The sequence below is a fragment of the Cellulomonas sp. NPDC058312 genome, assembly GCF_042880135.1.
GTDB lineage: Bacteria > Actinomycetota > Actinomycetes > Actinomycetales > Cellulomonadaceae > Cellulomonas.
Window position 1 is genome coordinate 284606 of sequence record NZ_JBHVZE010000001.1, and the last position, 45031, is coordinate 329636.

Below are 45031 nucleotides of genomic sequence, written 5' to 3' on the forward strand. Positions count from 1 at the left end.
GGATCGGCGTCCCGCAGTCCACCGCGTCCGCGGCGCGCCCGGTCGACCGCCGCGACCGCCCGGCGACGCCCACCGCCGTGATCGACGCCGCCCTGCGCGCCGACGCCCGCGAGGTCGCGAGGCTGCTCGCGCTCGCCCCCGACGCCGACCTCACCCGGTGGTGGGAGGACCTCGTGGGTCCGGCCCGCGCCGGCATCGCCGCCCGCACCGTGCTCGCGCAGCCGGGCGACGAGCCCGACGCCCTCGTCGTCGCCGCGGCGCTCGCGGTGCTGCGCGAGCGGTCCGGGCGCGTGCCCCGGCACCCGTCGCGCCGGCGTATCGTCCTCCTGCTGGCCGCGCCGGGCGAGCCCCGCCCGCTGTCCCTGCACGTGCTCGCCGGGGCGCTCGCGGACGCCGGGGTGGACGCGCGCGTCGTCGCCGGGCCGACCGGGCGCCACCGGCTGCTGGAGATCGCGACCATGACGACGCCGTCGGCGGTCGTGCTGTCGAGCGAGCTGCCCGCCCCCGACCTCGGCCTGGTGGCGGCGGTCGCCGAGCAGCAGCCGGACCTGCCGGTCTTCGTCATGGTCCCCGACGAGGCCGCCGCCGCGGTCCCCGCCGGGCCGCAGGTCCAGCGCGTGCGGACCGTCCCCGGGCTCGTGCACGAGGTCCGGGCGGTGTGCGGCTGACGGGTTCCGCCGCTGATCACCGGGCGGTCCACCTGAGGTCCACCCGGGATCCACCCCCGCTCCACGCTAACGTCGGGCCGGATCTGGCCGATACAGGAGACAAGCCGGATCCGCCAGGGTCGTGGCACATGCGGAAGGTGGAGGTCGATGGCGGGCGTCGTGGTGTGCCACGGATCGACGGCGGTGCGTGAGCGCATCGTCCTGACGGCACTGGGCGTGCCCGCACTGGCCCCGGTCCGCGCTGCGGCCTCGGTCGACGAGCTGATCGCGCTGGCGCGGCGGGTGCCGCCGACCATCGTGCTCCTGGACGCGCACCTGCCCTCCCCGGGGCCGGTCGAGGCGATCCGCCGGCTGCGGGCGGTCCCGTCGCAGTCGACGGTGGTCATGCTCGCCGTCCCGGGCGACGAGATCGCCCTGGACCGGGCCATCGCGCTGGGTGCGCGCGGCTACCTCGCGCCCGACGTCGGCCGCGCCGAGCTCGCGGCGGTCGCCGCGCACATCCTCGCCAGCCCCGCGAGCCCGTCCGGTTCCGGTGCCGGCGGCCCGGTCGCGCACGACGGGCTCTCCGGCCATGGCGGCGTCGGCACGGCGCCCACCCCGGTCGTCACCCGCACCGAGCTGCCCGCCCAGCGCGACGAGGTCTCCCTCACCAAGCGCGAGGTCGAGGTCCTGGTCGGGATGAGCAACGGCCGGTCCAACGCCCAGATCGGCCAGGAGCTGTTCCTGTCCGAGGACACGATCAAGACCCACGCGCGCCGGCTGTTCCGCAAGCTCGGTGCCGCCGACCGCGCGCAGGCCGTGGCCATCGGTCTGCGTCGGGGCCTGATCCGCTGACGGTCGAGTCGCGGAGGTCACCCTCCGCGACGTCCGGGTGCCCGTCGGGTCGCCGTATCATCGGGGGATGACCGACCTGGGTACCCCTGGATCCGCCGCTCCCGCCGACCCGTTCGGCTTCATCGGTCTCACCTACGACGACGTCCTCCTGCTCCCGGGCGAGACGGACGTCATCCCGAGCGAGGTCGACACCACGACCCGGCTCACGCGTGAGATCTCCCTGTCGATCCCGCTGGTGTCCGCCGCGATGGACACCGTCACCGAGTCGCGCATGGCCATCGCGATCGCCCGCCAGGGCGGCATGGGCGTGCTGCACCGGAACCTGTCGATCGAGGCGCAGGCCCACCAGGTGGACCTGGTGAAGCGCTCCGAGTCCGGCATGGTCTCCGACCCGGTGACGGTGGGCCCCGACGCGACGCTCGCGGAGCTCGACGCCCTGTGCGCCAAGTACCGCGTGTCCGGCCTGCCGGTCGTGGACGACGACCGCCGGCTGCTCGGCATCATCACCAACCGCGACCTGCGGTTCGTGCCGACGGCGGAGTTCACCACCCGCCGGGTGCGCGACACGATGACGTCGATGCCGCTCGTCACCGGGCCGGTGGGCATCTCCAACGCCGACGCCGCCGCGCTGCTCGGCAAGCACAAGGTCGAGAAGCTGCCGCTGGTGGACGACGCCGGCCGCCTGCAGGGCCTCATCACCGTCAAGGACTTCGTCAAGACCGAGCAGTACCCGATGGCCACGAAGGACGCGAGCGGCCGCCTGGTCGTCGCCGCCGCCGTCGGGTTCTTCGGGGACGCCTGGGACCGCGTGACCGCGCTCGTCGAGGCCGGGGTGGACGCCCTCGTGGTCGACACCGCGAACGGCCACGCCCGCCTCATGCTCGACATGGTCCGCCGCATCAAGTCCGACCCGGGCACGCGGCACGTGCAGGTGATCGGCGGCAACATCGCCACCCGCGCGGGCGCCCAGGCGCTCGTCGACGCGGGCGTGGACGCCGTGAAGGTCGGCGTCGGCCCGGGCTCGATCTGCACGACCCGCGTGGTCGCCGGCGTCGGCGTCCCGCAGGTGACCGCCGTCTACGAGGCGTCGCTCGCCGCGAAGCCGGCCGGGGTGCCGGTCATCGCCGACGGCGGCCTGCAGTACTCCGGCGACATCGCCAAGGCCCTGGTCGCCGGCGCGGACAGCGTCATGGTCGGTGGGCTGATCGCCGGCTGCGACGAGTCGCCCGGCGACCTGGTGTTCGTCAACGGCAAGCAGTTCAAGCGCTACCGGGGCATGGCCTCGCTCGGCGCGATGCAGAGCCGCGGCGACCGCCGGTCCTACTCCAAGGACCGCTACTTCCAGGGCGACCTGTCCGACGACGAGATCATCACCGAGGGCATCGAGGGGCAGGTGCCCTACCGCGGCCCGCTGTCGGCGGTCGCGCACCAGCTGGTCGGCGGGCTGCACCAGTCGATGTTCTACGTCGGCGCGCACACCGTCCCGGAGCTCCAGCAGCGCGGGAAGTTCGTCCGGATCACGCCGGCGGGGCTCAAGGAGAGCCACCCGCACGACGTGCAGATGATCTCGGAGTCGCCGAACTACACGGTGCGCTGACGCGTCGGCGTACGACGAAGGGGCCCGGTGCGACGCGCACCGGGCCCCTTCGTCGTGTCGCCCGTCAGTCGCGGAACGTCTCGATCCGCGCGCCCAGCTCGACCAGGCGCTCCTGGAGCCCCTCGTACCCGCGGGCGATGATGTCGACGTTGCGCAGGACGCTCTCGCCCTTGGCGGCGAGCATCGCCAGCAGGATCACCACCGCGGGCCGCAGGGCCGGCGGGCAGGACACCTCGGCGCCGGACCAGCGGGTCGGCCCGGTGACCTGGAGCCGGTGGGCGTCGAGCAGCCGGACGTCGGCGCCCAGCCGGGTCAGGTCCGTGAGGTGGATGGCCCGGCCCTCGTAGACCCAGTCGTGCACCAGGGTGCTGCCGGTCGCGCACGCGGCGATGACCGCGAAGAACGGCAGGTTGTCGATGTTCAGCCCGGGGAACGGCATCGGGTGGATCTTGTCGAGCGGCGCGCGCAGGTCGCTGGGGTGCACGGTGATGTCGACCAGCCGGGTGCGGCCGTTGTGCGCGGTGTACTCCTGCGACAGCGTGTAGCGCAGCCCCATCTCGGACAGCGTCGCGAGCTCGATCTCCATGAACTCGATCGGCACCCGCCCGACGGTGATCTCCGAGCCGGTGACGATGCCGGCGGTCAGCAGGCTCATCGCCTCGACCGGGTCCTCCGAGACCGCGTACTCCACGTCGGCGTCGATCTCCGCCTTGCCGTGGACGCGCAGGGTGGTGGTGCCGATGCCGTCGATCCGCACGCCGAGCAGCTCCAGGTAGAAGCACAGGTCCTGGACCATGTAGTTCGGGCTGGCGTTGCGGATCGTGGTGACGCCGTCGCGGTGCGCGGCGGCCATCAGGGCGTTCTCGGTGACGGTGTCGCCGCGCTCGGTCAGGACGATCGACAGGTCCGAGCGGCCCGGGTCGGTGACGCGCGCGTGGTAGCGGCCGGCGGTCGCGGTGACGGCGAGCCCGAACGGGCGCAGCGCGATCATGTGCGGCTCGACGGTGCGGCTGCCGAGGTCGCAGCCGCCCGCGTAGGGCAGGTGGAAGTCGTCTCGCTGCCCCAGCAGCGGGCCGAAGAACATGATGATCGACCGGGTGCGGCGCGCGGCGTCGACGTCGATGGAGTCGAGGTCGAGGTCCTTCGGGACGACGATCTCGAGGTCGCGGCCGTCCGTGGACCAGGTCGCGCGGACGCCGACGGAGCGCAGCACGTCGACGATCCGGTCGACCTCGACGATCCGGGCGACGTTGCGCAGCCGCGTGGTGCCGCGGTTGAGCAGCGAGGCGCACAGCAGCGCGACGGCGCCGTTCTTCGAGGTGTTCACGTCGAGCCGGCCGCTGAGCTGCACGCCGCCCTGCACCCGCAGGTGGGTGTGCTGCGGACCGCCGAGCGTGACGATGGGGGAGTCGAGGGCGGCGCCGATCCGGGTCAGCATCTCCAGGCTGACGTTCTGCGCGCCCTGCTCGATGCGGTGCACGGCGGACTGGCTGGTGCCGAGCTGGTCGGCGAGCTGGGTCTGCGTCAGGCCGCGGTGGCGGCGCGCGGACCGGACGAGCGAGCCCACGTGGGCGAGCTGCTCGGGGAGCGTGGGAGACACGGTGGGGAGGGACGAGGTCACCGTCGGGACGGCTCCGGTCGTCGGGCTGGTCGTGGTCACGAGCACGACGCTAACTCATGGATGAGATATCGGCACGCGTGGAGATGGGGAGAAGGCGTGGAGACGCGCTCGGGGAACCCGACCGCATCTCAGGGATGATGTGACGTGCCTGGTCAGGCGATCAGGGTGTCCTGCACCGGACGGCCGACGAACCGGCGGTCGCGCGCGGGGTCGTGCGCCACGGCGACCTCCTCGACCGGCGCCGTGACGGCGGCGGCCGGCCGGACGGTCGGGTGCGCGGCCGGGCCCGCGGACGCCCGGGCCCCACGGCTCGGCCAGGTCGCCTCGGCCCCCGGGCCGTCGTGCCCGCGCTCCGCCCGCCACGCGTTGAACGCCTCCGCCCACGCCTGGTGCGCGGTCACCTGGTAGTCGTGCAGCGACACCAGGTCCAGGTCCCCGAGGTGGGGGAACCGGCCGACGATCCGCTCCAGCACGTCGAGCGTCGCGACCACGTCGACGTCCGCGGTGTGCAGGCTGCCGGTGTCGACCACCTGGTAGAACCCGCACAGGTCGACGAGCTTGCGCTTGCCCCGACGGAACCGGTCCTCCGCCCGGTCGAGCACGAGCGGGTCGATGACCGGGCGCAGCGCGCCGCCGAGCCGGTCCTCCACGGTCGGCAGCCCGTGCCGGTGCAGCTCCGCCTCGAGCAGGCACAGGTCGTACGACGCGTTGTAGGCGACCACCGGCACGCCGTCGCGGACCGCGTCCGCGATCTGCGCGGCGATCTCGTCCAGCGCCCCGCGGGGGGCCACGCCGTGGGTGCGGGCGTGCTCGGTGCTGATGCCGTGGATGGCGCTGGCGGCCTCGGGGATCGGGACGCCCGGGTCGATCAACCAGGTCCGCACGTGGGTCCCGGCGGCGTCCCGGCGCACCAGCGCCGCCGTCACGATCCGGTCGTGGTCGACGTCCACGCCGGTGGTCTCGGTGTCGAACCCCAGGAGGGGGCCGTCCGTCCAGGTCATGCGTCGTGCTCCTTCCGACCGCCGCCAGCATCCCACCGCCCACCCACGCGCCCCGGGACCCGCGCCCGGCGCGTGGCACGTGCGCGAGCGGATGCGCCCCGCGGCCGCCGGGGTGAGGGTGGAAGGCGTCCCCGCCGACCGCGGGGTCCCCCTATCGAAGGAGTCGGCAATGGGTCGCCTGACCGGACGGACCGTCGCGTTCCTCACCAGCGACAAGGGCATCGAGGAGCTCGAGCTCACCACCCCCTGGCAGGCCGTCGTCGAGGCCGGGGGCACCGCCCTGCTGGTCTCCGCGGAGCCCGGGACCGTGCGCGCCGTGAACAACGACCTCGACCCGGGCGGCGAGTACCCCGTCGACCGCACGCTGGACCAGGTGTCGGCCGCGGACCTCGACGGACTCGTCATCCCCGGGGGCACCGTCAACGCGGACACGCTGCGCACCCAGGGCGGCGCGGTGGCGCTCGTGCAGGCCGTGCTCGGCGCCGGCAAGCCCGTCGCGGCGATCTGCCACGGGCCGTGGACCCTCATCGAGGCCGGGGTCGTCGACGGCGTCACGCTCACGTCGTACCCGAGCCTCGCCACCGACCTGCGCAACGCCGGCGCCGACTGGGTCGACCAGGAGGTCGTCGTGTCGCAGGCCGGCGGCGCCACGCTCATCACGTCGCGGAACCCGGACGACCTCCCGGCGTTCAGCGGCGCGGTGGTCGACGCCGTGGCGGGCTGACCCGAGCCGGATCGGCCCTGCCCGGACGTCGGGCCGACCCGGGGGACCGGCGCGCACCCGCGGGGGCGGGGCGCGCCGGTAACCTGGGCCGGTGAGCAACGAGATCGAGATCGGCCGCGGCAAGCGGGGACGGCGCGCGTACTCCTTCGACGACATCGCGGTCGTCCCCTCCCGGCGCACCCGGGACCCCGAGGAGGTGTCCGTCGGGTGGCAGATCGACGCCTACCACTTCGACCTGCCGGTGCTGGCGGCGCCGATGGACTCCGTGATGAGCCCGGCGACGGCGGTCGCGCTGGGCCGGGCCGGCGGCCTGGGCGTCCTGGACCTCGAGGGGCTGTGGACCCGGTACGCGGACCCCGAGCCGCTGCTGGCGCAGATCGCCGAGCTGCCGGCCGCCGAGGCCACCGCCCGGATGCAGGAGCTGTACGCGGCGCCCATCCAGCCCGAGCTGATCCGTCGCCGCATCGGCGAGATCCGCGACGCGGGCGTCACCGTCGCCGGCGCGCTGTCGCCGCAGCGCACCCAGGAGTTCTGGAAGGACGTCGTCGACGCCGGCGTCGACCTGTTCGTCATCCGCGGCACCACCGTGTCCGCCGAGCACGTGTCCGGCCGGGCCGAGCCGCTCAACCTCAAGCGGTTCATCTACGAGCTCGACGTGCCGGTGATCGTCGGCGGCGCGTCCACCTACACCGCGGCGCTGCACCTCATGCGCACCGGCGCGGCGGGCGTGCTCGTCGGCTTCGGCGGCGGCGCGGCGCACACCACCCGCGTGTCGCTGGGCATCCACGCCCCGATGGCCACCGCGGTCGCCGACGTGGCGGCCGCACGCCGCGACTACCTCGACGAGTCCGGCGGCCGGTACGTGCACGTGATCGCGGACGGCGGCGTCGGGCGCTCGGGCGACCTGGTCAAGGCCGTCGCGTGCGGTGCGGACGCCGTGATGCTCGGTGCGGCGCTGGCCCGGGCGACCGACGCCCCCGGCCAGGGCTGGCACTGGGGCCCCGAGGCGCACCACCCGCACCTGCCGCGCGGTGAGCGCGTGCACGTCGGGCAGGCCGGGACGCTGGAGCAGGTGCTGTTCGGCCCCGGGCACACCGCCGACGGGTCGCTCAACCTGATCGGCGCGCTGCGCCGGGCGATGGCCACCACCGGCTACTCGGACCTCAAGGAGTTCCAGCGCGTGGAGATCGTCGTCAGCCCGTACCAGCCCCACTGACCCGCACCCCGCACGCCCCCGAGGGCCGCGCCTCCCACCCGGGAGCCGCGGCCCTCGCGCCGTCCCCGCCCCTCCGCGCCGCCCGAGCCCCCGGGGACTCCCCGCCGGTCCCCGCCCCCGCCCCCGCCCCCGCCCCCGCCCCCGCCCCCGCGCGCTCCGACGAGTGGTCACGACACGCTGGCCGACCGCCGCGCGAGGCAGCGTGTCGTGACCACTCGTCCGCCGCTGCGGCTCCCGATGCGGCTCCCGATGCGGGCCCAGGGCCGCTCGGGTGGCCCTGGTGGGCGGGAGCGGGCAGGGTCATCTCGACGGGGTGGGGCGCGGGTCCGGGGATGTGGGTTTGCGGGTTGGGTTCATGCCCGAATGGGTTTGGGTGGTTGCGTTTCGGGGTCCGGTTGGGGCATGCTGAGGGGGCAGCAAGCAGCCCAGCGCCGGGTCCTCCCCGGCGCGGGCCACCGACCCAGCCGACGGAGGCGACGTGTACGCGACGGAGCGCCAGCAGCAGATCATCGCCGCAGCGCGGCGGGACGGCCGGGTCGACGTCGCGTCGCTCGCCGCGACCCTGGACGTGACCCCCGAGACCGTGCGCCGCGACCTCACCGTGCTCGAGCGGCACGGCCTGGTCCGCCGGGTGCACGGCGGCGCGATCCCCGTGGAGCAGCTCGGCTTCGAGCCCGGGCTCGCCCAGCGCGAGGGCCTGCTGTCGGGGGAGAAGGACCGGATCGCCAAGGCCGCCCTCGACGAGCTGCCCGACGGCGGCGCGATCGTGCTGGACGCCGGCACCACCACCGTCCGGCTCGCGGAGCTGCTGCCCACCGACCGCGAGCTGACGGTCGTCACCCACGCGCTGCCGGTCGCCACGGTGCTCGCCACCCGGCCCGGCATCACGCTGCACCTGGTCGGCGGCACGGTCCGCGGCCGGACCCTCGCGGCGGTCGGCACCTGGGCGCTGCGGGACCTCGCGGACATCCACGTCGACGTCGCGTTCCTCGGCACCAACGGCCTGAGCGTCGAGCACGGCCTCACGACCCCCGACCTCGCGGAGGCGGCGGTGAAGCGCGCCCTGGTCGGCGCGGCCCGCCGCACCGTGGTCCTCGCGGACCACACCAAGATCGGCCGCGCGGACTTCGCGCACGTCGCCCCCCTGGAGGAGGTCGACACCCTGGTCACCGACTCCGGCGTCCAGCCCGAGCTCGCGGACGAGATCGAGGCCGCCGGCACCCGGGTGGTGCGGGCATGATCGTCACGCTGACCCCCAACCCGAGCCTGGACCGGGCGCTGCACCTGGAGCGGCTGGAGCCCGGCGAGGTCAACCGCGCCGCCGCCACGCACCTGCACCCCGGTGGCAAGGGCATCAACGTGTCCCGGGCGCTGGCCGCGCACGGCGTCGCGTCGCGGGCGGTGCTGCCGTCCGGCGGGCCCGACGGCGCGCAGGTCGTGGCGCTGCTCGCCGCCCAGGGCGTCGACGCGCACCCGGTGCCGGTGTCCGGCGACACCCGGTCCAACATCACGCTGTCCGAGTCCAGCGGCGCCACCACCAAGGTGAACGCCCCGGGGCCCGCGCTGACGGCCGACGAGCAGGAGGCCCTGCTCGCCGCCGTCGACGCCGAGCTCGCCGCGGGGGCCGACGCGGTCGTCGCGGCGGGGAGCCTGCCGGCGGGCGTCGACGACACGTTCTTCACGCGGGTCGCGGACCTCGGCGCCGCCCGCGGCGTCCCGGTGCTGCTGGACACCTCCGGCGCCCCGTTCGCCGCAGCGGTCCGGCACGGCGGGCTCGCCCTGGTGAAGCCCAACGACGACGAGCTGGCCGAGCTGGTGGGCCGCGAGCTCGTGACCGTCGGCGACGTGCTCGACGCCGCGGCGACCGTCCGCGCCGGTGGCACCGACGCCGTGCTGGTCAGCCTGGGCGTGCACGGCGCGCTGCTGGTGACCGGGGCCGGTGCGTGGTGGGCCGGTGGGCCCGCCCTCGTCCCGGTGTCCACCGTGGGGGCAGGCGACTCGACGCTCGCCGGCTACCTCGCCGCCGACGGCGCGCCGGCCGACCGCCTGCGCCGCGCCGTCGCCTGGGGCCGCGCCGCGGTCCTCCTGCCGGGCAGCGCGGTCCCGCGCCCGTCCGACATCCGACTCGACGAGGTCGCCGTCGTGGCCGACCCCGACCCCTCCCTCGCCCTCAAGGAGCTGTGACCATGAGCCTGCCGCTGACCTCCGCCGACCTCGTCGGCGTCGACCTGGTGGCCCGTGACCGCGACGACGCGACGGGGCAGCTCATCGCCCTGCTCGCCGCCGCGGGCCGCGTCACCGACGCCGAGGGCTTCCACGCCGACGTGCGCGCCCGCGAGGCGCAGATGGCCACGGGCATGCCCGGCGGCGTCGGCCTGCCGCACGCGCGCTCCGAGCACGTCGCCGCGCCGAGCCTGGCCGTCGGCAAGCTGCGGGACGCCGTCGACTGGGGCGCCCCCGACGGGCCGGCCCGCCTGGTGTTCCTCATCGCCGCGCCGGCCGGCGGGGACTCCGACCACCTGAAGATCCTCGCCGCCCTCGCGCGCCGCCTGGTGCACGAGTCGTTCCGCCAGTCCCTGCTCGACGCCCCCGACGCCGCCACCGTGGCCGAGATCGTCACCCGAGAGGTCGTGCCGTCATGAAGTTCGTCGCCGTCACCTCGTGCCCCACGGGCATCGCGCACACGTACATGGCCGCCGAGGCCCTCGAGACCGTCGGCAAGGCCGGCGGCCACGAGGTCGTCGTCGAGACCCAGGGCGCCGCGGGCTCGACCCCGCTGGACCCGGCGGTCATCGCCGCCGCGGACGGGGTCATCTTCGCCGCGGACCTCGAGGTCCAGGACCGCGAGCGGTTCGCGGGCAAGCCGTTCGTCGACGTCGGCGTGAAGAAGGCCGTCCACGACCCCTCGGGGGTGCTCGCGCAGGCGGTCGAGGCCGTCGAGCACGGCGTCGTCGCGGAGCCCGTGGGCGCGCCGGCCGGTGCCGGGCCCCGCCCCGCCACCAAGGTCGACCCGAACGCCGGCGTCGGCACCCGGATCCGGCAGTGGCTGATGACCGGCGTGTCGTACATGATCCCGTTCGTCGCCGCCGGCGGCATCATGATCGCGCTGGGCTTCATGATCGCCCAGGCCGCGTGGGGCGAGTCCGGCGCGGTCGCCGTGACGCAGGTGCCGGTCGCCGACCTGATCTCCAGCTTCAGCATCACGTCCGGGCAGGACTGGGCGGTGCTGCTGTTCCAGACCGGCGGCGCGGCGTTCGCGTTCCTGGTCCCGGTGCTGTCCGGGTTCATCGCGTACGGCATCGCGGACCGGCCCGGCCTGGTGCCCGGCTTCGTCGGCGGCTCCATCTCCGTGCTGGTCGGCGCCGGGTTCCTCGGCGGCCTGGTCACCGGGTTCGTCGCGGGCTTCCTGGCCCTGTGGATCAGCCGCTGGAAGGTGCCGAAGGGCGTGCGCGGCGTGATGCCCGTGGTGGTCACCCCGCTGCTGTCGTCGCTGATCACCGGGTTCCTCATGTTCGTGCTGATCGGCCGCCCGATCGCGAACCTCATGGACGGCCTGACGAACTGGCTCAACGGCCTGTCCGGCTCGAACCTCGTGCTCATGGGCGCGCTGCTCGGCGTGATGATGGGCTTCGACCTCGGTGGCCCGATCAACAAGGTCGCGTACACGTTCGCGGTCACCGGCCTGGCGACCGAGGGCCTGGCCGCCGACGCGGTCCAGTACCAGATCATGGCCGCGGTGATGGCGGCCGGCATGGTCGCCCCGCTGGGTCTGGCCCTGGCGACGTTCGTCCGCAAGCGCCTGTTCACGCACGCCGAGCAGGAGAACGGCAAGGCCGCGGTGCTGCTGGGGCTGTCGTTCATCTCCGAGGGTGCGATCCCGTTCGCGGCGGCCGACCCGTGGCGCGTCATCGTGTCGTCGATGGTGGGCTCCAGCGTCACCGGCGCCCTCACGATGGCGTTCGGCTCCGGCCTGCGCGCGCCGCACGGCGGCGTGTGGGTGCTGCCGCTGATCTCGAACCCGCTCGGGTTCCTGCTCGCGGTGCTCGTGGGCACCGCGGTCACCGGGCTGCTGGTGGTCGTGCTCAAGAGCCTCAAGCCGAACCCCGTGGTCCAGGCGGAGCAGGCCGCCGACGCCGCCGCGCAGCCCGTCGTGGCCGCGCAGCCCGCGACGGCCTGACCGCACAGCCGCATCGGCACCTGCCGCACCCGCACCACCCCGCACCCGCACCACCCGCTGAACGACCCGCACACCCGACCCGACGGAGGGACGCTGCTGTGATGACCACCCGGACCGAGGACCGAGCACCTGCCCCAGGCACGGTGCTGCACGGAGCGGGGGTCGGCCGCCGGGTCGCGGTCGGGCCGGTGGTGCGGGTGCGGCCCGCGCCGGCGGTCCCGGGCGACGCCCCGGTGGTCCGCGACGGCGCCCCCGTCCCGGCGGCCGAGCTGCCCGGCGCGGTCACGGCCGCGTTCACCGACGTCGCGGCGGCGCTGCGGGAGCAGGCCGACCGCGCGTCGGGCACCGTGGCCGAGGTGCTGGGCGCGACCGCGATGATGGCCGATGACCCCGCGCTCAGGGACCAGGTGCTCGCGAAGGTCGCGGCGGGGGAGCCCGCGGTCGCCGCGCTCGACGCCGCCGTCGGGGCGTTCGCCGCGATGTTCGAGCAGGCGGGCGGCTACCTGGCCGAGCGCGTCACCGACCTCCGGAGCGTCCGTGACCGCGTGGTCGCGCGCCTCACCGGCCAGCCCGCGCCGGGCGTCCCGGAGCTGCGGGAGCCGTCGGTCGTGGTCGCCCGCGACCTCGCCCCCGCGGACACCGCCGCGCTGGACCTCGCGCGGGTCCTGGCCCTCGTCACCGAGGAGGGCGGCCCGACCGGCCACACCGCGATCATCGCGGGGCAGAACGGCATCCCGTGCGTGGTCCGCGCCACCGGGGCGAGCGGCCTCGTCGACGGCGTCGAGGTGGCGGTCGACGCCGCCGCCGGCACCGTCACCGTCGAGCCGGACGAGGCCGTGCGGTCCGCGATGACCGCCCGTGCCGCCGCGGAGCGCGCCCTGGAGTCCGACACCGACCCGGGCGCGACCGCCGACGGCCACCGGGTGGCGCTGCTCGCGAACATCGGCACCGCCGAGGACGCCGAGCGCCTGGCCGACGTCGCCGTCGAGGGCGTCGGGCTGTTCCGCACCGAGGTGCTGTTCCTCGGCCGGCAGCAGGCACCGACCGTCGACGAGCAGGCGACCGCCTACGCCCGGGTGCTGCGCGCGCTCGGCCCGGACCGCAAGGTCGTCGTCCGGACCCTCGACGCCGGGGCCGACAAGCCGCTGGCGTTCGCGAACCTCAGCCCGGAGGAGAACCCCGCGCTCGGGGTCCGTGGCTACCGGCTGGTCCGGTCCGCGCCCACGCTGCTCGCCGACCAGCTCCAGGCCCTGGCCCGGGCGGGCGAGGAGACCGGGACGACGCCGTGGGTGATGGCCCCGATGATCGCCACGCCCGCCGAGAGCCGTGCGTTCGCCGAGGCGGCCCGCGCCGCCGGCCTGCGGACGACCGGCGTCATGGTCGAGGTCCCCGCCGCGGCCCTGCGCGCGTCGTCGGTGCTCGCCGAGGTCGACTTCGTGTCGCTCGGCACCAACGACCTCGCCCAGTACACGATGGCCGCCGACCGGCTCCGGGGCGAGCTCGTCGACCTGCTCGACGCGTGGCAGCCCGCGGTGCTCGAGCTGGTCGCGTCCACCGCGCGCGCCGGGGTGGAGACCGGCAAGCCCGTCGGCGTGTGCGGGGAGTCCGCCTCGGACCCCCTGATGGCCCTGGTGCTCACCGGGCTGGGGGTCACGAGCCTGTCGATGTCCCCGGCCGCGCTCCCGGCCGTCCGGTACGCGCTGCGCCGGCACACGCTCGACGCCTGCCGGGCGATGGCCGACGCGGCGATCGCCGCCGAGGACCCGGCGGCGGCGCGGGCGGCGGTCGTCGACCTGCTCGACGCCGACGCCCGGGTGGCGCTCGGGGTGTGACGGGCGCGGTCTCGGGCGCGCGGGGTCAGCGGCCCGGCGGCGCCGGAGGTCGGGCGCGGCGCCGGGTGGCGCCCGGCGTCTCGCCGATCACCCGGCGGTAGCGGCGGGTGAAGTGCGCCTGGTCGGTGTACCCGAGGTCCGCGGCCAGCGCGGCGAGGTCCGCGTCCGGGTCGGTGTGCAGCGCGCCCGCCGCCGCCTGCAGCCGACGGCACTCGATCAGCCACTTCGGCGTCAGGCCGGTGTGCGCCCGCACGACCCGGCTCAGGGTGCGCGGGGTCGTGCCCACCGCGTCCGCGAGGTCGGCGGCGCGGAGCACGTCCGTGCGCTCCTCGGCGACCCGGCAGGCCGCGTTCGCGAGCAGCCCGGCGTCGTCGACCCCGGCGGCGACCGGCGCGAGCCACGCCCGCAGCGTCGCGGCGACGTCCGCGAGGTGGTCGGGCCGGTCCGCCGGAGCGGGCGCGGCGGACGGTCCTGACCCGGGGGTCCCCGTCATGGCCGCCGTGAGCGCGGGCAGCGGCGCGGTCGGCAGGGGCTCGTGGGCGCCGACCAGCCGCACCGGGTCGGTCGCGGTGAGCAGCCGGGTCGCGGCCGGGCGCAGCAGCACGCCGACCACCCAGGACCGTCCCGTCAGCTCCTGCACGGACAGCACCCGGTCCGGGCCGTGCAGGTCCGCGCGGCCGGGCTGCACGACGACGTTCGCGCTCGGGTAGGTGAGCACCCGCTGCGCGCGGACCTCGCCGGGCGGCACGTCCCAGTGCGCCGTCCACACGTGCCGGACGAGCGCGTCGAGGTCCGCGACCAGCGCCGTGCGGGCGAACCGCACCTCCGCGTCGCCCGGGTTGAGGTACCCCGCCGACCCGACCACGTGCCCACCCCCGTCCCCGGACCGGTTGTCCCGTTCGTACCAGACCGCCACGTCACCCCGGCGTGAGGCTCGGGGCATGACCGAGAGCATCGCACCCGCGACCGACACGACAGCCCCGGCCCTCGCGACCGGCGCGCACACGACCGGCGGCGTCCCGCACGGCCGCACCTCGCTCACCCCGCACCTCGTCGTGCACCCGGCGGACCAGGCGCTCGCGTTCTACGAGCGGGCGTTCGGGGCCAGGGTGCTCGATGTGACCCGGCTCGGCGACCTCGTCGGCGAGGCGACCCTCGACCTCGGCCACGGCTGCCTCACGCTGAGCGACCCGATGCCCGCGTACGGGATCGCCGCGCCCGACCCGTCCGCCCCGGCGACCTACTCGCTCGCGCTCTACCTGCCCGACGTCGACGCGGCCGTGGAGCGTGCCGTCGCGGCCGGGGCGACGCTGCGCGAACCGGTCAGCACGTTCGTGTCGGGCGACCGGTTCGGCTCGGTCGTCGACCCGTTCGGCGTGCGGTGGACGCTGATGACCCGCGTGGTGGACCTGGCGCCGCAGGAGAGTGCGGCCCGCGTCGCCCGCTGGGCGGCCGCGCAGGGGTGAGCTGCCGGCCTGCGGCGCCCCTCAACCGCGACCCTGGAGGAGAGCGGCGAGGGGGGAGTCGCCAGGTCCGCCGCCGGCGTCGAGGTGGTCGGCCTGGGCGCGCAGGAGGGGGCCGACCACGTCGGCGCCGTGGGTGTGGTGGCGGTCGAGAGTGTCGGCGAGGAGGCGCAGCAGGTCGGGGGACATGGAGTTCTCGACGTAGATGGTCATCGCCAGGACCTGGATGAAGTCCCGGAAGCGGGAGCCGTGGGGGCGCAGCCCGAGGAGGACCCTGCCCCCGAGGTGATCGGGGACTGCGGTGACCGTCGTCCCGTCGCCGAGTGGGACGCGGTAGCCGATCCAGCCGCGGCCGCGGATGGCGAGGACGGCCCCGGTCTCGGTGTCGAGCCAGAGCGAACCCCACAGTATCCAGCACGCGAACAGCACGCTGACGGCGGCGCCGATCAGCGTGTAGGGGCGGTTCTGCGGGTCTGTGACGAAGTGCCAGATGAATGCGCCGACCAGCAGCGCACCTGTGCCGTAGAGCCAGCGCATGGCCGATCGGGTCGTCAGCGCCGGGATCCGCACCATGCCCGTCGTGTCGGGGGGCTGCGTGGTGAATCGCCACTGCGAGCGGTTCACCGCGCGACCTGCGAGGGCGGGGTGTCGCGCACGTCCTCGTCGCCGAGCAGTGCCGCCAGCGGCGAGGTACCCGGTCCGCCGCCCGCGTCGAGGTGCGCGGCCTGGGCGAGGAGCACCGGGACGACGTCGGCGGCGCCCACGGTGCCGTGACGCTCGAGGGTGTCGGCGAGCGTGCGCAGGACGTCGGGTGACGTCGAGTTCTCGACGTAGAGGGTCATGGCGAGCAGCACCATGAATCGGCGCCTGCGCGAGCCCGGCGACCGCATGGCGAGCAGCACCCTGCCGATCTGGTCCGGGACGAGCGTGACGGTGGTGCCGTCGCCGAGCTGCGTCCGTTCGGTCAGCCACCTGCCGTGAACGGTCACCAGCGTGCCGTTCGCGGTGTCGAGCCAGCTCGATCCCCAGGTCATCCAGAGGGCGCCCAGGGCGAGGAACCCGACGAACGGCAGCGACCACAGCCCGTCCTCCGGGTGGGTGACGAAGCTCCAGGCGTAGCCCACCAGGACGAACACGCCCGTGCCGATCAACCACCGCCGGGCCGACGGCGTCATCAGCGCCGGGAGCGGGACGAGGCCCTGCGTGTCCGGCGAACTCGGGTGCACCCGCCGGCGGCCGCCGCTCACCGGGCGTCCTCGCCGGCGGGGCGGTTGGCTCGGGCAGAGAGGGCGCGTGCGGCGAGTTTGTGCAGGTGCCCCAGGAGGTCGGCCCGCGTGACGGGAACCGCGGTCAGCGGGTCATCGGTGCCGGGGCGCGCGGTGAGCAGCCACGCCCCGTCCGGGCCGGTGAACAGGCCGGTCAGCATCGGCTCCGTGTCGCCGGGGGTGCGCAGCACGAGGTCGGTGCGGAGCTCGGCCCGGGCCAGCAGGTCGGTGGTCGCACGCTCCGGGGCGGCCGGGTCTCCGACCGCGAGAGCGGGTCCGGTGCCGTCGGTCGCCTCGGGGTGGACCGTCGCGGCCGTCAGCAGGTCGGGAAGGTCGTCGGCCGGTGCGACGGCGAAGTGGTGCAGCCCTCCGGCGTCGACCTGCTCGACCAGCACGACGTCCGCGACCACGTGCGCGTACCAGAAGTCCTGGCCGAGCGAGGTGGTGCGCGCGGCGCAGAGCACGGCGTCCGGGGCGGCCCGCAGTGTCACCACGGCGTGCACGTCCTCGCGGACCCGGGCGTCGGCGGTGCCGCTCCCGTCGGGGTCGGTGGGTGCCGCCCCGGTCGGGGGTTCGAGCAGCCCTCGGGCGAGCAGGCCGCGGTACGCGGTCCGCAGGCTCCACTCCCGTGGGCCGTCGGCCAGGGCGGCGAGGTGCGGCTCGACGACGACCGTCGGGACGCCGCCGTGCAGGACGTGCAGCTCCTCGTCGGTGAGGACCTCGAGGGGGACTGCCGTGGCGGGAGCGGCGCCGTCCTCCGGCGCGGAGCCGGTCACAGCGACCCGAACGACAGGACGCGCAGCAGCCCGCCCGCGACGTCGCCCACGGCATCGGCGGCGCGGCGGGTGACGGACCCGATGCGGTCACGTGCCCAGTCGACCGCGGCCGACGCCGCGCGGACCCCGACGTCACGCGCACGGGCCGCGGCGTCGCCGATCCCACTCCACGCCGAGCCGAGGAAGTCCCCGATCGCCTCGCGGTGGTCCCAGACCAGGTTGCCCAGGCTCCACGCGCCGTAGGCGAGCACGGCTGCTCCGGCGACGGCGAGGCCGACGGGTCCGAGCGCGAGCGCGCCGGCTCCGAGAGTCGGAGCCATGCTGGATGCCAGCAAGGCGGTTGCTCCCGCTGCGCCAACGGCACCGAGTGCTCGTGTCGCCGCCCCTCGACCTCCGCTGTATCCACCCCCCGTCAGCGCATCCGACACCCCGCTGTAGATCGTCACCGGCAAGAACGCCCGCCCCACCACCGCGGCCCCCGGCACGCGCATCCGCGCGAGCACCCCGCTGCCCTCACCCCCGAAGCAGAACCGTCGCAGCGCCGCCGCGGCCTTCGCCCCCTCGCGGAGCGCGGCGCGGGGTCGGCCGGCGACGGGCGCGAAGCCGGACCGGACGAACTGCCGGTACGCACGGGCCTTGGACCCGAGCTGCACCGTGTCCTTGCCGACCTGCGCGAGCCGCACGGCACCGTCGGGCACCCCTACGGACGGCCCCGCGGCGCGGACCGGGGCGGGCACGCTCACCACGCCCGCGAGGTCCCAGTCGACCGCCCGTACGGGGTCGATCTGCCCGCGCAGCCGCGTGTCGGCGGCGCGGCGCTGGTCGGCGAGGTCCTGGAGCTGGCGGTCACCGGCACGCACCGTGTCGGAGGCGTCGTCGCAGGCGTCCCGCCACCGGGTGCGTGCTGCTGCCGTGGTCGTCTCGGGTGCGCGGTGCAGCGACCGCAGCAGCGTCGAGGCGGCATCCTGGCGCCGGCGGATCACGGCGGCCTCCTCGGCGATCTCCTCGACCCGGTTCGCGTACGCCGTGAGGGCGTCGGTGGCGGGGTCGATCGACTCGAGCAGGTGCCGCAGGTTGTCCACGCAGGTCTGCGCCGAGTCCCGCCACGCGTCACCCGCCTGACCGGACCAGGCGGCCTCGGTCAGGGTCCCGGTGCGGGAGCGGACCTCCCAGTGGACGTCGGCGAGCTCGTTCACCGTCGTGGTGAGCTGCCGGGACAGGTGCCGCAGCGCGTGCACGTCGCCGGCTCCCGGGTCCTCGTCGGTCCACCTCATGACGTGGCCAGCGCACGGTCGGTGGCCACGAGGGCGTCGGCGGCCGCGCTCGCCGCGGTGCCGAGGGCGTGCAGGGCGGCGCGGGCGTCCCGGAGGCCGTCCCGCGCGGACAGCAGCAGGTCCTCGAGGTCGTCGTCGACGGCGGGGCTGCCGCTCGTGCGCGGCGTCGTGCGGGGCGCGTCGGGGACCTCGTGCTCGAGTGCTCTCAGGGCCGCGCCGACCTCGGCGACCTCGGCGGGTTCAACGACGAGGTCCACGGCGCACCTCCTGACGTCGGAGGTGGGTCGGGCGGGGTGGGGCGCAGCGCAGCACGGTCGACTCCCGGGTGGGGCACCCGTGGTCACGGCGCGCGGACGCGGCCGGTCGACGGGTGTCGGTCGGATCAGGACGTGCGGCTGAGCCACCGAAGATAGCGGCACGACCCGGCCCTGACCAGCCCCTCTTCGGGAGCGTGGCCGGCGGCGTCCGGACCGGCGGCGGCGGGCCCGCCCCCGCCGGTCAGGCCGGCGCGCAGGCGGTGCTGGACGTGCCGCCCGCGACCCGGGCGCCCGGGGACGAGCCCGGCCCGGCGGTGCCCTCCGGCACCACCCCGTCGAACTGCACCTGGTTCCGCCCGAGCCGCTTCGACCGGTACAGCGCGACGTCGGCGCGCGCGGCGAGCGTGTGGGCGGCCTCGGCGGGGGAGGCCATCGCCCCGCCGAAGCTCATGGTCACCCGCAGCCCGTGGGACAGCTCGTGCCACGGGTACGTGGCGATCGTCGCGCGGATGCGCTCGCAGACGGCCTGGGCCTGCTCCAGCGGCGAGTCGAGCAGCACCAGCGTGAACTCCTCGCCGCCGACGCGGGCGACGACGTCGCCGACCCGGACCGCGGCGGTCATGATCTGCCCGACGCGGCGCAGCACCTCGTCGCCGACCGGGTGGGAGTGCAGGTCGTTGACGGACTTGAACAGGTCGAGGTCCGCGACGACGTACGCGATCTCCTCCTCCCGCCCGAGCCGCGCGGCGAGGATCGCGTCCAGCCCACGGCGGTTCAGCAGGCCGGTCAGGGGGTCGTGGACGGCGTCGTGCTGGAGCGTCTCGTTGAGGGCGGCGAGCTCGGCGGCGCGCTTGCGGGCCTGGTCGCGGGCCTGGCGGACCCGCTCGACGTCGAGCTGCGCGTTGACCACGATGCCGCGCCGCTCGGCGGCCTGGTCGCGCTGGAGCATGACGGCCTCGTGGTACTGCCGGTGGGTGTCGAGCGCGGCCTGCAGGTCGCCGGCGTCCTCGTGGACCTGGACCAGCTCGAGCAGGACGTCGGCGCGCTCCATCGGCCGCAGGGTCTGCTCGGAGACCAGCAGACCGGAGTGCAGGGTGGCGCGCGCGCCCGCGTGGTCGCCGCGCAGCCGGCAGAGCCGGCCGTGCGCCGCGTGGTACCGGATCGTCAGGTAGCGGGCCTGCACGCGCGGCAGGGCGTGCGCGACCTCCTCCAGCGCGACGCCGGCGGCGTCGAGCTCGCCGCACGCCATCAGCGCGCGGGCGAGCCGCACCTGCGCCTCCGCGGCCATCCGCGGGTTGCCGGAGTCGCCGCCGTCGGCGTCGGGGACGCCGTGCGCCGCCTCGAGACCCTGGGTCGCGAGCGAGACCGCCCGCTCGGCGAGCGCGCGCGAGCGGACCGGGTCGGTCGCGGCCAGGGCGACGCTCTCGTCGGTGTCGAGCTTCGCGAGGCCGGACAGGGTCGCGCAGGTGCCGTCGGGGCGGTTCAGCAGCGGCCACAGGCGCGCGGCCTCGTCGAGCAGCTCCCGGGCCTTCTCCGGGAACCGGTTCATCGAGATGTAGGTGTCCGCGAGGTTGTTCAGCGCCGCGGCCATGCCCTCGGTGTCGTCCAGCTCGCGGCGGATCGCCAGGGACCGGTCGAGCAGCTCCAGGGCCGAGAGGTTGTCGCCGAACCCGTTGTAGACCGCCGCGAGACCCTGCAGCAGGCGGCCCTCCCAGGGGCGGACGCCGTGGGTGGTGCTCAGCTCGAGGGCGCGCTCCATCGCCGCGAGGGCCAGGGCGTCGTCTCCGAGGAGGTGGTGCGCCCAGCCCGCGTTGTACTCGAGCTCGATCTCGGGCTCGATCGCGTGCTCGGCCCGGGCCCGCTCGAGCAGCGGGGGGAGGGCCGCGACGCACAGCGCGGGCGCGGCGTCGCACAGGCGGTCGATCCGGTCGAGCTCCGAGCGCCAGGACGGCAGGCCGTCCCTCTGCGCCGCTCGGGCAGTCGTCATGTCTGTCTGTATCGGGAACGGGCCGCTCGGGGTGAAGGGGCGCCCCGGGTGAAACGGCGGAACGGTGAGACGCGGCGAGGGCCCGCAACCGCCGGTCGGCGGTGCGGGCCCTCGCACGGGCGTACCGGGTCAGGCGATGGTGGCGACCGCCTGGCGGGCGATCTCCAGCTCCTCGTTGGTCGGGATCACCAGCACGGTGACCTCGGCGCCGTCGGGGGAGATGACCTTCGGCTCCTTGATCCGGCCGACGTTGCGCTCGGGGTCGACCTGGATGCCGAGGCGCTCCAGGCCCGCGAGGGCGTTGAGCCGGACGATGTCGTCGTTCTCGCCGATGCCGGCGGTGAACGTGATGACGTCGACGTGGCCGAGCTCGGCGTAGTACTTGCCGACGTAGCCCTTGATCCGGTGGTAGTAGACGTCGAGGGCGGTCTTGACCCGCTCGTCGCCCGCGGCGACGGCGTCGTGGACGTCGCGCATGTCGGTGTAGCCGGACAGGCCGAGCATCCCGGACTTCCGGTTCAGCAGCTCGTCGAGCTGGTCGATGGTGTAGCCGCCGACCCGCGCGAGGTGGAACAGCACGGCGGGGTCGATGTCGCCCGACCGGGTGCCCATGACGAGGCCCTCGAGCGGGGTGAGGCCCATGGACGTGTCGATGCACGCGCCGCCGCGCACGGCGGACGCCGACGCGCCGTTGCCGAGGTGCAGCACGATGGTGTTGAGCTCCTCGAGCGGCTTGCCGAGGAACTCGGCGGTCGCGCGGGACACGTACAGGTGCGACGTGCCGTGGGCGCCGTAGCGGCGGATCTTGTACTGCGCGGCGACGTCCTGGTCGATCGCGTACGTGTACGCGGCCGGCGGCATGGTGCGGTGGAACGCGGTGTCGAACACCGCGACGTGCGGCAGGTTCGGGAACGCGTGCCGGGCGGCCTGCACGCCGGCGACGTTGGCCGGGTTGTGCAGCGGGGCCAGCGGGGACAGCGCGTCGATCTGCGCGAGCACCTCGTCGTCGATGACCGCGGGGCCGTCGAAGACGTCGCCGCCCTGGACGATCCGGTGGCCGACCGCGGTGAGGTCCTCCTCGCGGAGCTGCGGGCCCTGCTCCTCGAACAGGCCGAGGACGAGGCGCATGCCGGTCTCGTGGTCGGGCACGGGCTGCTCGAGGACCGTCGTGCCGGACGGGCCCTCGTGCTTGACCTTGCCGACCTCGAGGCCGATGCGCTCCACGATGCCGCTGGCGAGGGCGTCGCCGCTGGTGGCGTCGACCAGCTGGTACTTGATCGACGAGGAGCCGGAGTTGATGACGAGGACGTGGTTCACTTCGAGCCTTCCGAGGTCAGGGCCTGGGCCTGGATCGCCGTGATGGCGACGGTGTTGACGATGTCCTGGACCAGGGCGCCCCGGGACAGGTCGTTGACGGGCTTGCGCAGACCCTGGAGCACGGGGCCGACGGCGACCGCGCCGGCGGACCGCTGCACGGCCTTGTAGGTGTTGTTGCCGGTGTTGAGGTCGGGGAACACGAACACCGTGGCCCGGCCGGCGACCGCGGAGTCGGGCATCTTCGTCTGGGCGACGGAGGCGTCGACGGCGGCGTCGTACTGGATCGGGCCCTCGACGCTCAGGTCGGGGCGGCGCTCGCGGACCAGCTCGGTCGCGGTGCGGACCTTGTCGACGTCCGCGCCGGAGCCGGACGAGCCGGTGGAGTAGGACAGCATCGCGATCCGCGGCTCGATGCCGAACTGCGCGGCGGTCTCGGCCGAGGAGATCGCGATGTCCGCGAGCTGCTCGGCGGTCGGGTCCGGGTTCACGGCGCAGTCGCCGTAGACCAGGACGCGGTCCTCGAGGCACATGAGGAAGACGGACGACACGACCGAGGTGCCGGGGAGCGTCTTGATGATCTCGAAGGACGGCTTGATGGTGTGGGCCGTGGTGTGCGCGGCGCCGGAGACCATGCCGTCGGCGAGGCCGAGCTGGACCATCATCGTGCCGAAGTACGACACCGAGGAGACGATCTCGCGGGCGCGCTCGACGGTCATGCCCTTGTGCTTGCGCAGCTCGGTGTACTCGGCGGCGAACCGCTCGAGCAGCTCGCCGGCCTTGGGGTCGATGACGTGCGCGGCGGTGAGGTCCAGGCCGAGCTCGGTGGCGCGGCGGCGGATCGCGGTCTCGTCGCCGAGGATCGTCAGCTCGGCGACCTCGCGCTGGAGCAGCGTGGAGGCGGCGCGCAGGATGCGGTCGTCGCTGCCCTCGGGCAGGACGACGTGCTTGCGGTCGGACCGCGCCCGGTCGAGCAGCTCGTACTCGAACATCAGCGGCGTGACGACCTCGGGGGCCGGCACCTCGAGCGCGGCCAGGGCCTCCTCGGCGTCGGTGTGCTTCTCGAACAGCGCGAGCGCCGTGTCGACCTTGCGCTGCGAGTCCGCGGACAGCCGGCCGCGGGTGCTCGCCGCGGCGCTGGCCGAGCGGAACGTGCCGAGGTCGGTGCGGATCACCGGCAGCTTGCTGCGCAGGCCGTCGACCAGGCGGGACACGACGGCCGGGGGCTCGAACCCGCCGTTGAGGATGATGCCGGACAGCGACGGGAAGCCCTCGGCGGCGTGCGCGGTGAGCAGGCCGAGCAGGATGTCCGAGCGGTCGCCGGGGACGATCACGACGACGCCGTCGGACAGCCGCTCCAGCAGGTGCTCGATCGACATGGCGCCGACCAGGACCTCGGTGGACTCGCGGGACAGCAGCTGCGCGTCGCCGCCGATCAGGGTGCCGTCGACCGCGTCCATCAGCTGGCGCACGGTGGGGGCGACGAGGAACGGCTCCTCGGGCAGGGCCCAGGCGGTGGCGCGGGTGGAGAGCTCGGCGCGGACGGCGTCGAGGTTGGCGGGGTCGCACCGGTTGGCGACGATCGCGACGACCTGGGCGTGGCCGGCCTCGAGCTCGTTCGCGGCGACCTCGGCGACCTGGCGGACCTCCTCGGGCGTGCGGCCCTGGCCCTTGACGCACAGCAGCACGGGCGCGCCCAGGTTGGCGGCGATCCGGGCGTTGAAGCCCAGCTCGGCGGGGCCGGCGATGTCGGTGTAGTCGGTGCCGACGATGACGACGACGTCGCACTGGCGGGCGACCGCGTGGTACCGGCTGACGATCGTGGCGAGCGCCGCCTCGGGGTCGGCGTGCACGGCCTCGTAGGTGGTGCCGACGCAGTCCGCGTACGACAGGTCCACGCCGTCGTGGGCCAGCAGCAGCTCGAGCACGTAGTCCGGGGTCTCGGTGGACCGCGCGATCGGGCGGAACACGCCGACCTTCTGCACGGTGCGGGTCAGCAGGTCGACGAGGCCCAGTGCCACGGTCGACTTGCCGGTGTCCCCCTCGGGGGAGGTGACGTAGATGCTGCGGGCCACGGGTGCGGCTTCTTCCTCTTCGAGATCCGGGGGTCGCCCGGCGGGGCAAAGGTGGTGGGATGAATTCTGCCGGACGTGAGCCGCCGGGGCGAGGAGCGAGCCGGTGACCCGTGCCACGCCGGGGGCCCGCGACCGGCGCTGACAGCCCTGCCGGCCCACCGTCCGTGACCTAGGTCCCGGACGGCCGATGGCCCGCACCGGTGCGGTGCGGGCCATCGGCCTCGTGCTCACTACTCGTTGTCACCACCGGTCGCGGCGGTGGCGTTCTGCTGCGGGCCCCCGACCTCGGTGCCGGTCTCGCCGGCGTCGGGCCAGACCCAGTCGCGCACCTCGGGGAGGTCCTCGCCGTGCTCGCGGGTGTACTCGTGCGCCCGGAGCCGCGCGTCGACCATGCGCTGCCGCAGGCCCGCGTGCTTGGAGCCGAGCGACGGCGTCTGGTCGATGACGTCGATCACCAGGTGGAACCGGTCGAGGTCGTTCAGCATGACCATGTCGAACGGCGTCGTGGTCGTGCCCTCCTCCTTGTACCCCCGCACGTGGATGTTCTTGTGCCCCTTGCGGCGGTACGTCAGGCGGTGGATCAGCCACGGGTAGCCGTGGTACGCGAACACGATCGGCTTGTCGGTCGTGAACAGCGTGTTGAAGTCGCGGTCCGACAGGCCGTGCGGGTGCTCCCGCTCGTCCTGCAGGCGCATGAGGTCCACGACGTTGACGACGCGGACCTTGAGGTCCGGCAGCTCGCGGCGCAGGATGTCGGCCGCGGCCAGCACCTCGAGCGTCGGGACGTCGCCGGCGCAGCCCAGGACGACGTCCGGGTCCTCGCCCTCGACCTCGGTGCCGGCCCACTCCCAGATGCCCAGGCCGCGGGTGCAGTGCGCGACGGCCTCGTCCATCGTGAGGAAGTTCGGCGCGGGCTGCTTGCCGGACACCACGACGTTGACGTACTGCCGGCTGCGCAGGCAGTGGTCGTACGTCGACAGGAGGGTGTTCGCGTCCGGCGGCAGGTACACCCGGACGATCTCGGCCTTCTTGTTCACCACGTGGTCGATGAAGCCCGGGTCCTGGTGGCTGAAGCCGTTGTGGTCCTGGCGCCACACGTGGCTGGACAGCAGGTAGTTCAGGCTCGCGATGGGCCGGCGCCACGGGATGTGGTTCGTGACCTTCAGCCACTTCGCGTGCTGGTTGAACATCGAGTCGACGATGTGGATGAACGCCTCGTAGCTCGTGATCAGGCCGTGGCGGCCCGTGAGCAGGTAGCCCTCCAGCCAGCCCTGGCACTGGTGCTCGGACAGCATCTCCACGACGCGGCCCATCCGGGCCAGGTGGTCGCCCTCGTCCGTCGGCAGGTACTCGGCGTTCCACACCTTGTCGGTGACGTCGAAGACGGCCTGCAGGCGGTTCGAGGCGGTCTCGTCCGGGCCGAAGATCCGGAAGTTGTCCGGGTTCCGGCGGATCACCTCGGTGAGGTACTTGCCCAGCTCGCGCGTCGCCTCGGAGATCGAGCCGCCGGGCACCGGGACCTCGACCGCGAAGTCGCGGAAGTCGGGCAGCCGGAGGTCCTTGAGCAGCAGCCCGCCGTTGGCGTGCGGGTTGTCGCTCATCCGCAGCGTCCCGGGGGGCGTCAGCGAGGTGATCTCGGCCTTGATCGAGCCGTCGGCCTCGAACAGCTCCTCCGGCTTGTACGACTGCAGCCAGTCCTCGAGGACGTGCAGGTGCTCGTCGGTGTCGCGGGCGCTGGCGAGCGGCACCTGGTGCGAGCGCCAGGAGGCCTCGACCTGCTTGCCGTCGATGACGGGCGGGCAGGTCCAGCCCTTCGGGGTCTTGAAGATGATCATCGGCCACGACGGGCGGGTCTCGTCGCCCGCGGCCGCGCGGGCCTTGATCTCGGCGATCTCGTCCATGACGGTGTCGAGCAGCTCGGCGAACCGGGCGTGCACCGCGGCGTGGTCCTCGCCGTCGAACCCGCCGACGAACAGGTGCGGCTTGTGGCCGTACCCGGTCATCAGGGCGAGCAGCTCCTCCTCGGGGATGCGCGCCAGGACCGTCGGGTTGGCGATCTTGTACCCGTTGAGGTGCAGGATCGGCAGGACGACGCCGTCCGCCTTCGGGTCGATGAACTTGTTCGAGTGCCAGGACGTCGCCAGCGGGCCGGTCTCGGCCTCGCCGTCGCCGACGACGGCCGCGACCAGCAGGTCGGGGTTGTCGAACACCGCGCCGTACGCGTGGGACAGCGCGTAGCCGAGCTCGCCGCCCTCGTGGATCGAGCCGGGGGTCTCCGGGGCCACGTGGCTCGGGATGCCGCCCGGGAACGAGAACTGCCGGAACAGCCGGCGCACGCCCTCGGCGTCCTGCGTGATGTCGGAGTAGACCTCGGAGTACGTGCCGTCCAGGTACGCGGAGGCGACGAGACCCGGGCCGCCGTGGCCGGGGCCGGTGAGGTAGAGGGTGGACTGCTCGCGCTCCGCGATGACGCGGTTCAGGTGCGCGTACAGGAAGTTCAGACCCGGGGTGGTGCCCCAGTGCCCCAGCAGGCGCGGCTTCACGTGGTCACGCGTGAGCGGCTCCCGCAGCAGCGGGTTGTCCAGCAGGTAGATCTGCCCCACCGACAGGTAGTTCGCCGTCCGCCACCAGGCGTCGATGCGTCGGAGCGTCTCGTCCGAGACGGGCTGGCCGGAGCCGGTCCGCCAGGTGGCGAGCTGCGACGTCGTCGTACTCATGTCTCTCCCCGTTGTCGCGCAACCACGGATGTGCCGTGGGTCCGGACGTGCTCCCCCCGGACGACCACCAGCCTTGCGGCGCGTCGCGCCGTTTCCCGGGACGTCCGACCTACCCGCCCCGTGGCCGCCGCGGCGGCCTCTGCCATCCAACCCCATCGGTTCACCCGCGGCGAGCCCCCGGGCGGACCCTGGGGACGACGGGCGGCGAGGCGACCCCCCAGGTCCGCCGGGTACCGTGCTGCGGTGCCCGACACCCCGCCCGACGCGCCCGCAGCCGGCGACGCGCCCGCGTCGGGAGCCCCGGACCGCCCGACCCTGTGGCAGGTCGCCCGCACCCCGCGGATGATCGGCCTGCTGGTCCTGTTCCTCGCCGCCGCGGCGGTCTGCGGCCGCCTCGGGGCGTGGCAGCTGGAGCGCGCCGAGGTCCGCGGCGCGCGCGCCCAGGCCGAGCGGCTCGCGGAGATCGAGGCCCAGCCCGCCGTCCCGCTCGAGGACGTGCTGGCGCCGCAGTCCCCGTTCGACGGCGGGCTCGTCGGCCGGCACGTCGAGGTCACGGGGGAGTACGACGCCGCCGGCCAGCTGCTCGTCACCGACCGGGCGCTGGGCGGCCGCACCGGCTACCTCGTGCTGACCCCGCTGCGGGTCGCGTCCGACGACCCCGCCGCCGACGGCGCCGTGCTGCCCGTGGTCCGCGGCTGGGTCGCGAGCGGTGACGCGAGCGACCCGCTGGTCGCGGTGCCCGACGGCGAGGTGCGGGTGACCGGCTACCTCCAGGGCTCCGAGGACTCCGGCCAGCCGCACGACGCCGCGGAGCCGGGCACGACGGACAGCATCTCGTCCGCCGAGCTGCTGGGCGTGTGGGGCGGGCCGATCTGGACGGGCTACGCGGTGCTCACCGACGCCGACCCCGCGCAGGCAGCCGGCATCGAGCTGCTGCCGCCGCCGACGCGCTCCGGCACCGGGCTGAACATCCAGAACCTCGGGTACGCGGCGCAGTGGTTCGTGTTCGGCGGGTTCGCGGTGTTCCTGTGGGTGCGGCTGCTCAAGGACGAGCAGCTGCGCGACGAGGAGCCGGACGAGTCAGCGGGCGCGGCTCCCGCAGGACCGGCGTCGGCGTAGCGGGCCCTACTCCCGCTGCCACGACCGCCACAGCGACGCGTACTCCCCGCCCGCGGCCACCAGGTCGTCGTGCGGACCGATCTCGCTGATCCGTCCCGCGTCCACCACGGCGACCCGGTCGGCGTCGTGCGCCGTGTGCAGGCGGTGCGCGATCGCGACGACCGTGCGGCCCTCGAGCACCGCGGACAGCGACCGCTCGAGGTGCCGGGCGGCGCGCGGGTCGAGCAGCGACGTGGCCTCGTCGAGGACGAGGGTGTGCGGGTCGAGCAGCACGAGCCGTGCGAGCGCGACCTGCTGGGCCTGCGCCGGGGTGAGCGGGAACCCACCCGAGCCGACCTCGGTCTCGAGGCCTTGAGGAAGGGCCTCGACCCAGTCCCACGCGTCGACCGCCCGGAGCGCGCGCTCCAGCGCGGCGTCGTCGGCGCCGGTGTCCGCGAGGCGCAGGTTGTCGGCGAGCGGCCCGACGAACACGTGGTGCTCCTGGGTCACCAGGGCGACGTGCCCGCGCAGCTCGTCGAGCGGCAGGTCGACGAGCGGCACGTCACCGACGGTCACGGTGCCGCCGGTGGGCGGGTGGATGCCCGCGAGCATCCGGCCGAGCGTGGACTTCCCGGCGCCGGACGGGCCGACGACCGCCAGCCGCTCCCCGGGACGCAGGGCGAGGTCGACGCCGTGCAGCACGTCGTGGCCGGGGCGGTAGGCGTACCGGACGCCGGTGGCCTCGACGTCGTCGCCCTCGGGGCGGGCGTCCCGGGCGGTGCGGTCGGGGGCGACGTCGGCGACGCCGAGGATCCGCGCCAGGGACGTCGCACCGACCTGGATCTCGTCGAGCCAGAAGATCAGCTCGCCGATCGGGTGGATGACCTGGGTCGCGTACAGGGCGATCGTGGTGACCGCGCCCACCGTGGCGTCCCCGGTCGACACCAGGTAGGCGCCCCAGGCCAGCACCGCCACGACCGGCAGCACGAACGACAGGTCGACCCCGGGGAACAGCACGGTGCGGAGGTCGAGCGTGCGGCTCTCGGCGGCGAACGCCTCGCGCAGGTCCGCGTCGACCCGGGCCCGGCGTCGCGCCCCGAGCCCGAGGGCGTCGACCGTGCGCGCGCCCTCGACCGACTCGGTGATCGTGCCGTTCAGCGTGGCGTACGCGGCGGACTCGCGCAGGTAGGCGGGCGCCGCGCGGCGCAGGTACCAGCGGGTCACGGGCAGCAGCAGCGGCAGGCCCGCGAGCAGCCCGAGCGCGACCAGGGGGCTGGTCAGGACCGCGGCGACCACGGTGAGCGTGATGGTCGCGACGGTGACGAGGATCCGCGGCACGCCGAACCGGACCGTGTACTGGACGCGGTCGATGTCCGTGGTGGTCCGCGCGACCAGGTCCCCGGTGCCGGCGCGCTCGACGGTGGACAGCGGCAGCCGGGTCACGGTGCCGACGAACTCCTCGCGCAGGTCCGCGAAGACCGTCTCCCCGAGGACCATCGCGGAGCGCTGTGCGTACCGGATCAGCACGGTCTGGGCGAGGACGGCCACGACGAGCACGAGCACGGTGCGGTCGACCGCCGACGCCGTCGTGCCCGCGACCACCGCGTCGACCAGCCGGCCGAGCAGCCACGGGCCCGCCAGCCCGGCCGTCGCGGCCAGGACGTGCAGCACCACCACCACGGCCAGGCCGCGACGGTGCCGGCGCAGCAGGGCCGTGGTGTGGCGGCGCAGCGCGGGTCCGTCAGCGACGGGCAGCTTCACGGGGTGCCTCCTGGTCGGTGCCCGGCTCGGTGCCCGGCTGGGTGCCCGGTCCCGGGCGGGGCGCGGGGACGTCGGCGGGGTCGTCGGCGCGCGACACGACGGCGCGGTACGCCCGGCCGACGTCGTCCGCGGCGGTGACGAGGTCGCGGTGCCGCCCGGTGGCGACGACGCGCCCGTCGCGGACCAGGGAGACCTCGTCCACCGCGTCCAGCACCAGCGGGCTCGCGGTGACCACCACGGTCGTCGACCCGCGGCGGGCGTCGGCGAGTCGGCGCGCGATCCGGGCCTCGGTGTGCGCGTCGACCGCGCTCGTCGGCTCGACCAGCACCAGCACCTCCGCGCCGGTCAGCAGCGCCCGGGCGAGGGCGACGCGCTGCCGCTGCCCGCCGGACAGCGACCGGCCCTTCTCCTCGACCTCGCCGTCGAGCCCGCCGGGCACGGAGTCGAGGACGTCGCCGGCGTCCGCGGTGGTCATCGCGGTGCGCAGGTCGTCGCGCGAGGACCCGCCGCGCACGTCGAGCTCGTCGGCGAGCACGCCGGTGAACAGGTGCGGCGTGGACTCGGCGACCACGACCCGGCCGCGCACCTCGGCGAGGGCGAGCCGGTCCAGCACGGTGCGTCCCCACCGCACGCGGGACAGCGGGACGTCGGCGGGGTCGGGCCGCGCCGGCCGCGTGGCCTCCGCACCCGCGTCGTCGGCGTCCTCGTCGCCCGTGCCGACCCGGGGCGGGCCCATCCGGCCGAGCCGCAGCGCGATCCGCGCGGACTCGTCGGGGTCGGCACCGACCAGGGCGGTGAGCCGGCCGGGCGCGGCGACGAACCCGCTGGCCTCGTCGACCAGCGGCTCGCCGGGCGGCGGTCCGGCCTGGGGCTCCGCGGGGTCGTCGGAGCCCGCGGCCGGCACGGACAGCGCGCCGATGATCTTGCGGGCGCCGACGACCGCGCGGGTGGTGACGCGGATGGCCTCGCTGGCGGTCCACAGCGGCTGCGTGAGGAACGCCGCGAACCCGTAGAACGACACGAGCTGCCCCGGCGTGATCCGGCCGTCCAGCGCGAGCCGCGCCCCCGCCCACACCACCACCGCGAGGAACAGCCCGGGCAGCAGCGTCTGGAGGGCGTCGAGCAGCGACTGGGTCTGCGACACCCGGACCCCCGCGGCGCGCACCCGCTGCGACTGCGCCCGGTACCGCGCCGCGAACACGTCCTCGCCGCCGATGCCGCGCAGGATGCGCAGCCCCGAGACGGTGTCGGCGCCGAGCGTCGTCAGGCGGCCGGTGGCCTCGCGCTGCTCGGACTGCCGCTTCTGCAGGGCGGGCACGAGCGACGACAGCACGCCGACGACGACCGGCAGCCCCAGCAGCACGAGCAGCCCCAGCGGCACCGACGTGCGCAGCAGGACCGCCCCGAGCGTCAGGTACGCGGCCACCCCGCCGACGAGCCGCGGCAGGATCGCGAACACCTCGCCCATCCGCAGCGCGTCCGAGGCGACGGTCGCGACGACCTCGCCCGTGGGCAGCCGGGCGGTGATCGCGTCGCCGGTGCGCGTGACGTGGTGGCCGATCTGCTGCGAGGACGCGAACGCCGCGCGCAGCCAGTTCTCCACCTCGAGCCGGTGTCCCCAGACGTTCGCCCCGACCTGGACCAGGCCCAGCCCGGCGAGCCCGAGGCAGCCGAGCCACAGCGCCCGCCCGAGCCCCGCGTCCAGCCCGCCGTCCACGACGCGGCCGAGCTGCCAGGGCATCAGCGCGGCGGCGACGTTGCCGACCACGGCCACGGCCGTCGCCCCGAGGAGCACGCCGAGCTGGCGGCGCGCCTGCCAGAACATGAGGCGCAACGGGCCGGTGAGCGGCGGGTGCCCGGGGTCGGGGAGGGGAAGGGGTCGCACGGCCGACCACGCTACGGGTGACCCCCGACACAGCGACACGGGTTTTGGGCTCGGGGTGGGCGAGAATCGGCAGCGCACCCGCGATCCCGCCGAGAGGACCTCCCCGTCATGACCGAGCCCACCGGCCAGCCGACCCCCGCGACCGCGCAGCCGGCCCCCGCGCCCGCCGCCCCGGCGCCGCGTCCCGCGCCCGCCGGGTCCGCCGGACGCCTGACGCGCTACCGGGTGATGGCGTTCGTCACCGGCACGATGCTGCTGGTCCTGTGCCTGGAGATGGTCCTCAAGTACGTGTTCCACGCGGGTGGGGTCGACGCCTCCGGGTCCCCCGAGCCGGTGCTGGGGACCTGGATCGCGATCGTGCACGGCTGGATCTACGTGGTGTACCTGGTCACGGTCGTCCAGCTCTGGTCCGCGATGCGCTGGTCGCTGGGCCGGCTGGCGACGATGGCGCTCGCGGGCGTCGTGCCGGTGATGTCGTTCGTGCTGGAGCGGCGGGTGCACGCCGAGGCGGTCGCGCGGATCACGCCGGGGCGCTGACCTCCCTCGCCGTGACCGCCCGCCGCGCACGCCACCGGGCGACCGGACGCTCGACGAGCCACCAGCTCGCGGTCGCCGCGATCAGGGTCAGCCCCAGCACCGCCACCGCGCCGGGGAGGTCCTCGGGGTGGCCGAACCAGCGCGCGAGGGCGCCGTTCCACAGGTACGCCGCGTAGGACACGGTGCCCAGCGCCACGGCGGGCCGCAGCGCCGGCGTCGGCAGGCGCCGCCAGCGGGACGTGTACGAGATCAGCACGACGGTCGCGACGGCCACCGTCGGGACGCCCAGCACGTACCAGGACGTGTGCGACGCCAGACCGGGCAGCAGCGTCCCCGCGAGCAGCGCGACGACGACGCCCACCTCGAGCGTCCGGCGGGCGCGTGGCGACCCGGGCAGCCCGCGCGCCAGGGCGTCGCGGCCGAGGTACCCGGCGCAGCCGATCAGCAGGGCGGCACCCCACGACGAGGGCAGGGCGTAGACGCGCGCGACGTTAGGGACGACGAGCAGCAGCGTGAGCAGGCAGGCCAGGAGCGTGCCGACCACCGCCCAGGCGACCGCGGCCCGCAGCAGCCCCCGCCGCCAGGCCCAGAGCAGCAGCAGCGGCCAGACCAGGTAGAACTGCTCCTCCGTCGCCAGGGTCCAGAAGTGGTAGAGCGACTCGCTGCCGTGCGGCAGACCGGGGACGTTGATCGTGTAGGTCAGCGCGGCGACCAGCGACTCGGGCACGAGGTGCGCCTCGCCGAGGACGTCGAATGCGCCCTCGACCACCACGTAGCCCGCGAGCATCAGCAGCAGCGGCGGGTACAGCCGCAGCGCCCGTGCGGCGTAGAACCGCCCGAACCGCACCCGGCCGTGCCGCTCGAGCTCGCGCACCAGGACACCGGTGATGAGCCAGCCGGACAGCGCGAAGAAGATCGTCACCCCGAGGACGCCCGCCGCGCCGAACCGGTCGGGGGCGGCGTGGTTGAGCAGCACCAGGGCGACGGCGAACCCGCGCAGGGCGTCCAGCCCGGGCAGCCGCGCGGGGCGGGTGCCACCGGGCACGGCGGCGGCGTGGCCGGTGCCCGGCAGGGCGGGTGCGACATCATCTCTCACGCAACGGAAGGTATGCCGACCAGGCCGGGCCGGGGAACACCCGCGTCCCGAGCGGCCACGACCCGCACCGGATCTTCACACCGCCGCACCGACGCTCACGTGAGAGGAGGGTCGCGTCACCCGTGGCTATGCTGACGGCGCCACAGACCCGACAGGAGGTGCCGCCGTGCCGCTGCAGCACATGCAGATCGGCGAGGTCGCGGAGCGCACCGGGCTGTCCCTGCGCACGATCCGCTACTACGGCGAGGTCGGTCTGGTCCGGCCATCGGCCCGCACCCACGGCGGCTTCCGCCTGTACACCGAGCCCGACATCGCACGCCTGGAGCTGATCAAGCGCATGAAGCCGCTCGACTTCTCCCTCGACGAGATGGGCGACCTGCTCGGGGTGCTCGACCGGCTGAACGAGCCCGGCCTCACCCAGGAGGACCACGACGCCCTCCTGGAGCGGCTCGTGATGTACCGGCTGGCGGCCGAGGAGCGGGCCCGGGCGCTGCGCGAGCAGCTCGCGGTGGCCGAGGACTTCCACGAGAGCCTGCGCACCGAGATCAGCCGGCAGCGCCGGATCGGCGACCGCTCCGGCTCCTGAGGCGCACTACCCTGGTGGGGTGACCGACGCCTCCGCCGTGCCCCTGCCCGCCCCGGACCAGCCGGACCAGCACCGGCCCGTCCTCGTCGTCGACTTCGGCGCCCAGTACGCGCAGCTGATCGCCCGCCGCGTCCGCGAGGCGAACGTCTACTCCGAGATCGTCCCGCACACCGCGTCCGTCGCCGAGCTCGTCGCCAAGGACCCGGCCGCGATCATCCTGTCCGGCGGGCCGTCGTCGGTGTACGCGGACGGCGCGCCGTTCGTCGACCCGGCGCTGTTCGACGCGGGCGTCCCGGTGCTCGGCATCTGCTACGGGTTCCAGGCGATGGCCAAGGCGCTCGGCGGCACCGTCGCCCAGACCGGCAACCGCGAGTACGGCGGCACGCCCGTCGAGGTCGTCGCGGGCGGCACGGTGCTCGCCGGCAGCCCGGACGAGCAGACCGTCTGGATGAGCCACGGCGACGCGGTGCACGCCGCGCCCGAGGGCTTCGAGGTGCTCGCGACGTCGGCCGGCTCGCCGGTGGCGGCGTTCGAGAACCGGGAGCGCCGCCTGTTCGGCGTCCAGTGGCACCCCGAGGTCAAGCACTCCCCGCTGGGGCAGCGCACGATCGAGCACTTCCTCTACGAGGGCGCGGGCCTGGCGCCGGACTGGAACCCCGGCAACGTCATCGCCGAGCAGGTCGAGCGGATCCGGGCGCAGGTCGGCGACGCCCGCGTCGTCTGCGGGCTGTCGGGCGGCGTGGACTCGTCCGTCGCGGCCGCGCTCGTGCAGAAGGCGGTGGGGGACCAGCTCACCTGCGTGTTCGTCGACCACGGCCTGCTGCGGACCGGTGAGGCCGAGCAGGTCGAGCAGGACTTCGTCGCCTCGACCGGCGTGAACCTCAAGGTCGTCGACGCCCGCGAGCAGTTCCTGCAGGCGCTCGCCGGGCACACCGACCCGGAGACCAAGCGCAAGATGATCGGCCGCGAGTTCATCCGCGTGTTCGAGGCGGCGGCGCGCGAGGTCGTCGAGGAGGCCGGTGCGCACGGCGAGGAGGTCAAGTTCCTCGTGCAGGGCACGCTGTACCCGGACGTCGTGGAGTCCGGCGGCGGCGAGGGCGCGGCGAACATCAAGTCGCACCACAACGTCGGCGGCCTGCCCGACGACCTGCAGTTCGAGCTGGTCGAGCCGCTGCGCACCCTGTTCAAGGACGAGGTCCGCGCGGTCGGCCTGGAGCTCGGCGTCCCCGAGGCGATCGTCTGGCGGCAGCCGTTCCCCGGCCCCGGCCTGGGCATCCGCATCATCGGCGAGGTCACGCAGGAGCGGCTCGACGTGCTCCGCGCCGCGGACCTCATCGCCCGCGAGGAGCTGACCCGCGCCGGCCTGGACCGCGAGATCTGGCAGTGCCCGGTGGTGCTGCTCGCCGACGTGCGCTCCGTGGGCGTGCAGGGCGACGGCCGCACCTACGGCCACCCCGTGGTGCTGCGCCCGGTGTCGTCCGAGGACGCGATGACCGCCGACTGGACCCGCCTGCCCTACGAGACGCTCGCGGTCATCTCGACCCGGATCACCAACGAGGTGCCGGAGGTCAACCGCGTGGTGCTCGACGTGACGAGCAAGCCGCCGGGCACCATCGAGTGGGAGTGACGCGCGGCTCGACCCCGCGCGTGCGACGGCCCGGCACCCCGAACGGGGTGCCGGGCCGTTCCGGTGTCACCGCGGCGACGCCGTTCCTGGCTGCGACCAGGACCTATGTCCTAGGCTGAATGGGTGCGGGGCCGTGGGACCAAAGGCCTGATCTGCGGGAATCCGCACTTTGTGCACGCAGTCACGAAGCGGAACTGGGCCGCAGGCATGACCTACGTCCCGCATCGCGGCCGCCGGGGGTAGCAGGCTCTCTCCCGTGGGGCTCGCAGGTTCCACCGGATCGGCCGACGGCCGGTCCGCACCGGGGGTATCTGAAGGGAACACCACATGTCTACCGTGGCAGCGACGGGCGGCTCGAAGGCTGCTCGCGTCATCGGCATCATCTCCGCGATCGCCGGCATCGTCCTGGTCATCGCCGGCGGCGTCACCTGGGGCATGATCTCCAGCCACCTCGCGGACGAGAAGATCACCGTCTCCGAGGACGCCGCGGCGTTCGGCGGCCAGTCGGTCACCAGCCCGTGGACCGCGTTCGCGCAGGCCGACATCATCGCCGAGCACGCGCTCAAGGCGACCGACGGCAAGACCTACGCCGAGCTCGAGCAGGACGACCCGCTGCGGACCGTCGCGATGAACGGCTCGTTCCTGCGGGCCTCGCTCTTCACCTCGGTCGTCGCGTTCGGCGTCGCCGCGCTGGTCATGGGCCTCGGCATCATGTTCGTCCTGGTGGGCTACGCCCTCTTCGTCCTGGCCGGCCGCAAGGTCGCCACGGTCGTCGAGCCGCGGGACGCCACGACGGTCACCGGCGAGGGCCTCAAGGCCTGATCCACGCACCGCACGCACGCAGGGCCGGGACCCCCACGAGGTCCCGGCCCTGCGTCGTGCCCGGCCTGCGTCGTGCCTCGGCGTGACGGGTCAGCGACCCGCTGCGCCGGTCCCGGCCGGGGTGGCGGTGCGGCCCTCGCGGCCGCGGCGGCGCGCCGAGCTGACGACGGACCCGACCAGCAGCGCCACACCTGCGGCGGCGAGCAGCACGATCAGCGCGAGCTGGCCGTCGATCTCCGCCCCCGCAGCGAGCGCGAGGATGCCGATGCCGACGGCCGCGACCACCAGGCCCCACACGACGGTCCCGGCCCGCGGGCCGCGGTCCTCGGGCAGGGGGAGCGGCGGGAGCGCTGCGGCGGGCGGCGCGGGGGAGGCGGCGGGCGGCGTCGGGGTCGCGGCCCACCGGGCGGCTGCCGGGCCGGGGGCCGAGGCGGCGGGCGCCGGGGCCGGAGCGGGGTCGACGACGTGCTCGTCGGCGTCCGCCTCGACCGTGCCGAACGTGCGCGTGGCGTCCACGGCGTCGATCTGCTGGGTCTCGTCCGCGTCGATGCGCTGCGTGGCGTCGACGGTGTCGAGCCGCTGCGTCTCGTCGGTGCCGGGGTCGGTCCCGCCGACCGGGATCCGCTCGGTCGCGTCCTGCGGCCGGGTGCCGTCCTCGGGGGTGTCGCCGGGGGTGCGGTCGGTGCTGGTCATCAGTTCTCCTCGATGGTGATGCTGCCGATGCCGAGGTCCACGGACAGCGCGATCTGCGCGTCCCGGCCCTCCGACACGGCGTCGCTGGTGAACCGGCGCTGGTTGCCGACGCCGTCGCTGCCGGACGAGCGGCCGTCGACGAGCCACTCGATCTCCCCGGCGCCGGAGGTCACCTCCGCGCTCACGGCGGCGCCCTCCGGGACGATGACGCGGACGTCGCCGACGCCGCCGTCGATCGGCACGACGAGCGTGTCGTCGGTGAGCGGGACCTCGGTCAGGTCGACCACGGCGTTGCCGATGCCGAACGAGAACCCGTCCTCGGCGTCCGCGCGGGAGGTCACCGTGACGTCGTGGTCGCGGAACGAGGGACCGTCGTCCCAGGTGACGTCGTCGCCGTCGCCGAACGCGACGGCCGGGCCCGCGACGACGATGCCGACGATCGCGAGGGCGGTGAGCCCGCCGCCGGTGCGGCCCCGCAGGCCTGACACGATGATCCCGAGCCCGACCAGCAGCACCGAGCCGCCGACGACCACGGACGCGATCGGGCCGGTGTAGGCGCCGGTGCGGTCGGCGACCAGCAGCAGCGCGAGGCCGATGAGGATCACGCCGACCACCACGCCCGTGACGGCGGTGCCGGGACCGCGGCGGGGCGGCTTCGGGGGACGCACGGGCCGCGGCGGCGGGCCCTGCGGGGGCACCGGGGGCTGGGCGGACCAGCCGCGCGGCGGTGCGGGCGGCGGACCGGCGGACCAGGTCGGCGCCGGGCCGGGGTAGGACGGGCCGGTGGGCGCGGGCCCGGCGTGCTGCTGCCCCGGGTAGGTCGGGGCGGGGGAGGACGCGCTCGCGTACGGCGGGCGCGGTGCCTCGGCGCCCGCGGGGCGCGGCGTGCTCGCCGCGGGGGTGGGGCCCACGGGGCCGGTGCTGCTCATCGGGGACGGTCCTTCCTGGTACGGGGGCTGCCACGCGGGCGGGCCCGGGCGGCCCACCCGGTCGCGGCGCAGGGCGTTGACGAGGATCACGCAGCCGGCGACGATCGCCGCGACCCACGCGAGGCCGCCGAGCCAGCCGGAGTCGAACGGGCCCCAGCTGAACCACCAGTCGCCGGCGCTCAGGCCGAGGACGACCAGGGCGATCGCCCCGAGCAGGGCGATGTCGAACCGGCCCCGGATCGTCTCCTCGAGGTGGATCCGGCCGTCGGACTGCTCGGGCAGGAGCGCCCACGCCAGGCCGTAGAGCACGAGGCCGAAGCCCATGAGCATCGTCACGCCGACCAGGCCGCGGGCCAGCAGCGGGTCGATGCCGAACCGGGTGGCGACGCCGCCGGCGACCCCGCCGACCCAGCGGTCGGAGGACCGGGACACGCCGGTGCGGCGGATCGCCGCGAAGAAGCCGTTCATCCCGCTGCCGTCGGTCGGGGGTGCCGGGGGCGGCACCGGGCCCGGGGCGCTGTGCCCACCCGGCCCGCCCAGCGGCGTGCCGGTGCCGGACCCGTGGTCGGCGCTGTCGTTCGTCATGCTCCGATCCTGCTCGCCGGGGGACCCCGGGGGCATCGGGTACCCCCCTGATCCGCCCCTGAGTGCACCCGGGGGCGCCCCTGGTCCTGGTCCGGGTGGCGTCCGGGGGGCGCGGTGACGTGTGACGATCGGGGCATGGAACCGACGACCCGGCTGCCGCTGCGCCGCCCCGAGCGCGGCCGCGTGCTCGGCGGGGTCGCGGCCGCGGTCGCGCTGCACCTCGACGTGTCCGTGCGGATGGTGCGGCTGCTGCTCGTGCTGCTCGTGCCGTTCGGGGGCGTGGGCGTGCTGCTCTACGTGTTCTGGTGGGTCACCGTGCCCGTCGGGGACGCGGTCGCGGTCGCCGAGGCCGAGCGGCCGGCGGCCCTGTCCCGCCTCGCCCGGCAGCAGGAGAGCGAGGTCGTCGTCCGGCTGCGGCGGCTGCCGTGGACCCAGATCGCGATCGGCGTGGCGCTGCTCGCCGGCGCCGTCGCGCTGCTGCTGGCCCGGTCCGGTGCGGACGTGGTCGGCAGCTGGGTGGTGCCCGTGCTGCTGCTCGTCGCGGGCGCGGCGCTCGCGTGGAGCCAGCTCGACGCGGTCCAGCGGGAGCGCCGTGGCGGGCTGCGCGGGCCGGTCAGCGTGCTGCGCCTGGTCGGCGGGCTCGTGATCGCGGGCGTCGGCGTGCTGCTGCTGGTCGGCCAGGAGGCGACGCCCGGGACGCTCGTGCAGTCGATGATCGCCGCGGTCGCGGTGCTGGGCGGCGTCGCCCTGGTGCTCGCGCCGTGGTGGCTGCGCCTGGTGCGGGAGCTCGGCGACGAGCGTGCCGCGCGGGCCCGCGAGTCCGAGCGCGCCGACATCGCGGCGCACCTGCACGACTCCGTGCTCCAGACGCTCGCGCTGATCCGGGCGCGCGCCGACGACCCGACCGAGGTCGCCCGGATGGCCCGCGCGCAGGAGCGCGAGCTGCGGGCGTGGCTCTACGACGACCGCCCGGAGCCGGGCACGTCGGTCGCGGCGGTGCTGGCCGCGATCGTCGCCGAGATCGAGGACACCCGGACCGGACCCGACGGCGAGGCCGTCACCATCGAGACGGTCGTGGTCGGCGACACCGCGCCGGACGCGAACACCGACGCGCTGCTCCAGGCCACCCGGGAGGCGCTGCTGAACGCGGTGCGGCACGGCCGCCCGCCGGTGTCGCTGTACCTGGAGGCCGGACCCGAGGAGGTCGAGGTCTTCGTCCGGGACCGCGGGGAGGGGTTCGACCCCGACGCCGTGCCCGCCGACCGGTTCGGGGTGCGCGAGTCGATCCTCGGCCGGGTGCGCCGGCGCGGCGGTCGTGCGGCGGTGGTGTGCAAGGACGGCGGCGGCACGGAGGTGCGGCTGCGGGTGCCGCTGGACCGTGGGGCGCCGCACGGCGCACCCGCGACGGGTGGCGCGCAGGCGACGCCGGGCGGGGGCGGGCCGACCGGTCCCGCCGACGACGAGAGGACGGTGCAGGCATGAACGACGCCCCGGTCGACGTGGTGCTGGTCGACGACCACCTGATGTTCCGCGCGGGGGTGAAGGCCTCGCTCGACGCGCGGGTGCGCGTGGTCGGCGAGGCGGCGACGGTCGACGAGGCCGTGCAGGTCGTGCACGCGACCCGGCCGCCCGTCGTGCTGCTCGACGTGCACCTGCCCGGCGGGGACGGCGGCGGCGGCGCCGAGGTGATCCGCGCGTGCCAGGACCTGCTGGCGGGGACCCGGTTCCTCGCCCTGTCGGTGTCCGACGCGGCGGAGGACGTGGTCGCGGTGATCCGCGCGGGCGCCCGGGGGTACGTGACCAAGGCGATCTCCGGACCCGACCTGTGCGACGCCGTGCTGCGCGTCGCCGGCGACGACGCGGTGTTCTCGCCCCGGCTCGCCGGGTTCGTGCTGGACGCGTTCGGCACGGCGGCCGGCGACGTCGCGACCGGCGACGACGAGCTCGACCGCCTGTCCGCCCGCGAGCGCGAGGTCATGCGGCTGATCGCCCGCGGCTACTCCTACCGCGAGGTCGCCGGGGAGCTGTTCATCTCGATCAAGACCGTCGAGACCCACGTGTCGGCCGTGCTGCGCAAGCTGCAGCTGTCGTCCCGGCACGAGCTGACCCGGTGGGCGGCGGCGCGCCGGCTGCTCTGAGGCGGCCGGTGCCCGCCGCCCACCGACGGGTCAGACGTTGCAGGTGTAGGTGACGCCGTCGACCTGGTGGACGCCGTCGCCGAGCTCCGCGCAGGTCTGGAAGATGCCGACGAACAGGCCGGTGAAGCCGAACGCGACGACCACACCGACGACCAGCCACAGCGCGCCGACCACGATCCCGGCGATCGCCAGGCCGCGCCCCGAGGCCGTGCCGCGCCGGACCCGCACGAGCGCCACGATGCTGAGGACGAGCCCGACCAGGGCCGTGCACCCGAGGACGGACGTCACGAGCCCGGCGATCGCGAGCGTGGCGGACGGCTGCGCGGGGGAGGGCGCGCCCGGGCCGGGGTACGCGCCACCGGGGGCGGGGTAGGCCGCACCGGGGGCGGGGTACGCGCCACCGGGGGCGGGGTAGGCCGCGCCGGGGGGCGGCACGGGCTGGTCGGGGGTCGAGTACGGCGGCGGGACGGGCGTCGACATGGGGCCTCGTTCGTGCAGGTGGGGACGGGGTGCGCGGCGCTGCCGCGTCCGGCATCGTCGCACGGCGGCGTGGGACGATGGGCCGGACGCCCCCCCTCGTCCCACCCCGGGAGGACCCCCATGGATCTCGTCTACGGCCTGCTCGTCGTGCTGCACCTGGTCGGCTGGGCCATCGTGCTCGGCGGCTGCCTGGTGACCCTGCGCACGTCGGAGCTCCCGAAGGGCGCGCTGCACGGCGCCCTCACCGCCCTCGTCACCGGCATCGTGATGGTCGGGCTGCGCTCGGCCGAGGTCGGCGACCTGGAGCCTCCGGACAACGCCAAGATCGCGGTGAAGCTGCTGGTCGCGCTGGTCGTGACCGGGCTGGTCTGGTACGGCAGCCGCAAGCCCGAGAAGGTCACCCGCGGGACCGTCGGCGCGGTGCTCGGGCTGACGCTCGTCAACGTGCTGGTCGCCGTCCTCTGGCGGTGACGGTGCCGCCGGCCGTACCGGCCCGGCTCGGCCGTGTCGGTGGGGACGCCTAGGCTGGATCCCGCCATGACGTCGCTCTTCGAGAACCTCCCGCTGCCCGGACTCGCCCTCTCCGACCTCGGTCGCCTGCCGGCTGCCGTACCGCCGCGTGCCGACGCGGCGGACGACGCCGACGCCCGCCCGGACCGGCGCGACGAGACCGGGCACGGCCGTGCCCCGTCCGTCGACGCGGAGGCGCTGCTGGACGGGCTGAACCCCGAGCAGCGCGCCGCGGTCCTGCACCACGGGGGTCCGCTGCTCATCGTCGCGGGCGCCGGGTCGGGCAAGACGCGGGTGCTGACCCACCGGATCGCGCACCTGCTCGCCACCCGGCGGGCCCGGGCGGGCGAGATCCTGGCGATCACGTTCACCAACAAGGCCGCGGCCGAGATGCGCGAGCGGGTCGCCGCGCTGGTCGGGCCGTCCGCGCGGTCGATGTGGGTCTCCACGTTCCACTCCGCGTGCGTGCGGATCCTGCGGCGCGAGGCGACGACGCTGGGCCTGCGCACCTCGTTCTCGATCTACGACGCGGCGGACTCGCAGCGGCTGCTCACCCTGGTCGCCCGGGAGCTCGACCTCGACCCCAAGCGGTACCCGCCGAAGGCGCTGGCGTCGAAGATCTCGAACCTCAAGGACGAGCTGGTCGACCCCGAGCAGTTCGCGGCGACGTCCGGCGGCGCGTCCGGCAGCGACTTCGACCAGGCGCTCGCGCAGGTCTACACCCGCTACCAGCAGCGGCTGCGGCAGGCGAACGCACTGGACTTCGACGACCTCATCATGACGACGGTCCACCTGCTGCAGGCGTTCCCCGCGGTGGCCGAGCACTACCGGCGCCGGTTCCGGCACGTGCTCGTCGACGAGTACCAGGACACCAACCACGCCCAGTACGTGCTGGTCCGCGAGCTCGCCGGCGCGGGGACGGAGGACGACGGGCTGCCGCGGGGCGAGCTCACGGTCGTCGGTGACGCGGACCAGTCGATCTACGCCTTCCGCGGCGCGAGCATCCGCAACATCATGGAGTTCGAGGCCGACTACCCGGACGCCACGACGATCCTGCTCGAGCAGAACTACCGGTCGACGCAGACCATCCTGTCGGCCGCCAACGCGGTGATCAGCAAGAACGCGGGTCGCAAGCCGAAGCGGCTGTGGACCGACTCCGGCGCCGGCCCGAAGATCGTCGCCTACGTCGCGGACAGCGAGCACGAGGAGGCCCGCTTCATCGCGGAGGAGATCGACCGCCTCGGCGACTCCGACGGGGTGCGCCCCGGCGACGTCGCGATCTTCTACCGGGCGAACGCGCAGTCGCGCGCGCTGGAGGAGGTGCTGATCCGCGTCGGCCTGCCGTACAAGGTGGTCGGCGGCACCCGGTTCTACGAGCGGCGGGAGATCAAGGACGCCGTGGCGTACCTGCGCGCGGTCGCGAACCCGGACGACGACGTGAACCTGCGCCGGATCCTCAACGTCCCGAAGCGCGGGCTGGGGGACCGGTCGGAGTCGATGGTCGCCGCGTTCGCCGAGCGCGAGCGCATCTCGTTCGGCGCCGCGCTGGACCGGGTCGAGGAGGTCCCGGGGCTCGGCACCCGCGCGATCACGGGGCTGCGCGGGTTCGCGCAGATGATGGCGGACATCCGCGACCTGGTGGAGTCGGGCGCCGGCCCCGCGGAGATCCTCGGGGTGGCGCTCGACCGCAGCGGCTACCTCGCCGAGCTGCGCGCCAGCGAGGACCCGCAGGACCAGACCCGCGTCGAGAACCTGGCCGAGCTGCACGCCGTCGCGACCGAGTTCGAGCAGGCCGAGCCCGAGGGCGACCTCACGGACTTCCTCGAGCGGGTGTCGCTGGTCGCGGACTCCGACCAGATCCCCTCCGACGACGGTGGCGACGACGACGGCGAGGCGAAGCCCGACCAGGGCGTCATCACGCTGATGACGCTGCACACCGCGAAGGGCCTGGAGTTCCCGGTGGTGTTCCTCACCGGCATGGAGGACGGCACGTTCCCGCACATGCGGTCGCTCGCCGACACCGACCAGCTCGCCGAGGAGCGGCGGCTCGCGTACGTCGGGCTCACCCGCGCCCGGCAGCGGCTCTACATCTCGCGCGCCGCGGTGCGCACCGCGTGGGGCGTGCCGAACGAGTTCCCGCCGAGCCGGTTCCTCGACGACCTGCCCGACGACCTCGTCGACTGGCGGCGCCGCGAGTCCAGCAACGACCGGTTGCGTGGCCCCGGCGGGTTCCTCGGCGGCCGGTCCGGGTACGCGTCCGGATCGGGCTACGGCGGGTCCGGCAGCGGCTCGGGCGGGTCCGGGTCGAGCGGGTCCGGGTCGGGCGGCTGGAAGAAGAGCACCGCCGCGTCCCGCGCGGGCCAGCCCACGAAGGCGCCCGGCTCCGGCGGGGCGACCTTCGGCTCCGCCACCCCGCGTCCGGACGCCGCGATCCCGACGCTCGCGATCGGCGACCGGGTGACGCACGACGCCTACGGGCTGGGCACGGTGGTCGCCGTCGAGGGCGGCGGGCCCAACGCGGTCGCGAAGGTCGACTTCGGCACCGAAGGCACGAAGCGTCTGCTGCTGCGGTACTCGCCCGTCACCAAGCTGTGAGGGCCGGCGGGCGCTGACGTCCGCCGGGCGCCGACGTCCGAACGGGTGGACCGGGCCGCGCGCCGCAGCCCGGTCCGGCATGATCGGCCTATGCGCAGCCCACTGTTCGACCAGGTCAACGCCGAGGTCCAGACCGCCGACCGCTTCACCCTGCAGAGCTCGAAGATGCTCAAGGTGACGCTCGGCCCCGACGTGCTCGCGGCGAAGGGCGCGATGGTCGCCCACCAGGGCCAGGTCCAGTTCCACCACGAGTCGTCCGGTTCGCTGGCCCGGTTCGTCAAGCGCGCGATCAGCGCCGACGACCAGCCGCTGATGCGGGTCTCCGGTCCCGGCGAGGTGTTCTTCGCCCGCGCGGCCGAGACGGTGTTCCTGCTCCAGCTCGAGGGTGACGCGATCAGCGTCGGCGGGTCGTCGCTGCTGGCGTTCGACGCCGAGCTGCAGTGGGACATCCACCGCACCAAGGGCGCGGGGATGATGACCGGCGGGTTCTTCAACACCCTGATCCAGGGTCACGGCATGGTCGCGATGACGTCGCACGGCCAGCCGATGATCCTCGACTGCTCGCAGCAGCCCACGTACGTCGACCCGAACGCCGCGGTCTGCTGGTCGGCGAACCTCACCCCGGGCGTCGTGTCGAGCATGAACGTCAGCTCGCTGCTGCGCGGCGGCACCGGCGAGGCGTTCCAGTACGCGTTCCACGGCCCGGGCTTCGTCGTCGTGCAGCCGTCCGAGGGCTACCCGGTCGCCCCCACGGCCTGACCCGCTCGACCGACGTGCCCCGCACCCGCCCGCGGGGTGTGTGGAAGGGTCCTGGCCCGACCACCCAGCCGGGCGGGCAGGACCCGACCACGAGTAGGCCCACGGGGCCCCGGCCACCGCCACCGGGCGCCC

The 45031-nt window shown here is 74.9% G+C and carries 39 protein-coding genes (1 of these 39 only partly in view); 21 read left to right on the forward strand and 18 right to left on the reverse strand.

Annotation, left to right across the window (positions count from 1 at the left end; all coding sequences use genetic code 11):
• From ACFVXN_RS01350 to guaB, 3 genes are all read left to right on the forward strand, one after another.
• A protein-coding gene (locus ACFVXN_RS01350; RefSeq protein WP_389226080.1) for a MerR family transcriptional regulator crosses the window boundary here: on the forward strand, positions 1-668 show its 3' portion. 445 nt of this gene lie to the left of the window's left edge; the window shows 668 of its 1113 coding nt (coding positions 446-1113); the start codon falls outside the window, past its left edge; the stop codon is at positions 666-668.
• Between the two features lie 147 nt (positions 669-815).
• Entirely contained in the window at positions 816-1502 is a 687-nt protein-coding gene (locus ACFVXN_RS01355) for a DNA-binding response regulator (RefSeq protein WP_389226083.1), read from the forward strand.
• Between the two features lie 67 nt (positions 1503-1569).
• Positions 1570-3099, forward strand: a complete 1530-nt coding sequence (gene guaB / locus ACFVXN_RS01360; protein ID WP_389226086.1) for an IMP dehydrogenase — start codon at positions 1570-1572, stop codon at positions 3097-3099.
• Between the two features lie 64 nt (positions 3100-3163).
• Here the strand turns inward: guaB and ACFVXN_RS01365 are convergent, their stop codons facing one another.
• The gene (locus tag ACFVXN_RS01365) at positions 3164-4720 is read right to left on the reverse strand and encodes a helix-turn-helix domain-containing protein (protein ID WP_389227824.1); all 1557 of its coding nucleotides are present in this window, start codon (positions 4718-4720) and stop codon (positions 3164-3166) included.
• A gap of 152 nt (positions 4721-4872) precedes the next feature.
• Positions 4873-5721 carry an exonuclease domain-containing protein gene (locus ACFVXN_RS01370; protein WP_389226088.1) on the reverse strand — a complete coding sequence of 283 codons (849 nt, stop codon included), beginning with the start codon at positions 5719-5721 and terminating at the stop codon, positions 4873-4875.
• A gap of 169 nt (positions 5722-5890) precedes the next feature.
• Between ACFVXN_RS01370 and ACFVXN_RS01375 the strand changes: the two genes are divergently transcribed.
• From ACFVXN_RS01375 to ptsP, 7 genes are all read left to right on the forward strand, one after another.
• Positions 5891-6445 (forward strand): type 1 glutamine amidotransferase domain-containing protein, encoded by a 555-nt coding sequence (locus tag ACFVXN_RS01375; protein WP_389226091.1) that lies wholly within the window; start codon positions 5891-5893, stop codon positions 6443-6445.
• A gap of 91 nt (positions 6446-6536) precedes the next feature.
• Positions 6537-7661 (forward strand): GuaB3 family IMP dehydrogenase-related protein, encoded by a 1125-nt coding sequence (locus ACFVXN_RS01380; RefSeq protein WP_389226094.1) that lies wholly within the window; start codon positions 6537-6539, stop codon positions 7659-7661.
• Positions 7662-8139: 478 nt separating this feature from the next.
• Positions 8140-8901: a DeoR/GlpR family DNA-binding transcription regulator gene (locus ACFVXN_RS01385; RefSeq protein ID WP_389226097.1), complete on the forward strand. Its 762-nt coding sequence runs from the start codon at positions 8140-8142 to the stop codon at positions 8899-8901.
• On the forward strand, positions 8898-9845 hold the full coding sequence (gene pfkB, locus ACFVXN_RS01390) for a 1-phosphofructokinase (protein WP_389226100.1): 948 nt from the start codon (positions 8898-8900) through the stop codon (positions 9843-9845). Before ACFVXN_RS01385 ends, pfkB begins: the two co-directional genes overlap by 4 nt.
• Positions 9846-9847: 2 nt before the next feature.
• Positions 9848-10303 (forward strand): PTS sugar transporter subunit IIA, encoded by a 456-nt coding sequence (locus tag ACFVXN_RS01395; protein WP_389226103.1) that lies wholly within the window; start codon positions 9848-9850, stop codon positions 10301-10303.
• Positions 10300-11838, forward strand: a complete 1539-nt coding sequence (locus tag ACFVXN_RS01400; RefSeq protein WP_389226107.1) for a PTS fructose transporter subunit IIC — start codon at positions 10300-10302, stop codon at positions 11836-11838. The genes ACFVXN_RS01395 and ACFVXN_RS01400 overlap by 4 nt, the downstream gene beginning before the upstream one ends.
• Positions 11839-11939: 101 nt before the next feature.
• Complete coding sequence (ptsP, locus tag ACFVXN_RS01405) at positions 11940-13670, forward strand: phosphoenolpyruvate--protein phosphotransferase (RefSeq protein WP_389226110.1); 1731 nt, start codon at positions 11940-11942, stop codon at positions 13668-13670.
• A 25-nt stretch (positions 13671-13695) separates the two neighbouring features.
• Here ptsP and ACFVXN_RS01410 read toward each other — a convergent pair whose 3' ends face one another.
• On the reverse strand, positions 13696-14613 hold the full coding sequence (locus tag ACFVXN_RS01410; RefSeq protein WP_389226113.1) for a helix-turn-helix domain-containing protein: 918 nt from the start codon (positions 14611-14613) through the stop codon (positions 13696-13698).
• On the opposite strand from ACFVXN_RS01410, the gene ACFVXN_RS01415 reads away from it, so the two are divergent.
• The gene (locus tag ACFVXN_RS01415) at positions 14612-15136 is read left to right on the forward strand and encodes a VOC family protein (RefSeq protein ID WP_389226116.1); all 525 of its coding nucleotides are present in this window, start codon (positions 14612-14614) and stop codon (positions 15134-15136) included. The two genes, ACFVXN_RS01410 and ACFVXN_RS01415, sit on opposite strands and share 2 nt — an antisense overlap.
• 21 nt (positions 15137-15157) lie before the next feature.
• On the opposite strand, the gene ACFVXN_RS01420 is transcribed toward ACFVXN_RS01415, so the two are convergent.
• The 9 genes from ACFVXN_RS01420 to ACFVXN_RS01460 form a co-directional block, all read right to left on the reverse strand.
• Positions 15158-15706, reverse strand: a complete 549-nt coding sequence (locus ACFVXN_RS01420) for a hypothetical protein (protein ID WP_389226119.1) — start codon at positions 15704-15706, stop codon at positions 15158-15160.
• A 47-nt stretch (positions 15707-15753) separates the two neighbouring features.
• Positions 15754-16380: a hypothetical protein gene (locus ACFVXN_RS01425; RefSeq protein WP_389226122.1), complete on the reverse strand. Its 627-nt coding sequence runs from the start codon at positions 16378-16380 to the stop codon at positions 15754-15756.
• On the reverse strand, positions 16377-17174 hold the full coding sequence (locus ACFVXN_RS01430; protein WP_389226125.1) for a hypothetical protein: 798 nt from the start codon (positions 17172-17174) through the stop codon (positions 16377-16379). The genes ACFVXN_RS01425 and ACFVXN_RS01430 overlap by 4 nt, the downstream gene beginning before the upstream one ends.
• Positions 17171-18448: a hypothetical protein gene (locus tag ACFVXN_RS01435; protein WP_389226128.1), complete on the reverse strand. Its 1278-nt coding sequence runs from the start codon at positions 18446-18448 to the stop codon at positions 17171-17173. Before ACFVXN_RS01435 ends, ACFVXN_RS01430 begins: the two co-directional genes overlap by 4 nt.
• The gene (locus tag ACFVXN_RS01440; protein ID WP_389226131.1) at positions 18445-18705 is read right to left on the reverse strand and encodes a hypothetical protein; all 261 of its coding nucleotides are present in this window, start codon (positions 18703-18705) and stop codon (positions 18445-18447) included. The genes ACFVXN_RS01435 and ACFVXN_RS01440 overlap by 4 nt, the downstream gene beginning before the upstream one ends.
• 241 nt (positions 18706-18946) lie before the next feature.
• Positions 18947-20692, reverse strand: coding sequence for a diguanylate cyclase (locus ACFVXN_RS01445; protein ID WP_389226134.1), 1746 nt, complete (start codon positions 20690-20692; stop codon positions 18947-18949).
• Positions 20693-20821: 129 nt separating this feature from the next.
• The gene (locus ACFVXN_RS01450; RefSeq protein WP_389226137.1) at positions 20822-22009 is read right to left on the reverse strand and encodes an acetate/propionate family kinase; all 1188 of its coding nucleotides are present in this window, start codon (positions 22007-22009) and stop codon (positions 20822-20824) included.
• Complete coding sequence (pta, locus tag ACFVXN_RS01455) at positions 22006-24081, reverse strand: phosphate acetyltransferase (protein ID WP_389226140.1); 2076 nt, start codon at positions 24079-24081, stop codon at positions 22006-22008. The genes ACFVXN_RS01450 and pta overlap by 4 nt, the downstream gene beginning before the upstream one ends.
• A 230-nt stretch (positions 24082-24311) precedes the next feature.
• Positions 24312-26798, reverse strand: coding sequence for a phosphoketolase (locus ACFVXN_RS01460; protein WP_389226143.1), 2487 nt, complete (start codon positions 26796-26798; stop codon positions 24312-24314).
• Positions 26799-27041: 243 nt separating this feature from the next.
• Between ACFVXN_RS01460 and ACFVXN_RS01465 the strand changes: the two genes are divergently transcribed.
• Positions 27042-27917, forward strand: coding sequence for an SURF1 family protein (locus ACFVXN_RS01465; protein ID WP_389226146.1), 876 nt, complete (start codon positions 27042-27044; stop codon positions 27915-27917).
• 6 nt (positions 27918-27923) lie between these two features.
• Here ACFVXN_RS01465 and ACFVXN_RS01470 read toward each other — a convergent pair whose 3' ends face one another.
• Together ACFVXN_RS01470 and ACFVXN_RS01475 are read right to left on the reverse strand one after the other, a co-directional pair.
• Positions 27924-29657, reverse strand: a complete 1734-nt coding sequence (locus ACFVXN_RS01470) for an ABC transporter ATP-binding protein (protein WP_389226149.1) — start codon at positions 29655-29657, stop codon at positions 27924-27926.
• Entirely contained in the window at positions 29638-31542 is a 1905-nt protein-coding gene (locus ACFVXN_RS01475; RefSeq protein WP_389226152.1) for an ABC transporter transmembrane domain-containing protein, read from the reverse strand. The genes ACFVXN_RS01470 and ACFVXN_RS01475 overlap by 20 nt, the downstream gene beginning before the upstream one ends.
• 108 nt (positions 31543-31650) lie before the next feature.
• Here ACFVXN_RS01475 and ACFVXN_RS01480 point away from each other — a divergent pair, with 108 nt between their 5' ends.
• Positions 31651-32079 (forward strand): DUF3817 domain-containing protein, encoded by a 429-nt coding sequence (locus ACFVXN_RS01480; protein ID WP_389226155.1) that lies wholly within the window; start codon positions 31651-31653, stop codon positions 32077-32079.
• Here ACFVXN_RS01480 and ACFVXN_RS01485 read toward each other — a convergent pair.
• Positions 32063-33175, reverse strand: coding sequence for an acyltransferase family protein (locus ACFVXN_RS01485; RefSeq protein ID WP_389226158.1), 1113 nt, complete (start codon positions 33173-33175; stop codon positions 32063-32065). The two genes, ACFVXN_RS01480 and ACFVXN_RS01485, sit on opposite strands and share 17 nt — an antisense overlap.
• A 166-nt stretch (positions 33176-33341) precedes the next feature.
• Between ACFVXN_RS01485 and ACFVXN_RS01490 the strand changes: the two genes are divergently transcribed.
• The 3 genes from ACFVXN_RS01490 (at position 33342) to ACFVXN_RS01500 (ending at position 36210) form a co-directional block, all read left to right on the forward strand.
• Positions 33342-33761 (forward strand): MerR family transcriptional regulator, encoded by a 420-nt coding sequence (locus ACFVXN_RS01490; protein ID WP_389226161.1) that lies wholly within the window; start codon positions 33342-33344, stop codon positions 33759-33761.
• A gap of 19 nt (positions 33762-33780) precedes the next feature.
• Positions 33781-35388 carry a glutamine-hydrolyzing GMP synthase gene (gene guaA / locus ACFVXN_RS01495; RefSeq protein ID WP_389226164.1) on the forward strand — a complete coding sequence of 536 codons (1608 nt, stop codon included), beginning with the start codon at positions 33781-33783 and terminating at the stop codon, positions 35386-35388.
• Positions 35389-35715: 327 nt separating this feature from the next.
• Positions 35716-36210 (forward strand): aromatic ring-opening dioxygenase LigA, encoded by a 495-nt coding sequence (locus tag ACFVXN_RS01500; protein ID WP_389226167.1) that lies wholly within the window; start codon positions 35716-35718, stop codon positions 36208-36210.
• A 90-nt stretch (positions 36211-36300) separates the two neighbouring features.
• Here ACFVXN_RS01500 and ACFVXN_RS01505 read toward each other — a convergent pair whose 3' ends face one another.
• A complete protein-coding gene (locus ACFVXN_RS01505) occupies positions 36301-36903 on the reverse strand; it encodes a hypothetical protein (RefSeq protein WP_389226170.1) in 603 nt (200 codons plus the stop codon).
• Entirely contained in the window at positions 36903-38417 is a 1515-nt protein-coding gene (locus ACFVXN_RS01510) for a PspC domain-containing protein (RefSeq protein ID WP_389226173.1), read from the reverse strand. The genes ACFVXN_RS01505 and ACFVXN_RS01510 overlap by 1 nt, the downstream gene beginning before the upstream one ends.
• Before the next feature lie 135 nt (positions 38418-38552).
• Here ACFVXN_RS01510 and ACFVXN_RS01515 point away from each other — a divergent pair, with 135 nt between their 5' ends.
• The gene (locus ACFVXN_RS01515) at positions 38553-39899 is read left to right on the forward strand and encodes a PspC domain-containing protein (protein ID WP_389226176.1); all 1347 of its coding nucleotides are present in this window, start codon (positions 38553-38555) and stop codon (positions 39897-39899) included.
• The gene (locus tag ACFVXN_RS01520; protein ID WP_389226179.1) at positions 39896-40555 is read left to right on the forward strand and encodes a LuxR C-terminal-related transcriptional regulator; all 660 of its coding nucleotides are present in this window, start codon (positions 39896-39898) and stop codon (positions 40553-40555) included. The genes ACFVXN_RS01515 and ACFVXN_RS01520 overlap by 4 nt, the downstream gene beginning before the upstream one ends.
• Positions 40556-40585: 30 nt before the next feature.
• Here ACFVXN_RS01520 and ACFVXN_RS01525 read toward each other — a convergent pair whose 3' ends face one another.
• Entirely contained in the window at positions 40586-41035 is a 450-nt protein-coding gene (locus ACFVXN_RS01525) for a DUF4190 domain-containing protein (RefSeq protein WP_389226182.1), read from the reverse strand.
• A gap of 120 nt (positions 41036-41155) precedes the next feature.
• On the opposite strand from ACFVXN_RS01525, the gene ACFVXN_RS01530 reads away from it, so the two are divergent.
• The 3 genes from ACFVXN_RS01530 to ACFVXN_RS01540 all read left to right on the forward strand — a co-directional run bounded on the left by ACFVXN_RS01530 (position 41156) and on the right by ACFVXN_RS01540 (position 44899).
• On the forward strand, positions 41156-41506 hold the full coding sequence (locus ACFVXN_RS01530; RefSeq protein WP_389226185.1) for a hypothetical protein: 351 nt from the start codon (positions 41156-41158) through the stop codon (positions 41504-41506).
• A 66-nt stretch (positions 41507-41572) separates the two neighbouring features.
• On the forward strand, positions 41573-44140 hold the full coding sequence (gene pcrA, locus ACFVXN_RS01535) for a DNA helicase PcrA (protein ID WP_389226188.1): 2568 nt from the start codon (positions 41573-41575) through the stop codon (positions 44138-44140).
• A 90-nt stretch (positions 44141-44230) separates the two neighbouring features.
• Positions 44231-44899: an AIM24 family protein gene (locus ACFVXN_RS01540; RefSeq protein WP_389226191.1), complete on the forward strand. Its 669-nt coding sequence runs from the start codon at positions 44231-44233 to the stop codon at positions 44897-44899.
• The last annotated feature ends 132 nt before the right edge of the window (positions 44900-45031 follow it).

Coding starts and splice junctions, on each gene's coding strand:
- ACFVXN_RS01355 (WP_389226083.1), top strand. CDS start 816: ATGGCGGGCGTCGTGGTGTGCCACGGATCGACGGCGGTGCGTGAGCGC.
- guaB (WP_389226086.1), top strand. CDS start 1,570: ATGACCGACCTGGGTACCCCTGGATCCGCCGCTCCCGCCGACCCGTTC.
- ACFVXN_RS01370 (WP_389226088.1), bottom strand. CDS start 5,721: ATGACCTGGACGGACGGCCCCCTCCTGGGGTTCGACACCGAGACCACC.
- ACFVXN_RS01375 (WP_389226091.1), top strand. CDS start 5,891: ATGGGTCGCCTGACCGGACGGACCGTCGCGTTCCTCACCAGCGACAAG.
- pfkB (WP_389226100.1), top strand. CDS start 8,898: ATGATCGTCACGCTGACCCCCAACCCGAGCCTGGACCGGGCGCTGCAC.
- ACFVXN_RS01395 (WP_389226103.1), top strand. CDS start 9,848: ATGAGCCTGCCGCTGACCTCCGCCGACCTCGTCGGCGTCGACCTGGTG.
- ACFVXN_RS01400 (WP_389226107.1), top strand. CDS start 10,300: ATGAAGTTCGTCGCCGTCACCTCGTGCCCCACGGGCATCGCGCACACG.
- ptsP (WP_389226110.1), top strand. CDS start 11,940: ATGACCACCCGGACCGAGGACCGAGCACCTGCCCCAGGCACGGTGCTG.
- ACFVXN_RS01415 (WP_389226116.1), top strand. CDS start 14,612: ATGACCGAGAGCATCGCACCCGCGACCGACACGACAGCCCCGGCCCTC.
- ACFVXN_RS01410 (WP_389226113.1), bottom strand. CDS start 14,613: ATGCCCCGAGCCTCACGCCGGGGTGACGTGGCGGTCTGGTACGAACGG.
- ACFVXN_RS01420 (WP_389226119.1), bottom strand. CDS start 15,706: ATGGTGCGGATCCCGGCGCTGACGACCCGATCGGCCATGCGCTGGCTC.
- ACFVXN_RS01435 (WP_389226128.1), bottom strand. CDS start 18,448: ATGAGGTGGACCGACGAGGACCCGGGAGCCGGCGACGTGCACGCGCTG.
- ACFVXN_RS01445 (WP_389226134.1), bottom strand. CDS start 20,692: ATGACGACTGCCCGAGCGGCGCAGAGGGACGGCCTGCCGTCCTGGCGC.
- ACFVXN_RS01460 (WP_389226143.1), bottom strand. CDS start 26,798: ATGAGTACGACGACGTCGCAGCTCGCCACCTGGCGGACCGGCTCCGGC.
- ACFVXN_RS01480 (WP_389226155.1), top strand. CDS start 31,651: ATGACCGAGCCCACCGGCCAGCCGACCCCCGCGACCGCGCAGCCGGCC.
- ACFVXN_RS01500 (WP_389226167.1), top strand. CDS start 35,716: ATGTCTACCGTGGCAGCGACGGGCGGCTCGAAGGCTGCTCGCGTCATC.
- ACFVXN_RS01505 (WP_389226170.1), bottom strand. CDS start 36,903: ATGACCAGCACCGACCGCACCCCCGGCGACACCCCCGAGGACGGCACC.
- ACFVXN_RS01510 (WP_389226173.1), bottom strand. CDS start 38,417: ATGACGAACGACAGCGCCGACCACGGGTCCGGCACCGGCACGCCGCTG.
- ACFVXN_RS01515 (WP_389226176.1), top strand. CDS start 38,553: ATGGAACCGACGACCCGGCTGCCGCTGCGCCGCCCCGAGCGCGGCCGC.
- ACFVXN_RS01520 (WP_389226179.1), top strand. CDS start 39,896: ATGAACGACGCCCCGGTCGACGTGGTGCTGGTCGACGACCACCTGATG.
- ACFVXN_RS01525 (WP_389226182.1), bottom strand. CDS start 41,035: ATGTCGACGCCCGTCCCGCCGCCGTACTCGACCCCCGACCAGCCCGTG.
- ACFVXN_RS01530 (WP_389226185.1), top strand. CDS start 41,156: ATGGATCTCGTCTACGGCCTGCTCGTCGTGCTGCACCTGGTCGGCTGG.
- pcrA (WP_389226188.1), top strand. CDS start 41,573: ATGACGTCGCTCTTCGAGAACCTCCCGCTGCCCGGACTCGCCCTCTCC.
- ACFVXN_RS01540 (WP_389226191.1), top strand. CDS start 44,231: ATGCGCAGCCCACTGTTCGACCAGGTCAACGCCGAGGTCCAGACCGCC.